Annotated in this window: 32 protein-coding genes; 13 read left to right on the top strand and 19 right to left on the bottom strand. The window is 66.6% G+C overall.

The features are described 5' to 3' along the window. Positions 1 to 852: 852 nt before the first annotated feature. Positions 853 to 1,848 carry a deoxyhypusine synthase family protein gene (locus BLU09_RS36885; RefSeq protein WP_090495835.1) on the top strand — a complete coding sequence of 332 codons (996 nt, stop codon included), beginning with the start codon at positions 853 to 855 and terminating at the stop codon, positions 1,846 to 1,848. A gap of 256 nt (positions 1,849 to 2,104) precedes the next feature. Here the strand turns inward: BLU09_RS36885 and BLU09_RS36880 are convergent, their stop codons facing one another. After that, positions 2,105 to 4,087: an endonuclease gene (locus tag BLU09_RS36880; RefSeq protein ID WP_244172379.1), complete on the bottom strand. Its 1,983-nt coding sequence runs from the start codon at positions 4,085 to 4,087 to the stop codon at positions 2,105 to 2,107. 782 nt (positions 4,088 to 4,869) lie between these two features. Between BLU09_RS36880 and BLU09_RS36870 the strand changes: the two genes are divergently transcribed. Then, entirely contained in the window at positions 4,870 to 5,124 is a 255-nt protein-coding gene (locus BLU09_RS36870; RefSeq protein ID WP_090495832.1) for a hypothetical protein, read from the top strand. A gap of 154 nt (positions 5,125 to 5,278) precedes the next feature. Here the strand turns inward: BLU09_RS36870 and BLU09_RS36865 are convergent, their stop codons facing one another. The 3 genes from BLU09_RS36865 to BLU09_RS36855 form a co-directional block, all read right to left on the bottom strand. Further along, the gene (locus tag BLU09_RS36865) at positions 5,279 to 6,619 is read right to left on the bottom strand and encodes an exo-alpha-sialidase (protein WP_090495831.1); all 1,341 of its coding nucleotides are present in this window, start codon (positions 6,617 to 6,619) and stop codon (positions 5,279 to 5,281) included. Positions 6,620 to 7,147: 528 nt separating this feature from the next. Then, on the bottom strand, positions 7,148 to 8,362 hold the full coding sequence (locus BLU09_RS36860) for a methyltransferase (protein WP_090495830.1): 1,215 nt from the start codon (positions 8,360 to 8,362) through the stop codon (positions 7,148 to 7,150). 283 nt (positions 8,363 to 8,645) lie between these two features. Beyond that, positions 8,646 to 9,560, bottom strand: a complete 915-nt coding sequence (locus tag BLU09_RS36855) for an NmrA family NAD(P)-binding protein (protein WP_090495829.1) — start codon at positions 9,558 to 9,560, stop codon at positions 8,646 to 8,648. A 104-nt stretch (positions 9,561 to 9,664) separates the two neighbouring features. On the opposite strand from BLU09_RS36855, the gene BLU09_RS36850 reads away from it, so the two are divergent. Continuing rightward, positions 9,665 to 10,216, top strand: a complete 552-nt coding sequence (locus BLU09_RS36850) for a TetR/AcrR family transcriptional regulator (protein WP_090495828.1) — start codon at positions 9,665 to 9,667, stop codon at positions 10,214 to 10,216. Positions 10,217 to 10,444: 228 nt separating this feature from the next. Here BLU09_RS36850 and BLU09_RS36845 read toward each other — a convergent pair whose 3' ends face one another. Together BLU09_RS36845 and BLU09_RS36840 are read right to left on the bottom strand one after the other, a co-directional pair. Continuing rightward, positions 10,445 to 10,795: a BP74-related protein gene (locus BLU09_RS36845; RefSeq protein ID WP_090495827.1), complete on the bottom strand. Its 351-nt coding sequence runs from the start codon at positions 10,793 to 10,795 to the stop codon at positions 10,445 to 10,447. A 183-nt stretch (positions 10,796 to 10,978) separates the two neighbouring features. Continuing rightward, on the bottom strand, positions 10,979 to 12,373 hold the full coding sequence (locus BLU09_RS36840) for an ELWxxDGT repeat protein (RefSeq protein ID WP_244172377.1): 1,395 nt from the start codon (positions 12,371 to 12,373) through the stop codon (positions 10,979 to 10,981). Positions 12,374 to 12,685: 312 nt separating this feature from the next. Here BLU09_RS36840 and BLU09_RS36835 point away from each other — a divergent pair, with 312 nt between their 5' ends. The 4 genes from BLU09_RS36835 (at position 12,686) to BLU09_RS36820 (ending at position 19,692) form a co-directional block, all read left to right on the top strand. Continuing rightward, positions 12,686 to 15,601, top strand: a complete 2,916-nt coding sequence (locus BLU09_RS36835; protein WP_090495825.1) for a DEAD/DEAH box helicase — start codon at positions 12,686 to 12,688, stop codon at positions 15,599 to 15,601. Between the two features lie 44 nt (positions 15,602 to 15,645). Continuing rightward, the gene (locus tag BLU09_RS36830) at positions 15,646 to 17,751 is read left to right on the top strand and encodes a serine hydrolase (protein WP_090495824.1); all 2,106 of its coding nucleotides are present in this window, start codon (positions 15,646 to 15,648) and stop codon (positions 17,749 to 17,751) included. A 298-nt stretch (positions 17,752 to 18,049) separates the two neighbouring features. Next, the gene (locus tag BLU09_RS36825; RefSeq protein WP_186818012.1) at positions 18,050 to 18,643 is read left to right on the top strand and encodes a DUF2239 family protein; all 594 of its coding nucleotides are present in this window, start codon (positions 18,050 to 18,052) and stop codon (positions 18,641 to 18,643) included. Then, the gene (locus BLU09_RS36820; protein ID WP_090495822.1) at positions 18,640 to 19,692 is read left to right on the top strand and encodes an NADP-dependent oxidoreductase; all 1,053 of its coding nucleotides are present in this window, start codon (positions 18,640 to 18,642) and stop codon (positions 19,690 to 19,692) included. Before BLU09_RS36825 ends, BLU09_RS36820 begins: the two co-directional genes overlap by 4 nt. Before the next feature lie 108 nt (positions 19,693 to 19,800). Here BLU09_RS36820 and BLU09_RS36815 read toward each other — a convergent pair whose 3' ends face one another. From BLU09_RS36815 to BLU09_RS36790, 6 genes are all read right to left on the bottom strand, one after another. Further along, complete coding sequence (locus tag BLU09_RS36815) at positions 19,801 to 20,748, bottom strand: NAD(P)-dependent oxidoreductase (RefSeq protein WP_261771512.1); 948 nt, start codon at positions 20,746 to 20,748, stop codon at positions 19,801 to 19,803. Beyond that, positions 20,745 to 21,473 carry a hypothetical protein gene (locus tag BLU09_RS36810; RefSeq protein WP_090495820.1) on the bottom strand — a complete coding sequence of 243 codons (729 nt, stop codon included), beginning with the start codon at positions 21,471 to 21,473 and terminating at the stop codon, positions 20,745 to 20,747. Before BLU09_RS36810 ends, BLU09_RS36815 begins: the two co-directional genes overlap by 4 nt. Continuing rightward, on the bottom strand, positions 21,470 to 23,434 hold the full coding sequence (locus BLU09_RS36805) for a serine/threonine-protein kinase (RefSeq protein ID WP_261771513.1): 1,965 nt from the start codon (positions 23,432 to 23,434) through the stop codon (positions 21,470 to 21,472). The genes BLU09_RS36810 and BLU09_RS36805 overlap by 4 nt, the downstream gene beginning before the upstream one ends. Before the next feature lie 47 nt (positions 23,435 to 23,481). After that, positions 23,482 to 24,483, bottom strand: a complete 1,002-nt coding sequence (locus BLU09_RS40170) for a DUF7107 domain-containing protein (RefSeq protein WP_425270591.1) — start codon at positions 24,481 to 24,483, stop codon at positions 23,482 to 23,484. A 108-nt stretch (positions 24,484 to 24,591) separates the two neighbouring features. Then, positions 24,592 to 25,347: a Dickkopf N-terminal cysteine-rich domain-containing protein gene (locus BLU09_RS36795; protein ID WP_090495817.1), complete on the bottom strand. Its 756-nt coding sequence runs from the start codon at positions 25,345 to 25,347 to the stop codon at positions 24,592 to 24,594. A gap of 192 nt (positions 25,348 to 25,539) precedes the next feature. Continuing rightward, positions 25,540 to 27,285 (bottom strand): sigma 54-interacting transcriptional regulator, encoded by a 1,746-nt coding sequence (locus tag BLU09_RS36790; RefSeq protein WP_090495816.1) that lies wholly within the window; start codon positions 27,283 to 27,285, stop codon positions 25,540 to 25,542. Between the two features lie 228 nt (positions 27,286 to 27,513). Here BLU09_RS36790 and BLU09_RS36785 point away from each other — a divergent pair, with 228 nt between their 5' ends. Next, positions 27,514 to 30,330, top strand: a complete 2,817-nt coding sequence (locus BLU09_RS36785) for a carboxypeptidase regulatory-like domain-containing protein (protein ID WP_244172370.1) — start codon at positions 27,514 to 27,516, stop codon at positions 30,328 to 30,330. A gap of 59 nt (positions 30,331 to 30,389) precedes the next feature. Here the strand turns inward: BLU09_RS36785 and BLU09_RS36780 are convergent, their stop codons facing one another. Further along, on the bottom strand, positions 30,390 to 31,550 hold the full coding sequence (locus BLU09_RS36780; RefSeq protein WP_090495814.1) for an ankyrin repeat domain-containing protein: 1,161 nt from the start codon (positions 31,548 to 31,550) through the stop codon (positions 30,390 to 30,392). 514 nt (positions 31,551 to 32,064) lie between these two features. After that, a complete protein-coding gene (locus BLU09_RS36775; RefSeq protein ID WP_090495813.1) occupies positions 32,065 to 32,592 on the bottom strand; it encodes a DUF1993 domain-containing protein in 528 nt (175 codons plus the stop codon). Between the two features lie 434 nt (positions 32,593 to 33,026). On the opposite strand from BLU09_RS36775, the gene BLU09_RS36770 reads away from it, so the two are divergent. From BLU09_RS36770 to BLU09_RS36755, 4 genes are all read left to right on the top strand, one after another. After that, the gene (locus BLU09_RS36770) at positions 33,027 to 33,791 is read left to right on the top strand and encodes a serine/threonine-protein kinase (protein WP_186818013.1); all 765 of its coding nucleotides are present in this window, start codon (positions 33,027 to 33,029) and stop codon (positions 33,789 to 33,791) included. A gap of 120 nt (positions 33,792 to 33,911) precedes the next feature. After that, positions 33,912 to 35,105, top strand: coding sequence for a hypothetical protein (locus BLU09_RS36765; protein WP_090495812.1), 1,194 nt, complete (start codon positions 33,912 to 33,914; stop codon positions 35,103 to 35,105). Positions 35,106 to 35,625: 520 nt separating this feature from the next. Next, entirely contained in the window at positions 35,626 to 36,630 is a 1,005-nt protein-coding gene (locus BLU09_RS36760) for a DUF2380 domain-containing protein (RefSeq protein WP_244172368.1), read from the top strand. After that, complete coding sequence (locus BLU09_RS36755; RefSeq protein ID WP_090495810.1) at positions 36,627 to 37,097, top strand: NUDIX hydrolase; 471 nt, start codon at positions 36,627 to 36,629, stop codon at positions 37,095 to 37,097. Before BLU09_RS36760 ends, BLU09_RS36755 begins: the two co-directional genes overlap by 4 nt. Before the next feature lie 251 nt (positions 37,098 to 37,348). On the opposite strand, the gene BLU09_RS38555 is transcribed toward BLU09_RS36755, so the two are convergent. From BLU09_RS38555 to BLU09_RS39110, 5 genes are all read right to left on the bottom strand, one after another. Further along, entirely contained in the window at positions 37,349 to 38,839 is a 1,491-nt protein-coding gene (locus BLU09_RS38555) for a hypothetical protein (RefSeq protein ID WP_143043266.1), read from the bottom strand. Beyond that, positions 38,836 to 43,743 carry an NACHT domain-containing protein gene (locus tag BLU09_RS38550; RefSeq protein ID WP_143043265.1) on the bottom strand — a complete coding sequence of 1,636 codons (4,908 nt, stop codon included), beginning with the start codon at positions 43,741 to 43,743 and terminating at the stop codon, positions 38,836 to 38,838. The genes BLU09_RS38555 and BLU09_RS38550 overlap by 4 nt, the downstream gene beginning before the upstream one ends. 827 nt (positions 43,744 to 44,570) lie before the next feature. Continuing rightward, entirely contained in the window at positions 44,571 to 45,161 is a 591-nt protein-coding gene (locus tag BLU09_RS36735; RefSeq protein ID WP_090495807.1) for an MPN domain-containing protein, read from the bottom strand. Continuing rightward, a complete protein-coding gene (locus tag BLU09_RS36730; protein ID WP_090495806.1) occupies positions 45,158 to 46,123 on the bottom strand; it encodes a 3-hydroxyacyl-CoA dehydrogenase family protein in 966 nt (321 codons plus the stop codon). Before BLU09_RS36730 ends, BLU09_RS36735 begins: the two co-directional genes overlap by 4 nt. A gap of 139 nt (positions 46,124 to 46,262) precedes the next feature. Beyond that, entirely contained in the window at positions 46,263 to 46,571 is a 309-nt protein-coding gene (locus BLU09_RS39110; RefSeq protein WP_186818014.1) for a hypothetical protein, read from the bottom strand. 108 nt (positions 46,572 to 46,679) lie between these two features. Here BLU09_RS39110 and BLU09_RS40165 point away from each other — a divergent pair. After that, a partial coding sequence (locus tag BLU09_RS40165) for a transposase (RefSeq protein ID WP_143043264.1) occupies positions 46,680 to 46,860 on the top strand: 181 nt, incomplete at its 3' end.

Here is a 46,860-nt window from a genome sequence, read left to right as displayed (position 1 = left end):
GAAGGAATCGGCCCATGGCGGAGCCGTTGGCCGTCGCAGGTCGGCCGACGAGGGGCGGGCTTGCGCCGACACCGACTTCCCGCCGAGCACGCGAGGGCTCGACGATACCGATCGAGCCGCATGTCGATGACGGGCGGCTCGGCACCGGTCTGCAGTCCGAGTCGGCGGTAGCCGAGTCTCTCGCAAACGAGGAGGGCACCGGCGTTGGCGGGGGCGACGGCGAAGACGCCGTGCCGCTCATGCCGCGTAGCGGTTTTTGCATGCAACTGTGCACTGAGGCCACGCCCCCGCTGCGATGGCACGAGGTCGTAGAGGGTGTGCGTATCCGCTTACGTCCGGCTTCGCGCTCACCCCGAGTTGACCGGCGAGCGCATCGTCGGGAAGCGCGAACGCGAGCCCCTCCGACGTGAGGAGGCTTGGTGCGAGAGCCAGGCGACGTACCGCGCCGCATCAAAAGGATTCGGAGCGCCGATTCCGTGGTCCTCAAGCGCCGCAGCTCGTCTGGGCTCCTGGTCAGAGAGTTGACTCGGCGAAGGGCAGGCCGTCGTGCCAACACCGCTTCAACTTCGCGCTTCCCGGCTTTTTCAATCGAGGATCCCCTGCATCACGCCGCAACCTGAATGGGCCGCAGGGGGGGCTTGCACCATGGGTGTTCGTTTGATACGCGAAATCCTGCCGGTTCCAGACGGTGTGGCGCGTGATTGTCGCCTCCGCTGCCGGTGCTCCATCCGAATGTTCGGAAAAGCTGGCGGGCTCGCTCGTGCTGCAAGGCGCGGCGTTCCCTTCACTTCGTCCGTCCGTGCCGTCCCCGCCAGGGGCGGAGCGGGCGCCTTCTCCATTCGAGGACATGACATGACCATTTCCGTTCGATGCGTGCTGCGGCACCACTTCCGGCACTTCAACGCCCGGACCCTCGTGGATGCAGCGGACGCCTGGGCGGCGCACGCCGATGACGGTGGCAAGATGATGGTGACGCTCGCCGGTGCCATGAGCACGGCGGAGCTGGGGATCTCGCTCGCCGAGATGATCCGCCGCGACAAGGTCCACGCGATCACGACCACGGGCGCGAATCTGGAGGAGGACGTCTTCAACCTGGTGGCCCAGGAGCACTACGTGCGGGTGCCCGATCCCCGCAGCCTCACGGCGGAGCAGGAGGCCGAGTTGCGCGACAAGGGGCTCAATCGCGTGGCAGATACCTGCATCCCGGAAGAGGAGGCGATGCGCAAGGTCGAACGCCCCCTCCTCGAGCTCTGGCAGAGGGCGGAGCGGGACGGGCGCCGCCACTTTCCCCACGAGTACCTCTACGAGCTGCTCCTCTCCGGCGCGCTGGCCGGCTCATACCAGGTGGATCCCCGTCATTCGTGGCTCCTGGCGGCTGCGGAGAAGCGCCTTCCGATCTTCGTACCGGGATGGGAGGACTCCACGCTGGGCAACGTGTTCGTCGCCAGCGTGATGCGCAAGGAGCTGGAAACCTGGAGTCCCATCCGCGGCGGCGCCGAGTACATGGCGGCCCTCGCTGACTGGTACCGGGAGACCTCCTCGTCCGCGAAGGTCGGCTTCTTCCAGATCGGCGGGGGGATCGCTGGCGACTTCCCGATTTGCGTGGTGCCGATGTTGCGCCTCGATTTGGAGGAGGAGGTCCCCTACTGGTCCTACTTCTGCCAGATTTCCGACAGCACGCCCTCGTTCGGCTCCTACAGCGGCGCACCGCCCAACGAGAAGATCACCTGGCACAAGGTCGACGTCGACACGCCCCGCTTCGTGATCGAGTCCGATGCGACGATCGTGGCGCCGCTGGTCTTCTCGTACGTCCTCGACTGCTGGGGCGTGAGCCAGAAGAAGAACTGAAAAGAGCGGCACTGGAGACCCTGCCGGCGAGGTGTTCGGGCTCCACAAGCTCTCCGCCATCGACTCGGGCGTGCGGATCGGCTCCGCCGCCCGGGTGCTGCCCGCCAGCCCCCAGGGCGCGATTCGCATGGGACACGGCCTGTCGTGGCCGAGGTCGACCCCAAGGATGCGCGCATCGCGGAGCTTGAGCATCAGGTCGAGGAGCTGCCTCGGAGGCCCTTCCCCGTCTGCTGTGCACGGAAGGGACCGGGCCAGCTCAGCGCCCCAGTCCGCGGGCGAAGCGGACCCGGGCCGCCCACTCCGGGAAGTCGATGAAGGGGTTGCGGTTCTTCTGGATGGAGAAGATGGCCTGGTTCCGATGCAGCTCCCACTCGGAGGGGCGTTCTTGCTTGTGCCAGCGCAGCAGCGTCTCCAGACGCTCCTCGGCGAGCTCCGCCGGGCTGTTGATGGCGTTGGGATAGCGGACGAGGAAGTAGAGCGTGGCGCGCGCGGCGGCGCCCTTCCCGGCGCCCGGCTCGAACCGGTTCCGCTCGGCCCGCCCGCAATCTTGTTGGACAGCCTCGGTGCTGGGGAACTCGAAGTAGGCATTGTTGCTGCGGAAGCTGTTGCAGCGCATCTCGCAGGCGAACAGATGGTGCAGGTCTCCGCGCATCGGCTCCCTGGCATTGAACCAGGACTGGGGCACGACGTGCTCGCAGTTGTACGGCAGGGCGGACTCGAGCTGCTCCAGGAAGCCCTCGTCGAGACGCTCTGTAAGTGGCCGCTCCAGGAGCCGTAGCGCACGCTCCCTCTCCACCTCCAGGTCCTTCTGGAGGATCTCCTGGAGCGTGAAGGAGTGGCCCGCCGCCGAGTACAGCGAGCGGAGGAGGAGGTCCTTCTGGCGGTCCACCCATGGGTAGAGCCAGCGGCTCGGCTTGTAAGGTGGGCGGCCCGTATGCGTCCGTTCGAGGAGGCCGTGCAGGCCGTCATAGAACGCGTCCTGGTCGGAGTCTGGCTGCACACCTTCGTAGTAGCGCTCCCGGTCCAGCGCGTCCGCCTCGGCGTCGTAATAGGGCAGGCCCCGCGTCCGCTGGGCTTCCGCGACAGCCTCCGCGACGTCGACCTGTGTCAGGCCCGGTGCCCCAGCTCCCACGCCTTCCCCGGGTTGCCCTGGCACTGGCGCGGGCACTGCCGGCCCGGGGACGAGCGCGGTCTGGCCATTCCCCGCCAGGGCGGGAACCCCCAGGCGGAGGCTGATGTGGAGCGGGATGGTGAGCGTGAAGGACTCGTCGCGCGGCGCCGGGACGAAGAGGACGGGAGACGGCGGAGGAGGCGAAGGCGGCACCGCCGGGGGGCCCTCGTTGTCCTTCCACGCGTTCGCCCATGGGAGCTGTCCTCCGACGTTTGTCTTCGTGAACAGCACCCCGGCATCGACCACGCGGGAGTCCCGGCTGAGGTCATGGGCGGACACCGCGTAGTTCGCTTCGAGGTACCGGCCCCCGAAGTGGAGCCCGAGCACCTTGCCCGAGCGCGCATCCAAGATGGCCGAGCCAGAGTTGCCTCCGAGCGTCGAGCTGTCGTGTGCGAGCGCCTCCACCATCCGGCCGAAGCTCGAGGTGCGCCGTGCGCCCATGATCTTGCCCGGCTGCAGGCGCTTGACCTGGTAGACGCCCCGGAAGATGCGGTGCTGGAGCGCGGCATCATTGCGCGGGTCCTGCGCGGGATACCCGATGACGACGACGTCCTGCTCGCGCACCTCGTCCACGTGGCGCGAATCCAGGGTGAGGGGTCGCAGTCCATCAACCCCCTCTACCTCCATCAGCGCCATGTCCCAGTAGGGATGAATCATCAGGACACGCTGCACGCGGAGGGGCGCGGATGCGCTCGAGCCGCGCTCCCGCTTGAAGTCCACCTGCACGTTGTCGAGCCCCGGTTGGAACCGCAGCCCCCGCATCCCCAGCCCCAGCGTGAACAGCTCGGCAACGTGGCGATTGGTCATCAGCAGCCCGCGCCCGACCACGAAACCCGTTCCAACGTACGGCAGCGTTGGGTGCTCGGGAACCTCCACGCGTCCGATGGCGGGAATGGCCGCCTCGATGGGCTTACGGAAATTCGCGTCATCCAGGGCGCTCCAGGGTGCCCCGGGGCGCAGGTAGCTGCCATTGATGATGTCGATGACCGGTCTGTTCCGAGGCAGGACGATGGCCTCGAGCGCCCACAGCTCCTCTGGCCGTAGGGTGGACTCGTGACCCCGGGTCACCGCGTGGGCCGCCTTGATGGCATGTGCCAGGGCCTCGGCACCTGGCTCGAGCGGAGCGCTGCTTTCCGTCGCGAGTGACTCGATTGTCTCGGCCGAGGGGGCGATCCGCTTCGCATATGTCAAAAGCCGCCGCTGTTTCTCCTGCTCGTTCACGCATCCTCTCCCGGGCCTGGCCACCGCATCGGTGGGCGCAAACCCCATGCATGCAGGCAAGGGGAGAGGTGACACCATCACCTTCCAGTGCGTGAGTTGCCCAGAAGCCCAACTGTATGGCTTCGACTCCGGCCCGGTGCACAGCCCGAGAGGTACCCGTCAGCGGCCCTCCACCTCTCTGCACCAGCACGCCACCCTCAACAGCGCATCTATCCGTCCTTTCTGTGAAGCGGCGTCCTGTCCTTCAACCTGGGATGGGCGCGAAGAGTTCGCCCCGAGGGAAACCGGGTCTACGACCCGTTCCCACTGTCCGCGCATGATGCCTCGCACCTGCGCTCGCTGGCTGGGGGCGTGGGGCGCAATCTCCTGGAGGGGCCGTGTGCCCTTCCGCGTGCTATTGCTCAGCCAGGGCTCGTAGCCTTGGCCGCTCGTCACAGCACGGAAGAAGAGTGTGCCGCAGATGGCGGTCAGGTTCCGGGAAGCCGATGACCCTGGACCCGGCTCGATGCCCTTCACGAGCCGAGTGACGGCGCGCGTCCCATCCGTCTTCCACAGCTCTCGGCCGTGCTCCAGGTCCATGCCGCGAAGTAGAGCGGCCCTTCGGCTCCGTCGAGCACGCGCGCTCTTGGGTGACGCGCTTCGTGGCCTGGTACAACACCGAGCACCGGCACTCCGCCATCCGCTTCGTCACACCCGACGACAGGCATTTCGGCCGCGAGTCCGCGCTCCTCGCCCAGCGCCACCCGGTGTACCAGCGTGCCCGAGTCCGTCACCCCGAACACTGGAGCCGCGACCCCCGCGACTGGATGCCGACGGGCCCCGTCCGCCTCGGGCCCTCTCCGAACCTCACCTTGGCAGTGCAGGTAGTGAAGCGTATCGGCTGAAACCTCTCACGCGACAACTGCCTTGACGCTCACCGGAAAGACCAGACGCGAACTGTGGGCCTGGCCGTTCCGTCCGAACGACGAGTGCAAGGAGCACCCGTCTCACATGAGCGCGATCATCCTCCGGGGTGTATGCCGCCGGGGCCGGCGCGGCTTACTTCACCTCGGTACGTCGGAAGAACACGTCCGTGTTGTCGTCCGACAGGTCCTCCAGCCAGCCCACATAGCCGTTCTTTCCCTGCTCGGATGAGAGGACCCGTGGGGCTGAGGACCGCACGGGGGAGTCGCTCAGGTTCTTGATGGGCCCGAAGGAATCACCGAAGTCGCCGCTGGCCCGATAGAAGATGTCGGTGGGGCCCGGCGTGCTGTCTTCCCATGCGACGCGAAGGAACTCGTCCTCGGCGGAGAGGCTGACGGCACCGGAGTCACCAGAGCTCTTGCTCAGGTTGCGGACCTTGGCGAACGAGTCGCCGCGGTCGTCGCTGATACGGAGAAAGATGTCGAAGTTCCCGGGGCCATTGTCCTGCCACGCCACGAAGACGTGTTGGCCCGAGACCTCGAGGTCCGGTGCGAGCGCCAGTCCCACCCCGTCGCTCAGGACCACGGCCGGCTCGAAGGTGACTCCCCGATTGGGGCTGCGCCGGTAGACGATGTCACAAAGGGTGGGGAAGAAGTCATTACACTCTTCCCAGACCACGTGGACCTTCTGCTCTTTTACCGCGATGCGGGCGCGCTGTGACGGCTGGAGCGGGCCCTGGGTGACGCTGAGGTTGATGAGCGGGTCGAAGGTCCGTCCCTCGTCGGTGCTGCGGCGGAATCGCACGTCGGGAATGTCATCCACTCCCGCGTCATCGCCGACCAGGAAGACTCCGTTGTTCGACGCGACGATTTCCGTGACGCCAATCTCCTGGCCGTTGTCGATGGTCAGCGTGGGGCCAAAGCTCTGGCCTCGATCGTGGCTCGCTCGGAAGAGCTGGTCGACTGACTCCTCACCGGTCGAGACGCCCCACGTCACGTACACGTCGCTGTTCTCCGCCGCGAGCCGGGGAGTGAAGCCGCTGGTGCTGAGTGTCAGGGGCGGCTCGAACGTCCTGCCGTGGTCGTGGCTCGCGCGGAACTGGATGCCTTGCTCGCTCCATGCGACGTAGACCTTCTTCCCCTCCGCGAACACGGATGGGATGAAGGCGGGCGTGACGCCGCTGCTCAGAAGCTGGGGAGGGCTGAAGCTCCTGCCCCGGTCCGAGCTCCTTCGCAGGAAGACGCTGGTGGTGCCCCCGGCCGGGGTGTCACTCCAGACGACATAGACGTCGTCTCCTGAGGCGGCTATCGCGTACTCGAAGTTGAAGGTTGGCGTGTCGCTCAGGTTCAACACCGGGCCGAACTTCTCCTCGAACCGTCTTGGAACTTCGTGGGCCACGGCCCCAGAGGACAACAGCAACCCTCCGAAAAGCCAGCCCCAGGTTCCGCGGCCCACCGCGCTCGTCCGTTTCGCCATGTTCGCTTCCCCGTCTCGTACGCTTGCTGGGGAGGAGTAATTTCTGGGGCTGAGTCGAGACACTGCTCGCGGGCGCTGCTCGGTTGGTGGTGGCCAACAATGAGGTGAAGTTGCCCCAGTTTCGCGCCTCTCCCGCAGTTTGCGTGATGCTCCTCGGAGGAGTAGGCAGACTCCGCAGGCTGCCAGTGACGTGGCTACACGCTGGGAATGGAAACGCTGTACTCCCTTCCCGGATGCCGAGTGGGAGCATGTGGAGCGCACCGGCTCGGCGACTCTCCTTCAAAGGCAGAAACACGGATGGCCTTCTTCGAGTTCATCGAGGGTTGGCGCAACCCACACGACGGCACCCCGCGCTCGACGACGAGTCGCCCGCCAACTTCGAAAAGAAGTACCGGGCTGCTGCTTGATGGCGATAGCCCGGGACACTTCGTGGAACCGGGGCAACCTCAGTGAAGGCCTGAAACGATGCGCCAGACTGGCCGCATCGAGGGGGCGTGAACGGCCTCCGGGGGCCGGCCCGAGACGTGCTCAAGCGCTCCGCGACGCGATGAGTGCGAGGTTGCGCGGAGACTGGCGCGGATCGAAGAGTTGGAGGAGCTCGACCTGGAAGCCCGATTCCTCCAGAAGGATTGCGCGATCAAGCAGGAGCACGACCTCCAACGCCCTCGCGAAGCGGTCCCTCAGCAGATGGCAGAGCAACAGGTCTCGTGTCTCGGCGCGAACGGACACCTCGAAGGCATTCAGCTCGGCGTCCGTCATGCCGGGATCGAGGCCCAGTCGCTCCAGGCGGTCGCGCGCGTAGACGGCGAAGCGTTCGGCGTAAAGCGCCCGGGGCGCGTCGCCTGCTCTCACGAAGCCGCGTTCGGGAAAGTGCCGCCTCGATAGGAGATCGAACGCGAAGCGCCACGCATACACCCGCTTCATCCGCGCGAACTCCTCCTCGGTCTTGTGATGCCGTCCCCGCGTCGTCAACGCCAGGGCATGTGGGGTAAAGGGCAACGGATGTTCGCTCCCGAAGCGGGAGACGGGGTAATCCCGCGGGACCTCCAGCTTGTCGTAGCAGCAGCCGATGTTCAGGACGAAGCCCGCTCCCTGGCTCTTGCGAATCTGCGTGAGGGCGAGCGGCCCGCAGGTGTGCAGGCCGAGCGAGGCCCGGTCCCAGCCGGAGAAGAGCGGATCGAGCTGTGGTTGGAGTCCGTCCTCGACGGAGGCCTGGATGAAACACAGGGTGTCACCGCCTGGGGGATGGGTTCTCGTCAGCCACCGTCGGCCCTTGTCCTGCAACGCGGCGTCCCGATCGATGCTGTGGAAGGTCCACCCGAACGTCCGCGCACAGAGGCGGGCGAGATGTCCCATGCCGCCGCCAATATCGACCGCCTGGTGGATGAAGCGCGTTCTCGGCGCGAGCAGGGCGAGCACTCGCTCGAGCTCGTGGGTCTTCTTGGCGCTGAGGCCCTGCGTCTCCGCGACCGTCAGCGCGTGAAGGCCCTCGTGCCAGGGCAGCGCCGTCAGTTCCTGGAGCGCCCCCAGGAGTGCGTCCAGGGCCGGAGGCGGGACGCCCGCGAGCGCCCCCTGGTCCAGCCGCCGCTCGCCCGCTTCATCGAGCGACCGGGCATAGGCCAGCCAGTCCTCGGGATAGGCGACGCCGGACCCGGGCCAGCCCTGAAGGATGGAGCGGGACCAGAGCGGGGACCAGGGCCGGAGTTGGTGCGTGAGCGCTTCGAGTCGCGCCTGGAAGTCCATGTCGGCGCATCCTATGCGCCGCTGCTCCTCCGGTTGGTGAGGACGGTGCCGCTCTCCCTGGACTTGGCGGCGATTCAATCATCTCGGACTTCCCCCGTCAGCGGCCCTCCGCCGTCAACAGCGCCTCGAATTCTCCGAGGCGCCACCACTCCCGGAGGCATCACGGATTGAGGAGGTGGGCCTCGACGGCCAGTGGCGCATCGTGGTGCCCGTCTGCGACACGAAGCTGGAGAAGCCGCTCGCCCCGGACACGGCATGGGAGCTGCGACGACTGGGCGGCAGGTCAGGCCAGCTCGCGACGCTGGCGCGCCCAGGTCTCGAAGCTCATGGGCGAAAGGCCATAGGACCGCGCGATCTCGGGCCGCGCCAGCACCGGGGCGACGTTCATGTACGTCAGGCCTTGCGCCACGCCGGGATGCAGGCCGGCCGCGACGGCCTCCTCGACCGTGCTGACCTGGACGATGTACTCCTTGCCGTCGAGGCGCGAGAGGACCTCGGCGATCTGAGGAAGCGTGAGCAGGTCACTCGCGAGCTGCAGCGTCACGCCGTTGAACGTCGCGGGATTGTTGAGCGCCGCCGCGGCCGCCTTGCCGATGTCCTCTGGCGCGACCAACGCGATGGTTTGATCGGTCCTGATCACCGTGAGCAACCGGTGCCCGTCGACGAAGCCAGCCGGATCCAACATCGGATGATCCATGAAGGTGGCGGGCAGGATGAGGGTCCAGTGCTTGAATCCCGCGCTGCGGACGAGGTCGCAGGTGGCAAGCTTGTTCTCCCAATACGTCTCGTGCGACTTCCAGCGCCCCTCCGCCCAGCCCTCGACGTTTCGGTGGTCGCCGACACCGGAGGTCGCGGTATGCACGAACGTTTCGACACCTTCGGCAAGCGCGGCCTCGACGAGGTTCCTCCCTTGCTGGAGTTCCTTGCTGTAGTCGACGCCGGTCGTGGAGATGATGGGGGACTGCATCGAGAAGACCGCCCGTGCCCCAGCGCAGGCCGCGCGCAACGACGCCGGATCGTCGAGGTCTCCGACGACCACCTCGGCGCCAGCCTCCGCGAGGGCCTTCGCGTTTGGCGCCTTGGGATTGCGCACCATCACACGCACCGGGGTGCCGCCTTCGGCCAGCAGCGCTCGGGCGGTGGCGCCGCCCTGACGCCCCGTGGCAGCGGTGACGAGAACGCATTCGTTGCTGCTCATGGACCGCTCCTTTGTAAGTGGGGGACCCCACCGTTTATTCTCGTGGTTAGATATGGAGGGGGACCCCATTTGTCAACGCGGGTTCTCGTGAGGAGGCGGTCGCGGTGGAGCATGTGAAGCCGTTGCGAGCGGATGGGCGGCGCAATCGGGAGCGGATTGTCGCGGTCGCCGCGGAGCTGGTCGGCAGGGATGGTGCGCAGGTGTCGCTCGAGGAGATCGCGCGGCGGGCGGGGGTAGGCTCGGCGACGCTGCACCGGCACTTTCCCTCGCGGCAGTCGCTGTTGGAGGCGGTATTCCGCGATGGCGTCGCGCAACTCTGTGCGCGGGCATCCTCGCAACCGGGAGCGGATCCCGCCGCGGAATTGGCGGCCTGGCTCGAGGACTTGACGGTTTACACAGTGACCCACCGCGGGCTTGCCGCAGCGCTGTTGACCGGCCCGGATGGCCTTACGGCTGAGGAGGTCTGCTCCACCGACAAGCTGCTCGATGTGTTGAGCGTTCTGGTGGCGCGGGCGTCATCAGCAGGCGCGATTCATGCCCGTGCCACGACGCAGGACTTGCTGATGCTGGCGAACGCGATTGCCGTCGCCAACGAAGACGATCCGCTCACCGCGAGCCGGGTGCTGCGCCTCGCGCTCACCGGCATCTGGCCGTGAATGCAGGGAGCGCGGCGGGCCGCCCTCCCGCTCGAAGACGCCCTTCTCGGTGGACGCCGGAGTGATGCTACCCACGGGTGGACAGGCCGGCCCTGTCCGCGCTCCCATGCGGTGCGCGGCAGGGGCCTGGCTCGCTTGGCTGGGACAGCTCGAGCCTCAACACCCCGCGGCCTTGCGTGGCTCCTTCGGCCACGCAGGGCGCTCTGCTCGCGGACCTGGCTGAAGGGATCAGGCGATTTCGCGCGTCAGCTTGGAGTCCCACGGGCACCAGTGTCCGCCCGGGAGGAATGCACCGCCCGCCTCGTCGAGGTGGTCTTCCACATACGTCATGTTGGCATCGCAGACCTCGATGGCCATCGAGAAGAAGCGGATGGTGTTCGGGTCCAGGTGGAAGGAGAACTTCGGGTTGTAGGCCGCGGCCCGCTTGATGATGCGTCCGTGGACGTGGACTTCGTTCTTCTCCTCGCCAGAGAGAATCTTCCGTGCGTGTGCAATCGTCTTCTCGTCAGACAGCTCGACGATGAACTCCAGGTTGGGCTGGGCGCTCTGCGTAAATGCGAAACGAACCGGGTTTGCCATGGCAAGGCTCCTTGGGGCAGGGGCCCCATATAGGAGATTCCCCTCACTCGATTGCATCACCTGCCGGTAGCGGCGGTGTGTCTTGAATGCGGCGTCGCGCGGTGTGTTGTCTGAGGCCGTCGCACGGGGCGGGGGCGGCCTCCGAGAACCGGCAGGCCGCCAGCGCGATGGGTTGGCGAGGCGTCAGTGATTCGCGACTTGAGGCCTCGGCACAGGCAATACCCAGATCTCCCGGCCGAGCTGCCCATCCAGTGCCGTGAAGTAGATGAAGTCGCCTACGCGCAGCAGGTCCTGCGGATAGGAAGAGGCGGGGCCCGGGACGATGTCCTGCAGGAGCCTGGTGCCGCTCGGCTGTCCGTTGCTCACCCAAAGCTCGTGGCCGTGCGCTTCATCGAAGGCGTAGAAGACGACGCGGCCGTCATCGGTGGGGACTGGCGTGGGCGGTCGGAGGTCCGGAGAGACGATGAGTGGCTGGTACAGCAGCTTCGTTCCCTGGGCGGTGGCATCGGTCCGCCACAGCTGGACGTCGAAGGGGGCGGGGCTGCCGATGTCGTAGAAGAGCGTGAAGTAGAGCTTTCTCTCGGTCGCCGTGGACGTGGCGACGAAGATGAAGAAATCGAGAGGAAGGTCGGCGTAGGGGTTGGGGATGCTCGCGACGAGATTCGAGCGCGGGTGGCAGGAGGGGTCCGGGTCGAGCTTGCGAATCTCCGTCACCGTGAAGCCCGGTGTGAAGGTGGCGAAGTAGAGGCGCTCCTTGAACAGGGCGAAGATTTGCGCTTCCGAGCCCTGAGGGCCGGGAACGGTGTCCTCGACCAGCTCCGTGCCCTGGGCCGTGCCATCGCTGCGCCACACTTCACGGCCGTGCACGGCGTCGTCCGCGGAGAAGTAGAGCACTCCCTCCGCTTGCGTCAGGTTCCGAGGGAACGAGGACGCGGCACCCGGGTTGATGTCCTTGACGAGGCGGGTTCCGGAGGCGCTGCCGTCACTCACCCAGAGCTCCACTCCGGTGTCGGGCACCCCGAGGCTCATGAAGAGGCGGTTGCCCACGCTCGCCAGGTCAAAGGGCCCGTTCACGGTGTCCCTCGGTCCCAGGTCCTTCACGCGCACCGTGCCGGCCGAGGTGCCATCACTGCGCCACAGCTCCAGGTTCTCGGTGGCGATGAGGGTGGGCCGGACCGACCGGAAGAAGTAGAGCGTGTTGCCCACCGCGATGAAGTCAGCCAGGGAGGCGGTGCCGCCCTCCGGGGCGAGGTCCTTCACCTGACGCGTGCCCGCAGTGGTGCCATCACTCACCCACAGGTCCGCGCCGTGTTCCATGAAGCCTTCAATGAAGAAGAGCTGCCGGCCGACGACGGTCAGCCGTCCGGGAGAATCGTCCAGGTGCTTCACGGGGACCGTGCTCGCTGTCGTGCCCGCGCTTCGCCACAGCGCGCCTCGGTCCGCCTCGAAGTCGAAGGCCGAGAAGAAGAGCTTGCCGCGGAAGGACACCAGCTCCGTTGGCGACGGGCCACCCAGCGGGTCCGGGAATGGCCCCGGGGGAGGCGGGTAGATGTCCTTCAACAGCGTGGCGGGCCCCAACTTCGGGAGAGGGGCATCCCAATGCGCGGTGACCTCCTCGGGGGCGTGTTCCTCGGAGAGCGATGCTTCTGGAAGAGGCCCACCGCATCCCGCGGTTGCCAGACAGACCCATGCCACTTGCCACCATGCACGCATGATTTCCCCTCGTTCTCGGGTGGGCGACAGCCCCGATGGCGATAAGTCCGGAGCAGCGCCGCGGCCAGGGGAGGGCGCCGGGTTCCTGGTCGCAAATCTTCAGCAGGTCCAGTCGCGCTCACTTCCATCGCCTCGTGATGCTTCGCTGATGGATGAGAACGCGACGCAGGCTCGCGCATGCGGGCGACGGCTCCCGCGAGCATGCGTCCTTTGGGCGGTGCGGTGCTCTCGGCCCGGACGACCGCGTCGTGGAGCTGGGCTCCCTCGCGCCGCAGGCCACGTTCACCGGGCGGCGCTGGACTCGCTAGCCCGATGGACGAGTACGTCATTCCCTGGCGCACACGGTTGTCTGCCTCCCCTCGGCCGGGCTTGCGCGGGCGAATCGCTTCCCCTGGACACCGCTCGTGCGTATCACTGGCCTTCGTGCGTACGCCCACCGACCGATACCTGCCGCCGCACCCTGACGCCTCCTCCGCCGTCACGCCCCAGCGCGGGCGGGTGGTGGTCATCGCGCCCACGCGCGCCGCGTGCGAGACCATCGAGTTGGCTCTCGGGCTGGAGTTGCGTACGTACCTGGAGGAGCACCACGGCGAGCGCCTCCGCGAGCTGGCCCGGAGCGGGCAGGGGTTTGGCATCGTCGCGGGCACTGGCACGGGCAAGACGCTCGCCATCCGCTCCATCGCGGAGGAACTCGTGGGCCGGCGGCCCCTGCGGGTGACGGTGGTCAACCGCGAGCGGGAGGCCACCGCGCAGACGCCGCTCGCGGACGTGGCCATCGTCACCACCGGCATCGCGCGGCGCTGGTTCCAGGGCGGCGCCATCCGGCGCGAGGACACGCTCATCGTGGATGAAATCCACCAGACCTCCGCCGAACTGGAGCTGTGCCTGGCCCTGGGCAAGCGCGCGGGCTGCCGCTTCATCTGGTTGTCCGCCACCGTGGACCCGGCCTTCTACGCGCGCTATCTGGACAGCGCGGACGTGCTCCAGGTGTCTTCCTTCGACCCGAGGAAGGCGGCCCGGGTGGAGGTGGAGCGCTGTCAGCCGCTGTCCTTCCTCGACGAGGACTTCCTGCGGGAGGTGCAGCAGCAGGGGCGCGGCGTGGGCGTGTTCCTGGCCACGCGCGCGGGCGTGGAGGAGGCGGCGGCCCATGTGCGCGCGAACGCGCCGGAGCTCCATGCGGCGCACTACCACGGCGGCGAACCGCTGCGTGCCATCCGCCCCTTCCTGGAGGGCACGGCGCCCCGGCCCTTCGTGCTCGCGATGACGGCTGCGGGGCAGAGCGCGCTCAACGTGCCGGGGCTGGACACGGTCGTCATCGACGACATGCGCTTCACGAACCTGGTGGAGCGCGGCCGCAACGTCCTCACCCGCGTGCACCTGGGCAACAACGAACTCTTGCAGATGGCGGGGCGCGTGCACGGGCGGGTGGAGGGCGGGCGCGTCTTCATCCTGAGCGACCGGCCGCTGCACTTCGCCTCGCTGAGGCCCACCGAACCGGAGTTCCAACTCGCGGGCGAGCCGGAGCGGGTGGCGCTCACCGCCGCGGCCCTGGGCGTGCGGGCGGATGAGTTGGACCTGCCCGTGCCGCTGGACCGCAATGCCTATCGCCGGGCGCTCGCGAAGTTGCAGGCGCGCGACATCGTGGACGCGGAAGGACGGCTGTCCGACTACGGCCGCGCGGTGGAAGCCCTGCCGGTGGAGCGTCCGTGGGCGGAGCTCATCGTCAACGCGGAGGACGCGTTGCTGCCGTTGCTCGCGGTGTGCAGCTCGGTGGAGTCGCTGCACAGGATGACGCGCGAGGAGCGGAACCTGGACGGACTGCTCGTGCCCGGCAGCGACCACCTGACCGCGTACAACCTCTACGCCGAGGCCTTCCGTGAAGCGGGCACGGTGGGTGAGGTGCAGGGGCTGCCGCGCCACGTCTTCCAGGCGGAGAAGCTCGCGGCCTGGGCGGAGGTGCGTGGGGTGCTGGTGAAGGCCCTGGAGGACGCGGCGCTCGCGATGGCGAGCGTGTACCGGAGCGTGGGGTTGGCGCTGCCCGCACGGATGCCCTTCGCGGACCCGCGCGCCCACCGGCGTTTCTGCGACCTGCTCGCGCGCTTCATTCCCTTCGACCTGGTCATCGACGAGCGCACCGCCTGGGGCGAGGTCGCGCGCGTGTCGAAGACGAGCGTGTGTGGCAACCTGGGCGCGGTGGCGGGCACGCTGCGCTACTTCGCCGACCGCAACGGCGACTCGCAGGCCGGCATCGAGGGGACCCAGCTTCCCCAGTCCCTGCTGCGCCGCTACGCCCGCCGTCACTCGGCGGCGCCGGTGTACGACGTGCGCTTCCGCTCGGTCGTGCTCGAAAAGCGGGTGGACTATTTCGGCTTCGAGCTCGAACGGGAAGTGGAGGTGCTGCGCGCCTGGGGGCCGGAGCTCGCCAAGGCGGCCCGGCACGCGCTCGCCGAGGCGCTGGCGCAGGGCGAAGCCCCCCATCCCGCGGTGGACCGGCATCGGGTCGCCATCGCCGAGGTGCGCGAGCTGTGGCGACGCTCGGGAGGGACCACCGCGCCGCTGGGGTTGTCGGAGCTGACCGCGCTCTACGAGGCGCAGTTGGATGGGGTGGACACGCTCGACGACTTCAAGGCGCGCCCGCTGCGGCTCGAACTGGACGCGCTCGTGCCGCCCGCGACGCGTCAGGCGCTCCTGGCGCTCCCGGACGCCGTGGAGGTGCGCGAGCAGGCGGTGCCGCTCGAATACGACGTGGAGAGACTGTCGGACGGAGCCCCGCGAGGTGTGGTGCGGCTGCTCCTGCCGGAGAAGCTCGCGCGCACGCTGGTGCAGGAGGAGCTGCCGCTGCTCGACCGTCCCCAGCGCTTCAGCGTGGCCCGGGGCCGGAGGGGCGTGATCGTGGCTCGCTCACTCCTCGAGCTCCAGGAACTGCTGGACCGGCCCTGGATGCCGGACGAGATCGCCGAGGCCACCCGTGAGCGTCCACCCCCGCGACAGGACCGGGAGCGCGGCGCCCCCAGGCCAGGGGGGCACCGGGGCCATCACGGCAGGGCACCCCGGAATGGAAGACGGCCGGGCGGCGGCGGACGGCGGCGCTGACCTGACGCACGGGCAGGGGGCTCACTCACCAGGGGGCTCTCTTTTTGTTGTCCGCGGCTGAGGGGAAATGCGCGCTGGATTCGTTTCCTGTGGGCGGTACCAACGTCAAGCAGGAGTTCTCGAGCATGAAACCTTTCAGCATGAGGCCGCTACTGACAGTCCTGTCAGTGCTGGTCGTGTCCCTCGTGGGATGCGGGGTGCCAGAGGAAGAGTCCCGCGACTCTTCTAGCGCCGAGTCCCAGGCACTGGCCGGTCCATATGATGCTTGGATTGCCCGCCACGGACTCACCAACGCCCAATATCAGACGGAGTTCAATACGTGGGTGGGGCAGGGCTATCGTCTCTCCTATGTCAGCGGTTACGAAGAGGGGGGCAGTGCCCGTTACGCGGCCATCTGGGAGCAGACGAGCGGTCCGGCCTGGCGGGCCTTCCACGGGCTGACTTCCGCGCAGTATCAGACCACCGTCGTCAATCAGAATGCGCAGGGATACCGCCCGGTGGTGGTCAACGGGTACAGCGTCGGGGGCGTCGCCTACTTCGCGGTCATCTTCCACGTGGACAGTGGTGCCGCGTGGGTGGCCCGCCATGACCTGAGCGCGTCCCAGTACCAGACGGAGTTCAACACCTGGGCGGGGCAGGGCTACCGGCTCGTGCACGTGAGTGGCTACACGTCCGGTGGCGCGGAGCGGTACGCGGCCATCTGGGAGCAGACGAGCGGCCCGGCCTGGAGGGCCTACCACGGGCTGACCGCGGCCCAGTACCAGTCCACGTTCAATACCAACGCGACCCAGGGTTACCAGCTCGCGAAGGTCAGCAGCTACAACGTGGGCGGCACGGACCGGTACGCGGCCATCTTCCAGGTTTCATCGGGGATTCCGACCGCCGCGCGTCATGGGCTCTCCGCCGCCGCGTATCAACAGGCCGTGACGGACCTCAAGAACCAGGGATATCGCCCCGTCCTGGTGGCGGCGCACAACAATGGGAGCCAGCCCGAGTTCGCCCTGATTTGGCAGAACCTGACGTTCAGCGCGGCCGACCTGCAGCACATTGACGACACCGTCCAGCAGGCGATGGCCAGCACGAACACCGTCGGCCTGTCGCTGGCCATCACCCGCCACGGGCGCCTCGTGTTCGCCAAGGGGTATGGCCTGGCGGACCGAACCAGCAACACCCCGGTCAACACCTCCCACCGCTTCCGCGTCGCCAGTGTGTCCAAGCCGATGACTTCCATTGGCATCATGCGGCTGATTGAAAGCGGCCAGATTCGTCTGACGGACCGCGTCTTCGGCAGGGGCGGATTGCTCGGTGAGACGTTCGGCGCGCAGGGCACCTACGCGGACAGCCGCGTCCTGAACATCACGGTCCAGCACCTGCTCGAGCACACCGCGGGCGCCTGGGACAACGACGGCGCCGACGGCACGGGCGACCCCATGTTCATGAACACGGGCATGACGCACGCCCAGCTCATCCAGTGGGTGTTGCAGAATGTGCCGCTCGAGTTCGCGCCTGGGACGACGTACCAGTATTCGAACTTCGGCTACAGCGTCCTCGGTCGCATCATCGAGCGGGTCACGGGCATGACCTATGACGCCTATATGCGCGCCAACGTGTTCACGCCCAGCGGCGCCACGAGCTTCGCCGTGGGGGGCGATACGTTGAGCGCGCGTCTGCCGAACGAGCCCGTCTACTACCAGCTTGGCACGGGGGCCTTCAGCCCGTATGGCATGCCGGTGCGTCGCATGGATGCGCACGGCGGCTGGGTCGCCACGCCCATCGATTTGCTGCGTGTCGCCGTGCGCGCGGATGGGTTCTCCACCGTTTCGGACCTGCTGAGCGCGAGCTCGCTCACCACGATGACCACACGCACGACGGCGCTCGACACCTTGGGCAACTCCGTCAACTACGCCAAGGGCTGGTCGGTGAACAGCCTCCCCAACTGGTGGCACGGCGGCTACATCCCGGGCACCCGGGCCCTGTTGGTGCGCACCGATGACCGCTATGGGCCCAGCCGCTCCGAGGAGTTCACCTGGTCCGTCATGACCAATTCCAACAACAGCTCCGGCTCGGGTACGCCCGACATCAACCTCGACAGCCTTATGTGGAACGTCGTGAACGGCGTCGGCGCCTGGCCCGCGCACGACCTGTTCTAATCAGGGCCTCCACCGGATTTTCCGGGAGGGCTCATAGGACCGGCGGGGCTCGCAAAGGCCTCCGCCGGTTCGTGAGCCGACCTCGAAGCCCTGTCGCTTCCGACCACGCGCCTCGTGGAGACGGGGAAGCGGAAGAGGCGCGCGAGCGGATGGACGGTGCACCAAGACCGCCGCGACGGGAGACTGAGAAGCAAGACTCCCCGGCAGCGCCCTCCAGCGGATGATTTCATCCGGGTAAAATTGACCTGGGTTTTCACCCGGGTAATATCTGGCCATTCTCGAACCTCCGATACCTGGGATGACCACGCCTTCGACCACCTGGACCGCCTTCGCGGGACAGCGCCTGATTGCCTCCGGCCCTCCGGCTGACGTCATCCTCGCGGCCCGCCGCGCGCTGGACACCGGGGAGTCCGCGCCCCTGTTGCTCTTCGACGACGCCACGGGCCGGACCGTGGACTTCCACCTGCGTGGCTCGCGCGAGGAGCTACTGGCCCGCCTTCAGCCCGCGCCTGCCCCCACGGAAGAAGACAGCGGACCTCGGAGCCCCGGCAGGCCGAGGCTGGGCGTGGTGGCGCGCGAGGTGACCCTGCTTCCACGGCACTGGGAGTGGTTGGCCACGCAACCGGGCGGTGCCTCCGTCGCGCTGCGCAAGTTGGTGGAGGCCGCGCGCGCGAGCAGCGGCGACACCGACCGGCGCCGTCAGGCCCAAGTCGCGGCGGACCGCTTCATGACCACGATGGCCGGCAACCTGCCCGGCTACGAGGAGGCCGCCCGTGCGCTCTACGCCGGGCACCGCGCCCGGTTCAATCAGTGGACCCGAAGCTGGCCGGACGACCTCAGGAATCACGCGCGCCGGCTGGCCGCGCCCGCGTTCGGAAAGGTGACGCCATGAGCACGACGTCCAATCGCCAGTGGGTGCTGAAGGCCCGTCCTCGGGAAGCGGTGTCCGACGACTGCTTCGAGTGGCGCGAGGGCCCCGTGCCCACGCCAGGCCCGGGTGAGGCGTTGGTCCGCGTCACCTGGCTCGCCATCGAGCCCACCCAGCGCACCTGGCTCAATGCGAATGCGACGTACATCCAGCCCGTCGCGCTCGGCGAGGTGATGCGGGGCGCAGGCGTGGGCATGGTCATCGCGTCCCGAACTGAGCGGCTGGCGGTGGGTGACTGGGTGGCGGGGCTCACCGGCTGGCAGGACTACGTACTGACCGGCGACGCGGGGCTCTTCGGCCTCAACAAGGTACCGGACGGCGTCGCTCCGAAGGCGATGCTGAACCTCTATGGCGCGAGCGGGCTGACGGCGTACTTCGGCATCACCGACGTGGGCCGCGTTGCGCCGGGAGAGACAGTCCTGGTGTCCGCCGCCGCGGGCAGCGTGGGCTCCATCGCGGGGCAGGTGGCCCGGCTCCGGGGCTGCCGTGTCATTGGCATCGCGGGAGGGCCGCACAAAGCCGAATGGGTCACCCGCACCGCGCGCTTCGATGCCTGCATCGACTACAAGTCTGAAGACATCCGGGCGCGGCTTCGCGCCCTGGCGCCCCAAGGCGTGGACGTCGTCTTCGACAACGTGGGTGGCCACGTCCTGGAAGCCGCGCTAGACCACCTCGCCCGAGGCGCGCGGGTGGTGCTCTCCGGCAGCGTGGCCTCGGGATACAAGGACGGTGACTACGGCACCGCGCCGCGCAACTACATGCAGCTCGGCTTCAAGCGAGCGCGGATGGAGGGCTTCATCTTCCTCGACTACGTCTCGCGCTTTCCTGAGGCTTTTCGAGAGCTGGCGGCTTGGGACGCCCAGGGCGCGCTCCATTGCGCGGAGTCCATCGCGGAAGGCTTGGAGCAGGCCCCCTCTGCCCTGCGAGGACTCTTCGAAGGCCGCAACGTGGGCAAGCAGCTCGTGCGCGTCACCTCGATTCCCTGTTCGAGCTCGCCCCCTCGCGCTCAATGAGACCGGAGGCAACTCGCAGGCTGCTGAAGCAGCAGTCTGTGTTGGAGTTTTCTCAGGGGTCGCCCGCGCTGGCGGGTGGTCCTCGTGGCGTGTGCGGAGTCGCGAGCGTCAGTCCTGGAGCAGGGTTCGGAACACGGCCGGCAGCTCCTGGTCCCCCAGCCCCGCGCTGACGGCTCGCTTGTAGTTGTCGAGCAGCTCCTTCGGGAAGCGTGCGCTGATGCGGGCGTCCTGGCTCAGCCGGACGATGTGTTCGATTGCGGCGACGTGGGTGTTGAGACTGCACTGGTCGCCTGAGAAGTCATTCTGCTCGACCATGCCCTGCGCGGCGTCGGCGGTGACGGAAATCAGGCCGAGGAAGGAGTTCTTCTGGGCAAAGAAAGCCTTCGGGTCCAGGCCTTCCGCCTTGCACATGGCCGCCGCGTGCAGGAACGCCAGGGAGCCGCCGTAATAGGCCTCGAGAATCGCGCAGTCGAGCGTCGCGGCAGCGCCAATCTTCTCGTCGACGTACACGGAGTTCTTGGCAATCGCCTGGAGCGTCTCGACGTGTCGGTCGAAGGTGCCGCGCGACCCCGCGTAATAGACGGTCGCGTACTCGGTGGCGACGAAACTCGGGTAGGCGAGGATCGCGGCATCCAGGTAGTCCACGCCGTGGGCCTGGGCCCACGCCAGCCCCTCACGCGCGTCCGCGGGTGAGCCGCTGGTGAGCTGAACGAGCGTCGTTCCAGCCAGTGCCGCCGCGACGCTCTTCGCCGAGAGCACCTCGGCGGAGGCGGCGTAGTTGGAGAGGGAGACGACGACGAGCTCGCGCCCCGAGACGGCCTCGACGAGGCTGTCGAAGGCACGGGTGCCACCACCGACAGCCGTGGCCTTGCTGGGAGTCCTGTTCCAGACCGCGACGTCGTGGCCCGCCGAGGCGAAGGCTCGCGCCAGTGCGCTTCCCATGAGACCACAACCCACCACCGCCATCTTGGCTGAACGAATCGGGTGCATGTGCAACCTCGTTTGGATTCCAGGTTGTACGGTAACCCCGAAACGTGAAGCCCGCCCATCCCTCAAGGAACCGGGCGAACGGGTGGAGCAGGCGTCAACACCAACCCATCCAGGACACCATACGCATAGGCCACCGCGAAGGCATAGGCTCCCACCAGGTACGTCACGTTGAGCGTCCGCGCCGTCCCCGCGTCGCTCGCGCTGTATCGGCCGTCCGGCCCACGCAGCGAGAGCGAGGTCCCCAGGGAGACTCCCGCCGCCGCGAGTCCCAATCCCTGCGTCACCGCCAGCACCGTGCCCATCCCCGAGCGCCCGTGCTTGAAGTGCCCCACGCCCAGGGGCGCCAGATACCAGGCACGGGTCAGCGCCGGCGAGGTGGGCACCTCGTCTGGGCGGATGGGGTCGACGATGGGGGAGGGCGCCGGAAACAGCCGAGGACTCCGCTCGGCGCGCAGCTCCCCGATGCGTGTCTGGTGTTGGGCGCGCGCACGCTCGACGAAGGCAAGGAAGTCCGGTGGATACAGCAGCGGGTCCAGCGCCGAGTCTCCGTGAACGGCCAGCCCTCGCACCACCTCGTCCTCCGCGCGGGCAAGCTCCTCCTGTGCGTGATAGGTGGCTGCGAGCAGCAGGTGCGCTTCTGCTTCCAACGCCGCTCCGTCGAGCCGCAGCGGATAGAGCAGGGACTCCAGCTCGGCGCGGGCCTTGGGCAGCTCGCCGGATTGGTAGGCACCGCGCGCGCTGTCGAGCGGGGACGCCGCGAGCAGCATCAGCATCAAGGCCGCGCTCATCATGGCGTCACGTCCAGCGCCACTTCGAGACGACGACCGGCGACAACGTCCACCTCTCGCACCAAGGCCGGTTCACCCACACGGCGTGCCGTCACCGTGTGTCGTCCATGTTCGACCATCACCGGACCGGACAGGGGAGCGACGCCCACCTCCCGGCCGTCCACGAAGAGCCGCGCGCCCACGGGCGCGTGGATGCGCACCTCTGCCTTGCGCGGTGACAAGACCACGTCGCGCGTCACGGTCTCCCCCGGCGCGAGCGTCACCTCCTGCTCGACCTCGTCGCACAGCGGGTTGACGAAACGCAGCCGGTAGGTCCCCGCTGGCAGCGAGAACTCACGCACACGAGGTGTGTACCCGTGGCTCTCGCCGTTCACGAACACCTCCGCCCACGGGCGCGCCGTCACCTTCAGCATGGCGGGACGCGCGGGGAGGGTGGTTTCCACGTCCGGCCCTGGCGCCGGCACCAAGGGCTGCGTGGCCCCTTTGGGCTCGGCTCCCGCCGAGTGCCCTGTCGGCAGGGGCGATACGGCCCGCTTCGCCGAATCCATTCCCCCCGAACGCCCGGTCGAAACGGATGCCCGAGCCCGCTTCGTCCCGGCACCGTCCGCCGCGCGCTCTGTCGGCACGAAGGCCCCGGCCAGATTCGTGGTGTCACTTCCAGCCGGAGGCTCCGGTTCCCGCGAAGCGTCCAACATGCCGGGTTCCGTCCCCGGGGCAGGCCTCTCCTGACCGGGGGGCGTGGGCGCGTGAAGGCGTTCACCAGTGGAGGCGCCGTCAACGGATGCCGTTCTGAGGGAGGCCTGCCCTGACGAGGGCTCCGCGCCACGTGGTGCCTTCGCGTCTTCGACACCCTGGCCCGGCCTCATCCACCAGCCCGCGGTCGCGCAGAGCAGGAGCCCGGCGCCCACGGCGCCAGCCCTCCACGCGGACCGCCTCGGCCGCTGACGCAGCAGCGCCACCACCTCGGCGGACGTCGGTTCCATCGACAGCGCGGCGTTGAGGACCTTCGCGGCCCGTGCCCCCTCTCCGCGCGCCAGCAGTCCGCGCCCTTCCTCCAGCAACCGTTCGAAGCGAGCCCGGCGCCATCGACTGGCACGGGCCACCGGGTCTCCCAAGAACTCCCGCGCCACGTCGGCAGGCGGGCCGACCTCTCGTTGGAGCAGCTCCTCCAACGCCAACGCCAGCGCGGCCCCGTCGCGCGGTCTGTCCCGTGCATCCTTCGCCAGACACCACGCGACCAGCGCTGACAAGGGCTCGGGCGTGCCCGGCACCACCTCCGTCAGCGGTGGCGCATCCTTCGTCATCACCGACGCGGCCAGATGCGCAGCGCCCTTGCCCGCGTGCGGCGTGGTGCCCGAGCACAGCTCGAACAGGATGACACCGACCGCGTACACATCCGAGGCAGGGGAGTACGCGCCTGTGTCGATGCGCTCGGGCGCCATGTATGGCAATGAGCCCGTCACCGCCCCGGTACTCGTGAGGCGCTCCTGGTCCTCCAGCGCGGCGAGTCCAAAGTCCGCCAGCTTCAGCGGCCCGCCTTCCGCCACCAGCACGTTGTCGGGCTTCACGTCGCGGTGGACGATGCCGCGTGCGTGCGCCGCCGCCAGCGCCCGGGCGAGCTCCCAGCCCAACACCATCACCGCTTCGGGCGGCGCCGGCGAGAGCCTCCCCGCCAGCGCGCGGAGGTCTTCGCCCCGCACCCACTCGCAGACGAGGAATGGGCCATGGGCCTCATCCTCGCCGTAGTCGTGGACCTCCAGGACATTGGGATGATGGAGCGAGGCGGCCAGCTCGGCCTCCCGCCGGAAGCGCTCCGCGCGGCCCGTGCCGCCTCCTGGGTGCATCCGCTTCAGTGCTACCGGGCGCGACAGCCGCACGTCCGTGGCCAGGAAGACCGTGGCCATTCCCCCACGCCCCAACTCCCGCTCGAGTCGGTAGCGGCCCGCAAGCACTTCACCCGTCATCACCCGGGTATTCTCCGGGAGCGCGCTCCCGCGAGCAACCGGGCAAATTACAGCGACAGCCGACAGGCCTTCGTGTCCCCCACCTGCTCGCAGGCGCCCGGCGCCCCTCCGGGGCAGTCCCGGTCCAGCCGGCATGGCTGCCGGCACCGCAGCGCCGCCCCCGATGACAGGCACACGCTACAGGGCGCGCAGTCCAGCGAGTTCTCGCAGTCCTCTCCCACCGAGACCGGGGTACCCGAGCACTCCCGTACGCACAGCCCGTCTGGAGCACATTGGTAGCCCGCCTCGCAGAGGCTGCTCCCCGGGTTGCACTTCTCCTCGCACCGCATTCGCTCCCTGGGGCAACCGGCGAAGTCGGAGCACTCGAATGTGTCCCTGCACGGCTCTCCAATCCGAGCCCCCACGACACAGCTCGCATTGGAGCACCGTCGCCCGTCGCGACACGTGAAGTCCGTCGAGCACGTCAGCGTGCACGTCCCGCCGACACAGGCCGCTGCTGCATCCGCGCACTCGCACGGCTGCGTGCACGCTCCTCCCACCTCCACCGTGCTCGCGCATCCGGCGTCCGGCATCCCGCATCCCGAGCCCGTACAGCCAGCATCCGGCACCTCGCATCCCGAGCCCGTACAGCCACCATCCGTCGACGTCGTCACCGGCACACATGCACTCAGGGGGCCGGACGCGTCGGGCACGTGCCCACATCCGTAGCCTGGCCGGGCACAGGCCTCGCCACAGGTTCGCAGACACTGCCCCAGCCCCGGCGCGCACACGCTTCCTGCCGGGCAGGGCGCCGCGTCGGAGCACGCCAGCAGGCAATACCCACCTGGAAAGCCCGTGCCACAGGTGCGCCCCGGCCCGCAGTCCGCATCCTCGCCGCAGGCCTCCCCAATCCGCGCCGTTTCGACGGGCTCGCAGTCACCTCGCACGCAGACCTGCCCCTGGGGACAGCCGTCGGGCTCGTCACAGCGGATTCGGATGTCGAGCGGACAGCCCGGCGCGACGAGCAGCACCAGCGCGGGCAACAACGAGAGCAGGAGGAGTCGGCGCATCACCAAGGCCCGGGCGACTCTAGGCGGAGGGAGGCTCGGAGAGCACCCCCCAACAACGCCAGAGGCCCCGTGCTCCCCGACGGGGGAACACGGGGCCGTCTTCGCCAGCTACATGCAGGTGCCCATGACGCCCGGCGCGCCAAAGCACTGGCCGCTCTTGCAGTGGCTGTTCTCCGCGCACGGGAAGCCGAAGGCACCCGGGCTGCAGAACCCGAGGACCGCGCCGGAGAAGGGCTTCACGCAGCTCCACGCCGAGGGGCAGTTCGAGTTGTCACTGCAGAGCCCCTGCATGCAGAAGCGGCCCTTGTTGGGCAGGTAGCCGTCGTTGCACACCGCGCCGCCCAGGCCCGTGGGGCACACGCCATCCTCGGGGCAGGGCGCGAAGCTGGCGCAGTACGGCTGCTGCGAGCCCTCGTCCGCTGCGTCCAGGCACACCGCATAGGTGTCGCAGCCGTCCTTGAAGTCGCTGGTGTTCGGGTTGCACGAGGGCGGGTTGGCCGGAGGCGCCAGGCTGCACAGGCCCTCGATGCAGACCTGGTTGCTCAGGCACTGGCTGTTGGAGGAGCAGGTCGGCACCTTCTTGTTCTTGCAATAGGAGACGAGCGTGCCCGTGTCCTCGGTGTCACAGTACTGGTCCGCCGCGCAGTCCCCGTTCGACTGGCAGCCGAGGGCACACAGGCCGTTGAAGCAGAACTGCCCGGAGGGACATGCCTTGCTCGCGCTGCACAGCCCCGCGTCCTGCTCGTTGGGGTTGCCGTCGGGCCCCTCACCGTCATCGTCCTTCGTGCTGCCGCAGCCCATGACCGTCAGCGCCAGGAACAATCCCATCACCACATGCTTCATCGTCGTCTCCGTCAGGTTCATCTGCACCGTGGCGGTTCTCCGCCTGCGTGCGATGGGCAACACCAAAGCAACGTGCGTGCCCAGGCCTCGCGAGACATCGAATCGCCCCGATTCCACGGGGTTGCATGATGCCCCTGGCCCTCCGAGCACCTGCCGCTGGGGGAAACGTGCCAGGACTGGCACGCGGACAAGCCCTCCAGAGGAGGCGGCCTGTCAGTCCCCCTCGCCGAGGTAGCGAAACAGCGAGCGAAGGCCGATGCCCAGCGCCGCCGCCGCGTCCTTTTTGCTGCCGCCGCAGCGGGCAATGGCCTCCCGCACGTAGCGCTGGACGAACGCCTCCCGCGCCTCCTCCAGGGGAATCATGGGCTCGGTGTCGCCGCCCAGCTCCAGGTCCTCGGGGCGCAACAGCTCGTCCGTCGCCAGCACCGCCGCGCGGCGCACGCGCGATGCCAGCTCTCGCACGTTGCCAGGGAAGGGGTGCCCCCGCAGCGCCTCCGCGGCCTTCTGGGTGAAGCCTCGCGCCTTGCGCGCCTCTTGCGTCAGCACGTGGTGGGCGATGAGCAGCACGTCCTCACCACGCGCTCTCAGCGGCGGCACGTCCACACGCACTTCTTCCAGCCGGAAGCGCAGGTCCGCGCGGAAGGTGCCCCGCCGCACCGCCTCCTCCAGGGCCACATGGGTCGCGGACACCACGCGCACGTCCACCTTGCGCGGCTGGTGTTCGCCCAGGCGGGTGACCTCGCGCTCCTGCACCACGCGCAGCAAACGCGTCTGGAGCGACAGCGGCATGTCCCCAATCTCATCCAGGAAGAGGGTGCCACCGTCGGCCGCTTCCACCAGTCCCGCCCGCTCCGTGCCCGCGCCAGTGAACGCGCCACGCGCATGGCCGAACAGCTCGCGCTCGATGAGGCTCTCCGGCAGCGCCGCGCAGTTGATGGCCACCAGCCGGCCGCGCCGGCCACTGCGCCGGTGGAGCGCCCGCGCCACCAGCTCCTTGCCCGTCCCTGTCTCGCCTGTGACGAGGACGTTGAGCGGCGTGGGCCCCAGTCGCTCCACCTGCCGGTAGAGGGCGCGCATCGAAGGGGATTCGCCGATGAGCCCCTCGAACGTCGCGGCTTCGATGCGGCGGGTGAGGCCCTCCACCTGCGCGCGCAGCTCCGTCAATTCGCGCCGGGTCGACAGGAGCAGCGCCGTCAGCGCGGAGAGCGCCATGGCCTCCTCCAGCTCCACCGCCGAGAAGGCCGGAGCGCCCAACTTCCGTCCCAAGTACACCACGGACAGGGGCACCAACTCCACGCGCAGCGGCACCACCAGCGCGGAGCCCAGCCGCAGTGCTTCCATGCTGGGCGCCCGGGCCAGCGCCGCGTCCGCCGCTACGTCGGCCACCCGCACCGGGGCACCCGAGGTCAGCACCCGGTCCACGAGGCTGTCCACCACCGCCGCGTCGGGTCTGGCGCCCGTGGAACACAGCACGCGCCGAGGTCCCTCCCGAGAGTCCGCGGCGACGAGGAAGCCCACGTCCGCGCCCACCACGTCGGCGAGCCCCCGCATCGCCACCTCCAACAGCTCCAGGGGAGGGCGCTGTACCAGCAGCCGCGAGGACAGCTCCGCCAGCACCGCCACCAGCCGGCCGTCCTGTCGCCGGGGGGCCACCTCCGCCGCATCACCCGCGACGGACTCCACCGCTTCGATGAGCTCCAGCTCCACCGTGCCCACGCGGAAGCGGTCCCCGGGCTCCAGGGGCGCCAGGTCCACGCGCCGCCCTCGCACCTTGATGTCACAGCCCTTGCCCGCCGGGGACACGCTCCAGCCTCGCGCGTCGCGGAACAGCAGCGCGTGGCTCGGCTTCACGCCGGGCGCAAGGAGCACGGCGTCGCAGGTGGCGTCGGAGCCCACGGAGACGACGGGCTTGTCCAAGGGGAGACGGCGGCCGTCGGGGAGGACCAGAAGCTGGGGCATGGCGGGAGCGGACGACGCAGTCGCATATCAGGAATGCGGGAGGCGTGCGCGTGCGGGGCCCGGGAGGAGGGTGCCTGGGTGGAATGCCGTCGCGGGGCAGGCGCATCCCCACCACAGGCCTGCCGCGGCCACGCCATTCCACGGAACCGTCGAATCCATGTACCGTCAGGCGCTTCGCCGTTCCCTGGCCGTCCTTCCCATTCCCGGTTCCTCCGAGTGGCACACCCCATGCGCCTCATTCGTCCTTCCTGGCTCTGGGCCTTCCTGCTGGCCCTCTCCGCCTGTTCCTCGACCTCCACGACCCCCTCCGACGCGGGGACTCAGCCCGATTCGGGGACGCAGAACGGGCGCATCGAAGGCCAGGCCATCCTGGAGGGGGCCTCGTCCCACGCGGGCATCAGCGTCTCCGTGGAAGGCGCTTCGCTGAGCGCCACCACGGCCACTGACGGCCGCTTCACCCTGGAGAACGTCGCCGCGGGCACGCACATCGTGGTGGCGAAAATGCCCGGCTACTCGGAGGCCCGACAGTCCGTCACGGTCGCCACGGGAGCAATGGCCTCCGTGAGGCTCGACCTCGTGCGTGGGCGGGGTTCAATCCTCGGCAATGTCAAGGTGGAGGGCGTCCTGGATGCCTCGGGCGTCAACGTCACCCTGGTGGAGACGGGCGCCAAAACGACCACGGACGCGACGGGGCTCTTCACCTTCTCTGACCTGGCCCAGGGCACCTACACGGTGGCGCTCCAGAAGACGAACTACCTGGCGACGCAGCAGCCGGTGGAGGTGCGGGGCACGGGCTCAACCCTGGTCAACCTCTCCCTGTCGCGCGAGCGGAGCAGCGTGACCGGCGTCATCCAGCTCGAAGGCTCGAGCAACCACGCCGGCGCCGTCGTCACCCTGGTGGAAGCGTCCCTCACTGCGACCACGAATGCCGAGGGGCAGTTCAACATCCAGAACGTGATGACGGGCACGTACACCCTGCGGGTGCGGCGGGAGAACTACGTGGACGCGCAGCAGACCGTGGATGTCCGCGCGAACCAGCCGAGCCAGGTCGACCTGACGTTGTTGCTCGTACGCGGGGACGTGGCGGGCACCGTCCAGTTGTCGGACGGAGCCACCCCCTCGGGTGTCACCATCACCGTGACGCAGACGGGCGCCAACACGACGACGAACGCGCAAGGCCAGTTCTCCTTCACCGGGCTTCCGCTGGGCACCTACACCCTGACCGCACAGAAGGAGGGCTACGCGGTGGTGCAGCAATCCGTCACGGTGCGCACGGGCGCTGCGGCCACGGTCGCCTTCACGCTGGTACGGGCCCAGGGGCGCGTGGTGGGCACGGCCCTGCTCGAGGGCGCGAGCAGCCACGGCGGCATCACCGTCACGCTGGCGGAGACGGGGGCCACCACGACCACGAACGGCCAGGGCAGCTTCACCTTCAACAACGTGGCCGCGGGCACGTACACGGTGGAAGCGCGGTCGAGCGGCTATGCCGTGGCGCGCGAGTCCGTCCAGGTGCAGGAGAACCAGTCGGCCAACGTCTCGCTCTCGCTGACGCGCGAGCGGGGCAACGTGGCTGGTGTCATCCAACTCGAGGGCGGAATCTCGCCGGCGGACATCAACGTCACCCTGGCGGGGACGGCCTTCAGCGCGCGCACGAACACCGCGGGCCAGTTCTCCCTCACCGGCGTCCCCACGGGCTCCTACACCTTGGAGGCCCAGAAGGACGGCTTCGCCACGGGCCAACGTACCGTGGAGGTTCGCGCCGGCGAGCAGGCCCAGGTCAGCCTGACGCTGTCCCGCGCTCGCGGGAACATCTCGGGCGTGGTCCTGCTGGAGGACGCCAACACCACCTCGGGCATTTCGGTGGCGCTGGTGGAGAGCAACGCCTCCGTGTTGACGGACGCCCAGGGCCGCTTCTCCTTCAATGGCCTCATCGTGGGGACGTACACGCTGTCCGCCTATTGGACGGGCTATGAGATTCAAGAGCGGAGCGTGGTGGTTCGGAATCAGGAGACCACGGTGGTCAACATCACGCTGCGGCGCAGGCCCGGCGTGGTGACGGGCACCATCCAGCTCGAAGGCGAAAGCCACCACGAGGGTGTCACCGTGTCGCTCCCTGGCCATGGCGCCACCGCGACGACGGATGCCCAGGGACACTTCGTCCTCGAGGGCGTGCCCCAGGGGCGCCACACCCTGGCGGCCAGCAAGGCGAACTACGCGAAGGCGGAGGCCGCGCTGGACGTGCGCGAAGGCGAGCCCCAGCCGGTCAACCTGTCGCTGTCGCGACTGGGCGCGCTCGAGGTCTCCGCGCCCAAGCTGGCGGTGCAGGGGGGACACCTGACCTTGACGGGCTCCGGCTTCGGCGCCGAGCGCGGCCCCTTCACCGTCACGGTGGGAGGAGAAGCCGTCACCGACTTCATCTCCTGGTCCGACACGCAGGTGGTGGCGCGGGTGGCGCACCACGTCGCTCCGGGCGAGCACGACATCGTCGTGACGCCGGGTGTGCCCTGGCGGCGGCACACCACCACCTCCGTGTGGGTGGTGCCCCAGGAGACCGTCGCCTACGGGGCGCATTGGGGCGTGGGTGTCCTTGCTTCCAATCACGTCTCCGTCTGGGGTGGGCCGTCCCTGGCCGACATCCACCCGATTCCGGCGGGGCTCACCGACGTGGTGAGTGTGGCCACGTCGCGAAGGACCGCCTTCGCCCTCCAGGCGGATGGCACCGTGGTGGCGTGGGGCGGTGACCTTCCCTCGGACCTGAGTGTCCCCGCCGACCTCACGGAGGTTGTGGCCATCGCGGGAGGCGATTCCTTCGTCCTGGCGTTGAAGGCGGATGGCACCGTCGTGGCCTGGGGCGAAAGCGCCATCGCCCCGTCCTCCGACGTGAGGGACGTGGTAGGCATTGCGGTCACGAGCAACGCCAGCCAGGCCTTCCTCGCCGATGGCACCGTGGTGACGTGGGGGCAGGATAACGAAGGACAGGCAATGCCTGCCGAGCAGCTCTACCTGCCGCCGCACGACCTGGTCCTGCGCGTCCCGGCTCGCTAGTCCCGCACACCATGGGCGACGACAGACGTCGCCCATGGTGCTGGTATTGGTGCGGTCGATCAGTCGTCCGTCCGTCCCTTGCGCGCCGTCTCCAGCAACTTGCGGATGGTATCGGCGTGCTTGCCATCGGTTGGCGCCCAGTCGGCGGGCATGCGGCCGGCGCGGTCGCGAATGAACGGGTCGGCACCGGCTTCGAGCAATACCTGCACGAGCACCGGCATCGCATGCGCCAGCGCGCGCTGGAGCGGTCGTTGTCCTTCATCGTCGGGCACGTTGGGATCGGCACCCGCGGCCAAGAGGCTGCGAATGATGGGGCCGTGCACGCGTGCCGACGGTTTGAACAGCGCCATGTGCAGCGCGGTGAGTCCCTTGTCCGTGCGGTGGTTCACCTTGGCTCTGCGTGCGAGCAGGAGATCCACCGCACCCCGTTCGCCACTGCGCGCGGCCAGCATCAACGCCGTCGGGTTGCCCTTGAACTGGGTCCAGTCGGGGTCGAGGCCGGCGTCCAGCATCCGGCCCACCAGTTCGACGTTGCCGGCAGCGGCCACCGAAGGGAAGTCCTGGGTCGCCCACTGGCTGCGTGCAATGCCGACGGAGAACGTCCATTCGGGTTCGGCAGCGGCAGCTCCACGGACGTCCTTGCCCGTGGCCCTGTCGACAACCTGTGCGCGCCGTGCCTCCGCCGCCTGCCGCGCAAGCTTCTTGCTGCCGCGCCAGAAGGAATGCGTGGCCGGGTAGCTCGCCGGATCGCTCAGGTAGTTCGACAGCGCGGCGTGACCATTCTCCAACGCCACGATGGAGGGCAACTTGCCGTCATTGTTCGCCTGCTCGCGATCCGCGCCGGCTTCCACCAGGCATCGTGCGATGTCGGCAAAGCCATTCGCGGCGGCCGTCCACAGCGCGCTGGCGCCGGTTTCGTCCCCCGCGTTCACATCCGCGCCGGCCTTCACCAGCAAGCTCACAAGAGCGGCAAAGCCATGCTCAGTGGCCGCGACCAGCGGCGGCTGGAAGGCCGCTGCATCCGGGGTGGCCTTCGCGTCCAGCAGCGCGCGCACGGTAGCCTCGTCACCGTGACTGCAGGCGTACGCCAACGGCGTGGCCTGGTAGCCGTCGAGGTCGACTTCATCGGGGTCGGCCCCTTTGGCCAGCAGGTCCTCCACCGCAAAGACATCGCACTGCTCGATGGCAGCGAACAGGTTCTCGGGCTTGTCGAGCTTCATGAGCGCTACCTGATGGATGCGGGGGGGCTGGACGCCGCAGCATCGCAGCCTACCTCCTCAAACGTCCGTGTGCGCGCCATGCTTTGCCCGTCGTACGGTCAGCGTCGATGAACGTCGGGGCATCCGTGTCATGACCCAGGACGTACCCTGAGGTGCATGGGCACATAGGGCCGGGTGACGATGCGCGTCGAGTTGGGCGACGAAGTGCTTCACCTCCTGGAGTCCCATCCCAGGTCGATCCGCAGGCGTTGCATGACCTCGATGTGACGAGCGCGACCCAGAAGAACGCATGGCAGCCCATGCAGCGCGCAACCAATGGTGGCAGCGGCCGCATGGGGGCTTCGAACCAGCCATTACTCCAGAGCACGGCGCCGAACTTATTTCCGGAGGCGAGGGGCCCGCGTTGGTGGAGGGCGCCTCAGCGCGGACAGCCAATGGCCTTGCCGGGACCGGGGAGCATGACGTTGGACTCCAAGTCCTCTTCAGTCATTGAACGAACGCCGACGCCATCGACTCAGGTCGCTGGCTGGCGCAGGTAGGCGAACATGTGCGGGACGTAGTCGGCCTTGCCAAGCTGCACACCGTTGTGCCGCAGAATGCTGTAGGCCGTGACGAGGTGAAAGTAGAACTGCGGTGTCACCCAGTTCCGCGCGTATTCGCTGCCGGTCATGTCGAAGGCCATGCCATTGGGCAACTCGATGGACAGTTGGCGTTGTGCGCCTTCCTCTATCCGTGCCCTGTCAGCGCTCGACAGCAGTTGTAGCGTTCGCTCAATCAAGGCGTTCGCTTGTTCCATGTCCTCCGGCGCGTCGAGCGCCGACAGTGGCTGATGGCCAAGCCGCAGCACTGCTTCCTGCGCCTGGGTACAGGCGAACTGCACCTGGCTGGCCAGATTGTACATGTCAGGTGCCAGTCGCGACTGGAGCAGGTTCTTCGAGTCGCAGCCCAGCTCGCGAGCATGTGCCTCCCCCTTCTTCAGGAAGCCTTGCAACGCGCGCAGCATCTGCGCGAAGCAGGGAATGGTCATTTCGTAAATCGACATCGGTGCAACCTCCTTGAATGACTCAACCCTAGCAGGCTTGATGCGCCCCGCCAGGCTCCCTGTCAGGCTGGTCTGCACCCCCATCTTTGGGCCAGGTGAAGCGTGAGAGCGTCCTCGCGACCGGGGGGAGGTCGGTCGTGAGGAAGAGCAGGTTTATCGCGGAGCAGAGGGTCCGCATCCGGCGGGAGACGGAGGCGCCCGGGGCTACGGTGCTCGGAAGATCCTCTCCCGCCTATGTCGTCGAGCGCTGGCCCTAGGCTCCCTTGGAGAGTGTAAAGGAGCTTTGCAGATTTGATCTGCCCGTCTTCACTTGGGGTAGATGAGATTTCCGGATTTTAGACCTGACACGTCGTTCAACTCCGAATGGGCTGGCTGTACCTTGAGTTTGCCTTTGCGCGAACCCCTCTCGCGGGGACACTCGGAGTTTCCCGCCCATGTCCAATCCGTCTGACTCTCGGCTTGCCGGGAGCCTTTCTCGTCTCTCGGGGTGGCTGGCCACGACCCTGCCGCGCCCCCAAGGCGAAGTCCTCTACTCGGCACCGGAGATGTTGCTGGGCGAGGTGGTGGACGTGCGGGCCGACGTGTTCTCCCTGGGGCTGACGCTATTGGAGTTCGCCACAGGCCGCCACTTGTACGATCCGGGTCATGTTCGCATCGAAGAGGTGGAGTCGCGGATGTCGAAGGCGGAGCGGGAACAGGCCTTCTCTGCCTCCATCGCGTCCGTGGTGACGGCGTTGCCCGAGTTCGCGGAAGACGCCAGCTGGTGTGCCATGGCCTTCCGCTCCGACGACGTCGAGCAGGCCGCGCGAGGGCTCTCCATTCCCCTGCGGGACATCCTCCACACGATGCTGCGTAGAAGTCCCGCCGAACGCTTCGGGACTTCCGCTGAACTGGAGGTCATCTTGCGTGCCCAGTTGGCGCGGCTCGAGCCCTACGTGCGCGAGGATGCCTTGGGAGAGATTCAGCGGGCGCTCGCGGACGCCAGCGAAGGGCTCTGGGACTTCGAGGTGCCCAGCGATGAGGGAGGCATGACGCCCCCTGTCACTACGGAGCAGGGCGGCTACGAGCCCACGACGGAATCTCCATCACCTCATGGGGGCGCACATCGCGCGTCGGCGGGCGCTCTCCACCCGGACGAAGTGCCAACGGAGCCCGGTGCAGGCCCCCGGCGCGCGTTGACGAAGCAGCCGACCGTTTAACGGCGGCCCTCAATCCCTTTCACCAATGCTGATTCACCACCGGCACTGCTCCAGCCGTCAGGCCGACCGGGAGACGTGTGTTTCTCGTGCCTCATTTCGGGGCACGCACAGGAGGCGTGTATGCACAGGAAGCGAAGGTGTCTGTCCGCGCTGTTACTGCTTGTCTTGCTCATCCAAATGGAGCCCACCTTCATCATCGACGGTGGCCCCGAGTTCGGCGTCAACGTGGGGGCTCCCGTGCGCTTCCGTATGTGGGGCGGTGGTAAGGGCGCGGGGATTGTGCGGCGGGAGGACTGGGACTCTCTCTCGGACTGGGGGCAATTCGTTCGTGGCCTCAAGTTCGGCTCGGACAACGCGCCGCTGGGGGTGTGGTTCGGTGGCCTGGACAGCTACAGCCTGCTCTCCGGGCATCTGGTCCGCCGCTACTCCAACCGCGCGAATCCGGACTACCACCCGGCGGGAGGCTTCCTCACCGGCACGTTGGGGCCTCTCTACACGGAAGCGTTCGTCTCGGACGTGCTGGGCGCGCGGCTGATGGGCGCGGAGTTCTCCCTGGACATCGAGCACGTCTTCTTCGGTAAGGCCAAGGAGCACAGTCGCTACACCTTGGCGCTGTCCGCCGTGCGTGACTGGGGGCGAGCCGGTGGACGCGCGCCATCGGTGACGCTGGCCCATGCGGATGCAATGGCGGTGGTGGTGGTGCGACCTGACTACGAGGTCCACTTGGTGGCGGGCTGGGGCGGGCGTCCTGGCGAGCACGGCGCATGGGGGGCTGTCGCGGGCGCGGGGCTAGACGCGGGGACGGAGACACTCAACCTGCGGTTGCGGCTGGAGGCGCGGCGCCAGCAAGGCGGCTTCCGGCAAGGCTTCTTCGGAGCGGACTACGAACTGGCTCGCTTCCAGGCTGCGGGCACGGATTGCGCGCCGCTCGCGGATGCTGGCTTCCCGGACGGCTACTCGGCTTTCGGTGAGGCCGAAGTGGGCTGGGACGCCGTCAGCTACGGGGGCCTCTACAGGCACTTGAAGCTGTCGCTCGGCGCGGAGGCGTTCTCTTGGGGGCGCTTCGACGTGGACGGGCGCATGGCGGTGCAACTCTTCGAGCGCAGTCTGGAAGTGGCGTTGAAGGGCCTGGGCGTGGGCATGGGGCAACCCGGAGCGCGTTACCTGGGGGCGGCGGAGGTGCGCTGGAGATTCCTAGGGGGGAAGCTCTACGCGATGGGGACAGGCGGCACGTTGCTCTTCCCCACGGCGGAAGGAACGCTGCGACCGGGGGCCTTCGCTTCGGTTGGCCTGGGGGTGGACAATGCGCGCTAACGCCTTGCTGGTGGTGGCGGTGCTGGCCACGGGGGCCGCTTCGGTGGCGCATGCCTCCGGGCTTGGCGGAACGTTGAGCTATGCGCCGCGCGTGGCCGTGTCTCCCGCGTGGGAAGACGCGCTAGACGATGAGCCTCCGCGTTCCTCGGACGCTTCTCCGTTCTCAATCTCGGGGCCCGAGGAGGACCAACGGCGAGCGCGCCAGCGGGGGCCACGGCACGACGCAACAGGGGCTGTGCTTGGCACTGCGTCCGTATCTGTCGGAGGTGGAGTGCAGAGCGCCGTAGCGGTGCGTCAGGCAACCCTGGACGCCATTGATGAGGTGAAGCGCTCTCTGGAGGGCATCGAAACCACGCGCGCTCGACTTGCGTCGCGTCCTTCCTCTCTTGGTAGCCGGGGACTCGACGGGGTGTTCACGCGCTATCTCGACCATGGGTCCAGCCAACTGGCGTGGCTCCGAGGACCGCTGGGGAGTGCCACGGCGTTGACGGGCGTGGCTTCGGAGGTGGGGGATTCCGGAATGGAGCTGGGCATCCTCCAGATGACCGGGCCCCGGCTCCAGGCCGCGATGTTCGGAACCCTGCTGCTGGCCACGTGGGTGGACTTCCTGCAACTCGCTGATGCGTTGCTCCGCGACTGCCCCATGTGCGGTTCCGAAAAGCTGTTCGCGGACCTGCATCGAGTTCAAGGCAAGCTGACTCCGACGCTGGCGGACCTCTCATCTGGGGACGCGGAGCGGATAGAGGCGGCGGCGACCGCGATGCCCGTGCTGATGGGGGAGCTGACCCACGAGTTCGACACGATTCGTCGGGAAGCACGCTCGGCCATGGAGGTGGGCGGCAAAGTCGTCGTGGCGGCGCAGGTGATGGAGCTGCTCGCCCTGATTTCCACGCTGAATATGTCACTCCCCCGGCCACCCCCAGCCGCCCCCGGGACGCTCGGTGTGGGGCTCGTCATGAGTTCAGGGGGCGTCATGGCGGGCTCGCGGCTTGTCGTCTCGGCGGAGTGGGTGGAGATGATGCGAAGGCTGGTTCAGGCGGGCGTCATCTCCCTCCCCGCCGTCAGCGCCGCAGTCCGCATCCATGGTGGGCAGGTGCTGATGGCCCAGTCGAACCAAGACTTGCCCGAGAGCGTGCGTGAAGCGCTGGGGGATAGTCCCGAAGTGCGCGGTATGAAGGTGACGGGCAAGGTCGGTGCGGGCATGTCCGACGCACCGAAGCATCACGTCCTGCCGCAAGAGCACCGGGAGTGGTTCGAGCGGCGCGGCTTCAAGGGTGACATGGACATCGACAACTTCTGCGTTCGTTTGAATCAGGCCCACCACGAGGCGATTCATGGAGGGGGGCACTGGAAGCTCGGGCGCACATGGCCCGGAGAATGGAACCAACTTCTTATGCGCGAATTGCTCAATGCCGAGGCACGCGCCGGCCGGATGTTGCCGCAGCAGGCCATCCTGAAGCTCGTTGCCAAGCAAATGAAGGACTATAAGATCCCAATGAACTTCACCTCCTGGAGAGGCCAATGACCGCCCGGCATCCGTGGGAGGGCGATGTGAGAGCCCGCCTACATGAGAGGGTCCGTGAACGTGGTTTCGACTCGCTCACCGCCTTTGCTGAGGCTCACCCTGCCGTTCCGTTTCATATTCTGGCTGACGAGCTTGGTGAAGACGATGTCGCTGCGGTGCAGGTGTTCTGCGGGTTGCTCGCTGAGGCCGAGCAGGGTAGGCGGGTCACACGTCTCGTTCGTGATGTGCTCGTGCGCGAGTTGTCCGACGACTTCCCTGATGGATGGCCGACCGAGATGGACGACGAAGTCCGCATAGACGTTGCCATAGTGCTCGGTCGATGGAGTGGCTACACGCCGGAAACTCACCAGGAGCGCGTAGAGCGAGCCAGCAGTGCTCTCCTTGCGGGGCCGCCGCCCCCTGGCTGGCGCCCACTCGGACCTGACGATGCTCTTCTCCGGACGCTCCTTCCCGACGACGAATCCTGACCGGCAGCGGTGGCTCCATTGGAGCAAGTAAGGGAGTCGTCATGCGCCCCCCATGTGCCCTCTAACGTCGTTCGAGCTGACACATGGGGATTAGAATTCTGTTGCCGCGCACGGATGGTAAAAATGCTTAAGTAACTTGGATAACGGGCGTCGGAATCCGGAATTGGTTCAATGCTTTACTGGCGGGGGCTCCTACTAGACGGATTGCCCCGAAAGTTAATCTCTGCAATTGCTCTAGTTATTCAGAGAGGTCATTTCCCGCAGGGAAGTCGGCCGAGTTCAGCGGCATCCCAGCATGTTCCGTGGAAGATGCATGTGCGACAGCACAGGTGCGATTCGATCTCCTTCACGTGGCAGCGCGAGCGCCGGAGTCCAAGGAGATCAGCGTGTTCACAGTTCTGAGGATCATCGGAGATTGTGAAGCTGTCAGCGGCATGGTCGAATCGCCCCTGTGCCTGCGCAACTCCTCGACTCTTGGCCATCCGAAAATTGTGGAATTCGCATTCCGGTCCAGTGGGGGAAACCTCCTTGTAGAACCAGCTTTGGCCGGTGATCACTAAGAACTCATACTGTGCGTTGCGTTCTCCCGTCTGTCGAACTAGCTGAGGTCGGAGCGGAGCGGTCGGGGCAAGTGCTACCGTTGAGCCAAATTCCGGCGCAAATTCAGCTCCACTTTCCATCTCTCGGATGTCAATGGGGAAGTCTGAGGCCGGTGTCATCCGCAGGTCGGTTCGGTTGAGTGCGTTCAGTACGCGTTCTTGGAAGTGATTGGCTTTTTCTGTGAGGTTGTTGATGAAGGCATGAAGTTGACTGGCTTCGCGCGGCTCGTAGGCAGGATTTGAATTATAGTCGACCACAGCGAATGTACGACCGCCACTGAGCAGAACAAGCGCAGGGTAGACAACGCGATGTGGGAATTCACTGCGCATGCCCCCCGTCATGCGGGTCGCCACTACAACGCCCCTGTAAGCTTGAGTCACGCTCGCAGGCCTGAGCACCTCTAGCGCCTCCCCCAGCGGCATCGTTAGCGGGAGTGTGTCGATGAGCCGACGTCGATCTAGTAAATTGTAGATCTCACGGTGCCGCTCAAGGATCTCAGCTGGCGACACATAGCAGTAGATCTCAGTGGGATCGGGGCCGCTGTCCTTGATGAATGCTGTCAAGGGGTTCTTGAAGATGATCAGCCAGCGACCGGCCGTTATCACGACGCGCTTGAGGGTCAATCGCTCTGTATCGCTGAACGAGGTCACATAGGTGCGGAGGTCCTTAAGCCAAGCAACCCATTGCGCCAAAACTCCGGGCTTATCACCGGTCTTCAGCTTGGCGAGCGCTTCGCTGAGCAGCGCCGACATACGCGGGGCGCTGATGTTGTCTTCTCGCGGCGGTCTCGCGCTCACAGAGTCCGCGCCCTTAGCTTCGACGAGAAGAGTTGGTGCGCGCTGCCGACTGACGCCCAGATAATCAAAATAGAGTCGCTCGCCGTTCTCGGCCCAGCTCCTTGCTTCTTCTTGCAAACGATTTGGATCGTCCGGGTTCCAGTCGAGAGCGCGCAACATTGGATCAATTAGAAAGCGCCGGGTCGGTCGTTCCAGAAGTGAGTCATCGTCGAGCGGGGCGCGCAGACTCCCGGCCTGGACTGCTGCGGCGTGCCTGGCACGTATGACCTCCTCTTCGATGTTGAACTGGGTGAAGGCCGCCCGCAGCGCTCTTTCAAAAGCGGTGATTCTAGCCGCCTCGGTCATCGGAGCAGCTCCGGTATCTCGAAGAGCAGCTTAAGCGCCTCGGGCCAGCCCGCGGACGCGAACAGTTCCAATATCTCAATAAGGCTACGACGGCGAGTGGGGTCGTCGAAGATCGAACGGTGGTCGGCCAAGTAGCGTCGAATCAACTCCACCAGGCTACTTAAGCCGAGTTCCTCGAACTGGTATCCATCTGCCGCAGCTGGTCCGAGCAGGACCTTCGCGATCCGATCGAAAACCCCAGGAGGATCGCCATCCACGAGATAGGCGAGCAGTTCGAAAAGGCTGTGAACTGTTCGAGCTTGAGCGTGGGTTGCGATCGCGTCGAGAATAATCGCATAGTCAGCCAGGAAGCGCTGCTTGGCATTGAGAGTCGAGAGGCTAGGGTCGTTTTCGTGAACCGTGGTTGGCTGAAATGCGCCCGAACCAAAGTAGAATTGATTGCAAGCCTGGCCAATGACGTGATCGCCGGCCACATATAGCGGACGCCAAGTTTCAATCAATCCTTGAGAGGGAGAGTCCTGCAGGTGTAGGCGGGCCTCATCTATGGCGCCAACGGCTGCACCGACGACAAGTTCGAGCAGTTTGCGAGCCCGATCTGCCATCTCAATCTGTTCAGGCTTTGGAGTGTCCGTATATGGAAAGAAGAACACTTGTCGCAGATCGTGCAGCATTGGCACGATGTAGACTTCGCCGCGACGCAAATTAAATGCCCAGCGTTCGATCCACTTCCAGGTTAGCTCCTGGTTGCATGCTACGTACAGGAAGGCCGTTAGACTGGCAAATGCATCGCTCGCATGATTCCTGCTCGCATTCTGCGTGCCCCAGGAGTCCCAATCGCGCTGAAGCACCTTTTCGAGGGCGCCTGCGCATTGCTCGGGCTCGGCGCGCGACAACGCCCGCAGGGAACCACCAACGAAGAATTGGAGTACGCCTTTGTGCGTCTCTCGCTCCACTACTTCGGCTATGAGCGCCCACATGCGCTCTCTTGCAACATCCCACAAGACATTTAATGCTCGTGCGACTTGATGCCGCACTGTGGGAGCGGGATCTCGCATGCATGCGGCCATGCGATCGATAATGTCGAACCGCGCTCCCGCGAACCGTGGTGCAAGTGCCACCAAGCTTGAAGCTGCATAGACTCGGACATCCCAGTTTCCCCAACTCATCAGGTCTTCGGGGATATCCGTGCGCTCAGGATAGGGACTTGCCAGCAGACGATCGATTAAATTCAGCAGGGCATCGATTGACGGCAAATCTTTATCTTCCGGTGAGTAACTCTCGCTTTTTGCCAACTGCTCGACACCATTGCTAATTGCTCCCCAACTAGAATGAACAAGCCTGGGGTGAGGGTTTTGTTGTGCCCCTTTGTCAAGGAGATTGACAGTGTCTTTGATGTTAATCCATAGATTTGCGAGGTATTCTCTGTCGGGTGCGTCTATATGCTGCTTGATACGGTCCTCAAGCTTGCGGCTGGCCGTGCGGATCTCGCGGTCAGGGCTTCGTTCAAGATCCGCCCCTTGGCTGCTTAGTAAGCTCTCGACGACATCTTCCGAAGATCCCCATTCGACGCGCATGCTGAGAAGCGGCGGATTTCCAGTGAGATGGTCCGACGCCTCCATCTCTGCTCGCAGGGCGCGCATTTCGGGAGTAACAATTAAATCGGCCCGGACGACTGAAAGAAACCGTTTGAGAAGCGAGTTCCACCAGTTCGCTTCCTGCTCATTCGGGAAAAGATCCGGCATCAATGCCGCTTTCTCGAAAGCCGAACGATGCTCAACGGACTGCCGGGGGTACGCAGCTGCAAGGAAAATCACAGCGTCTCGTGACAGACCTTGGAGTGCCGCGAAGTGCGGGGCCGACGCCAAAGGCCAGAGCATGTCATCGGCCACATCTGTACGCTGAGCGGCAACACCGAGCAGGCGAGCCCACACGGACGCATTCGTCGGACGTGCCAATGCAGTCGTCACCGCATCGCGGAATGCTTCTCGCAGACATACTCGTAGAAAGTCCACGAAAACGCTAAGGGGCTCCTCCTCGTAGGGATCCTGCTCCTGCCAGTCTTGCAGGGACAAAAGATCGTCGATGATTTGGAGCTCTTTTTCACCGACGCACATACGAGTCAGCACTTGCGGACTGTCCCCCCCGCGTCGTTTTGCAGCGTCGAGTCCCTGGACGGCCCCAATCACCGCAGCAGTGCCGGCAATCGGTGAAGCTTCTAGAAAGGAACCGAGTGCCTTGTTCAAGCGCCAACGAGCCTGCTCGTAGTCTTGCCGACGGGTTGATGTCAGCGCAAGGATTCGGCTCGGGGTCCCGCCTAGCCATGTCTTCGACTCATCTGTTACCTCTCGCCCGAATAGTGTTGTGTAGATCCGAGCGACAAAAGTAGGGTCGTGCGGGATGATCGCTGTGACACCGTCGGCGAGCCACGTGGCCTCTTGCGGCGCGTGTTCTTCGAAGCGGTCGTCCAGAATGCGGCTCAGGAGTTTACGAGAAGCGCTTGGATCGGTTCCGTAGGACTTTGCCACAAAGCGGATGCCCGCCGTGGTAAGCGCCGGGTGCTCTGGGGAAAGCGACCAAGCTGTGTCTAAGAGAGTCCGCGCAGCGCTGCCGAATACACTCAAGACGCTTAGGACCGTGAGATCAGCCCGTTCCGCGAGCGTTAGTAACAGCACTCGGGCCGCATCCACGACCCGCTCAACCTTTGTTGTCGCAGCAATGAGTGCGACATGGGCCCATGCCTTGGCAGTCGGCTCAGAGAGGCCGCCTCCTTCGGCCGCAGCCATTCCAACAAATCGCGCTAGTTGGCCCACGAGTCGGCCAGTGGCTTCCGCATCCTTCCCGGAATCAATGAGGGTGCAAAGCGCGGTGACGTCCTCTGGCACACCGACACGTTCCGCAACAGTCCTCAATGCAATGCTTAAGAGCACTGGATCCGGGTCGGCGACCCCTGCGATATCTACGAGGAATCTCCAAGTAGTAGGTGGTCCAGCGTGGTCCGCTTGCCACATCTCCTCTAGAGCAAACCGAAGGGCGGGCCCAAGCATGAGTCCGACCGTCGGGTCTTGGGTGATTTGCATTCGTAAGACATCGGGATCGTCCCACGAAAGATAGAAGCGAGCGGCGATGTGGTCGAAGAGCACATGATGCGCGAAGGCCACTCTGTCACCGGCCGGATTCAACACTCCGGCTTGGCGCACCTCCTCAACCGCCTCGTTCTCAATATCCGTCGCGCGAACCGTTAGCTGTCGACGGCGAACCATGACGTCGACTACTGCTTTTACGGCGAGGCGAAGGCGTTGGGTTGGTAGCCGGATGTTCTCATACTGGCGGATGAGCTCCGATTGAGTGGCCACCGCGCGAATAGACTGCGGATCCTCGCCGAAAGTTAACAGCTCTGCGGCAATTGAGAGATTGAAAATGTTGCGGAGCAAGTCTTTTAGTTTGTCGGGCGCCGACACTACCAATTCACGGAGCCTTGGCGCCGCTGCGGCCACGGCCGCTACCTCCCCACCGGAGAGCCGCGGCACGTGAAAATGCCGGACGCCTCGGAGTTCCTGTTCGGCAAAGCCTGGATTGGGAGTCTCGCCGGGCATGATTTCGCGGAAACGACGGCCGTTGCGAAGATCAAAGCTTCGGATAGATGCGATGATCGACCAGCGTGCGCCCAATGCGCGAACTGCATCTTCGATGAACGACGTGATGACCGCCTCGGATGGACCGCCCCGAGAGGCGTCGAGAGCATCTATGATCAGCAGACCAGGACTAGCTCCAGGCCAAGCCCTCAATACCTCGATCGGATCATGCTCCAGTCCGAGTTCGTCACGGATGTCGCTCCGCTTGCGAAAGCCAGAGAATCGTTCAACCGACAGGAAGAGGACCGGTCCCGGCGCCTTTCCCATTTGCTCCGCAAGTTGTAGCAGAACACCTGTTTTGCCGGCACCTGGTTCGCCGGTGACAAGCAGGCTGCCGCTCTCAGCAGCCGCTTGGAGCGGGAGAAGACAGTCCCGTGTAATAGGTATGCCGTTATCGATCGGCAAGCTCATATGCTTGCGTAATCGTTCTTGCTCCTTACTTGAGTAGGTGAGGACTGCCTGGATGTCGCTGTCAAAGCCAGGGGAGGCTACATCGATGTGACCTGCAGAGCGTAGCCCTCGCATCACGCCCGCGCGCTCGACAGGTGCGCCGGTGCGGATTAACCTGCGGCAGAGACCAAGGAGGGCCGCCATCGGCCCTTCCCCAGCACTCTCTGAGCCATAGAGGCTTCGGCCAAGGAGGTGAGCCGTAGTACGCCACGCCTCGCTTGTAGCGTCCTCTGGAAATCGTCGGATCTGGAACAACCGCGCAAGTTCGACGAGGTCGCCTGCATCAAGCGGCCCGTTCAGAGCAGTGGGCCAAGCCGAGCGGACATGAGCTTCGAATAGCTGCAGGGCACTACGCACTTCGGAAGTCGCTCTCGCATTTACCTCGTCCCAGACGCCGCCATGGTCGAACAAACGGCAAGCCGAATTAAGCGTCTCAAGCGTTCGCGGGGCGTCTTCGGCGATTGCGAGCAGCGCCCGAACGTAGCCCGCAGACGACGAACTACGCTTCTGACGCGAGTACAAGTCTACGACTTGGGTGAGACCCATCCCCAGCGGGGTATCCGAACCAACTGTTAGGGCCGGCCGTGTCTTGCACTGCACGTAGATAGCCCCGCCGCCATCAAGCCGAACGACAATGTCATCGACTGCGTCCCCCGTCTCGCATTGAAGCCCGGAGACCTTCAGGCCCGTCGGCAGCCCGAAGGCAGAACCGATGGGCAGGTCGGCGAGCATCTGGACGGCGAACCAGGTCGCAACGGATGCTTGGAAGGCCATGCCCGCCTCAGTGGCACGGCCGCCTGCAGTGTTGGCGCTCTTACTCATCTAGTGCTTCATAACATACTCTTTCGGATGCTCGCGGGTGGACCTTGACCCTGGTTTGGGGTAGGCTTCTCCTGACTCCAGTGGGCGCAGTCTCGGATGGAGTGGCCTCTCAGCAGCCAGACCACCGCGCCGTGCATGGGAGAGGCAGCGCTGCGAGGCGCATCGCCACGAAGCCGTGCTCCAATACTCTGCATTCTAGGTGTCTTGTGACGGTCGGCTCCAGGTACTGGGGTATGCGAAGCTCCACCTTGCTCGCCTCCGCCAGCAACTTAGCGACATGCTTCCTCACCGCTTCTTGCTGACGTCTTATTTAGGCAAGCTCCGCCTGCATTCCCAATTGCGTCCTCCGACCCACCCCTCACCAGCCCTACCTCGTGGCGGCACATGTTCTCGTCTGCCTCGTACCTGCTTGGCGTGAACTTCAAGAAGCGAAAGCATCCTGGCTGCTCGCGTCGGTGAGCGGTTTGTTCGGGAGGGACCGCATGTGCCGCCAGTGTGCCCCTCCAGCGTGGTTGGAGGCGGCACGCCAGGGAACGGCGTGGGCCGGGGCGGGATAACGAACCCGAGGAGAATCAATGCGATAGCAGGTAACAGCGCGTCCTGCTTGGGGTTTCCTATCGCTATTTTCGTGGGTTCGATTCCCGCCGCCTCCACTGTGGAGCCCAGCAATCCCACCGGCTTGCTGGGCTTTTCGTATCCGGCGGCGCACCGCTGACCCGCCGGACTCACGTCTCAAGCCCAGTCTCTGTACAATTCGCTCCTCGCCAGCCACGGCCCTCGTCTGCTTGCAGCCCCTCACGCGACGTCACTGGCAGGACGGTTACGGTTCACCGCTCCGGAGTCTCCATTCGGATGGCCAGAGCGCGACAGCCCGCGCCGGCTTCCTGGCCATCGGGCGGAGCCCACGCTCCTATCGAGTGATAGAGTCGGCCCTCGCGCCTCTCCAGGTAGAGAATCATGTTGAGCGGCCAGCCGCTGCCCTGGAAGAGGTGTCGGTCCATGGGTGTGGGCTCCTGGCTGACGCGCAGGCCGCGCTCGTGGGGCGGGCCGATGCGGTGCCAGTCCGGGTGGAGGTGGATGGAGCCGAGCACTTCCAGTCCCTGGGCCTCGGCCTCGGTGGTGATTCGCAGCAGCTCCTGCGGTTCGCACCAGAAGCCACGACGCCCATTGGCGTAGCAGGCACCAAAGCGGGGGATGATTGTGGTGTCGAACTCCTGGAGCACGCCCTCATCCGTCTCGCGGACGTTGTTGGCGAAGCGAACACGCTCTACGCGCATGGCGTCGCCGGCGACGCGCCCCAGCAGCACGGCCCAGCTCCGGGGCGGAACCTCCGGGGTGCACGTGGTGTACTCGCGGATGGCGTCCACCAGGAAGTCTGACAGCACCGCCGATTCCAGCAGGACGGTCTCCGCCCTCATTCCGCGAGCTCCGCTGTTGGAGTGCGGAGGCGGCCTGACGCCCGGTCCTCACGAAGCTGGGTGGCGAGGTGGCGGGCCATGCGCTCCTCGTAGGCGTCGGTGGACTCAGGCGTCCAGGCGTAGAAGCCCTGGCCCGTCTTCTGCCCCAGCTCGCCCCGCTCCACCTTCTGCGCGAGCACGGGCGGCACGGGGCGGCCGGTGCCGCGGAGGAGGGCCGTCATGAAGTCCAGCCCCACCAGGTCCAGCCGGTCGAAGACTCCCGAAGCGCCCAGGCGCCGTCCGACGCCCTGGGTGAGCACGCGGTCCACCATCTCCGGCGTGGCCACGCCCTCGTGTACCAGCCGAATGGCCTCGCCGATGAGGGCCTGCTGCAGGCGCGGACCCACCGAGCCCGGCACGTCCCTGGAGAACACCACCGGCGACTTGCCCAGCTCCTCAATGAACCGCCGCACCGTCTCCACCGCGTCGGGGGACGTCTTCTCGCCGGGGATGATGTCCACCAGCGGGATGAGGTGCGCGGGCAGGTAGTAGTGGGCAGAGAGGACGCGCTCGGGCCGCGTGCAGTCCCGGGCGATGGCCGTCACGCTCAACGCGGTGGTGTTGGTGGCGAGCAGGGTGTCGGGGGCCGCGAGCCGGTCCAACTCGCGGAAGAGCTGCTGCTTGAGGGCGAGGTCCTCGGGGATGGACTCGATGATCAGGTCCTGCTCCGCGGCGGCCTCGGCGAGCACGGTGGTGCGGCGGATGCGTCCGAGCGCGGCGGGAGCCTGCTCGGGGGCGAGCAGGCCCGTCTCCACCATCAGCGATGCGTCTCGCTCCAGCTTCGCGCGCGCCCGCTCGCTGCTGTCGGCGCGCGTGTTGTAGAGCACCACCTGCCTGCCGGCGATGGCGAGCTCGAGCGCGATACCGCACCCCATGGCGCCCCCGCCCACCATGCCAATCCTCTTCAGCCGCTTGTCTGTCATGGGGCACAGCCTTGCCAGCCCGCGCGACAGAGACAACCTCTTGATGTGTTGCTGTAATTGTTCATGGCGCATGTGTGATTGATGCACCGAGCCATGCCCGGGGCCCACGGGCTCGTCGACCTGACCACGGGCGCGCTGCTCACACAGGTGCAGGGGCGCGCGGCGGAATGATGAGCGAGCCGAGGAACGCCTCATCAGGTTGCTCATCCCATGAACAGATGACCCGCGGGCGCGACAGCAGATTCTTCAGTTCGTCGACGCACTGGGCTTCGATGCCATCGACGCGGCCCCCTTGTCGAAGTCTTGGCGGTAGCAACCGGGCAATGCGGTGGACTGCACCGACCTCGACGCCGAGAAGCTCCCAAAGGCCCTGGCCGCTGCCGACGCGGCGAAGGTCGCCGAGGTCCGTCAGCAGAACGACCTGAGCGTCAAGGCCATGTTCAGCCACTGAGGTACCCGTATTCAACGCGACCCGTGCCCCCTGTGTCAGGGAAGTTGTCGCCTCGGCTGACCGGCCGAGCTGACCACCCCCGGGGGCGAGTACAGGCAGGTAGCTGTGTCGTACACGGATGCATTCAAGGCGGAGATGGTGAAACGGATGGTGGGGCCAGGCGCGGTGAGCGCTGCGGCGCTTTCCCGTCAGGTGGGAGTCTCGCAGCCGACGCTGTCGCAGTGGTTGCGCGAGGCGCGTAGGGTAGCGGCGATGACGCCGCCGCCCGAGGAGAAGAAGCCCACTG

Source organism: Myxococcus virescens, assembly GCF_900101905.1.
Lineage (GTDB): Bacteria > Myxococcota > Myxococcia > Myxococcales > Myxococcaceae > Myxococcus > Myxococcus virescens.
Note: the sequence above shows the minus strand (reverse complement) of the source record. Positions and strands in the feature narration are given on the sequence as shown.

Excerpts from the sequence above, each read along its gene's own strand:
- BLU09_RS36885 (WP_090495835.1), top strand. The coding sequence starts at position 853 with ATGACCATTTCCGTTCGATGCGTGCTGCGGCACCACTTCCGGCACTTC.
- BLU09_RS36865 (WP_090495831.1), bottom strand. The coding sequence starts at position 6,619 with ATGGCGAAACGGACGAGCGCGGTGGGCCGCGGAACCTGGGGCTGGCTT.
- BLU09_RS36860 (WP_090495830.1), bottom strand. The coding sequence starts at position 8,362 with ATGGACTTCCAGGCGCGACTCGAAGCGCTCACGCACCAACTCCGGCCC.
- BLU09_RS36855 (WP_090495829.1), bottom strand. The coding sequence starts at position 9,560 with ATGAGCAGCAACGAATGCGTTCTCGTCACCGCTGCCACGGGGCGTCAG.
- BLU09_RS36845 (WP_090495827.1), bottom strand. The coding sequence starts at position 10,795 with ATGGCAAACCCGGTTCGTTTCGCATTTACGCAGAGCGCCCAGCCCAAC.
- BLU09_RS36835 (WP_090495825.1), top strand. The coding sequence starts at position 12,686 with ATGCGGGCGACGGCTCCCGCGAGCATGCGTCCTTTGGGCGGTGCGGTG.
- BLU09_RS36825 (WP_186818012.1), top strand. The coding sequence starts at position 18,050 with ATGACCACGCCTTCGACCACCTGGACCGCCTTCGCGGGACAGCGCCTG.
- BLU09_RS36820 (WP_090495822.1), top strand. The coding sequence starts at position 18,640 with ATGAGCACGACGTCCAATCGCCAGTGGGTGCTGAAGGCCCGTCCTCGG.
- BLU09_RS36810 (WP_090495820.1), bottom strand. The coding sequence starts at position 21,473 with ATGATGAGCGCGGCCTTGATGCTGATGCTGCTCGCGGCGTCCCCGCTC.
- BLU09_RS36805 (WP_261771513.1), bottom strand. The coding sequence starts at position 23,434 with ATGACGGGTGAAGTGCTTGCGGGCCGCTACCGACTCGAGCGGGAGTTG.
- BLU09_RS40170 (WP_425270591.1), bottom strand. The coding sequence starts at position 24,483 with ATGCGCCGACTCCTCCTGCTCTCGTTGTTGCCCGCGCTGGTGCTGCTC.
- BLU09_RS36795 (WP_090495817.1), bottom strand. The coding sequence starts at position 25,347 with ATGAACCTGACGGAGACGACGATGAAGCATGTGGTGATGGGATTGTTC.
- BLU09_RS36790 (WP_090495816.1), bottom strand. The coding sequence starts at position 27,285 with ATGCCCCAGCTTCTGGTCCTCCCCGACGGCCGCCGTCTCCCCTTGGAC.
- BLU09_RS36785 (WP_244172370.1), top strand. The coding sequence starts at position 27,514 with ATGCGCCTCATTCGTCCTTCCTGGCTCTGGGCCTTCCTGCTGGCCCTC.
- BLU09_RS36780 (WP_090495814.1), bottom strand. The coding sequence starts at position 31,550 with ATGAAGCTCGACAAGCCCGAGAACCTGTTCGCTGCCATCGAGCAGTGC.
- BLU09_RS36775 (WP_090495813.1), bottom strand. The coding sequence starts at position 32,592 with ATGTCGATTTACGAAATGACCATTCCCTGCTTCGCGCAGATGCTGCGC.
- BLU09_RS36770 (WP_186818013.1), top strand. The coding sequence starts at position 33,027 with ATGTCCAATCCGTCTGACTCTCGGCTTGCCGGGAGCCTTTCTCGTCTC.
- BLU09_RS36765 (WP_090495812.1), top strand. The coding sequence starts at position 33,912 with ATGCACAGGAAGCGAAGGTGTCTGTCCGCGCTGTTACTGCTTGTCTTG.
- BLU09_RS36760 (WP_244172368.1), top strand. The coding sequence starts at position 35,626 with ATGGAGCTGGGCATCCTCCAGATGACCGGGCCCCGGCTCCAGGCCGCG.
- BLU09_RS36755 (WP_090495810.1), top strand. The coding sequence starts at position 36,627 with ATGACCGCCCGGCATCCGTGGGAGGGCGATGTGAGAGCCCGCCTACAT.
- BLU09_RS38555 (WP_143043266.1), bottom strand. The coding sequence starts at position 38,839 with ATGACCGAGGCGGCTAGAATCACCGCTTTTGAAAGAGCGCTGCGGGCG.
- BLU09_RS38550 (WP_143043265.1), bottom strand. The coding sequence starts at position 43,743 with ATGAGTAAGAGCGCCAACACTGCAGGCGGCCGTGCCACTGAGGCGGGC.
- BLU09_RS36735 (WP_090495807.1), bottom strand. The coding sequence starts at position 45,161 with ATGAGGGCGGAGACCGTCCTGCTGGAATCGGCGGTGCTGTCAGACTTC.
- BLU09_RS36730 (WP_090495806.1), bottom strand. The coding sequence starts at position 46,123 with ATGACAGACAAGCGGCTGAAGAGGATTGGCATGGTGGGCGGGGGCGCC.